The sequence below is a fragment of the Methylobacterium gregans genome (genome assembly GCF_022179245.1).
GTDB lineage: Bacteria > Pseudomonadota > Alphaproteobacteria > Rhizobiales > Beijerinckiaceae > Methylobacterium > Methylobacterium gregans.
This window is the reverse complement of record NZ_BPQM01000113.1, coordinates 1-54,753: the sequence shown is the minus strand read 5'-3', so window position 1 is coordinate 54,753 and position 54,753 is coordinate 1. Positions and strand designations below refer to the sequence as shown.

Annotated in this window: 60 protein-coding genes (1 of these 60 only partly in view); 44 read left to right on the top strand and 16 right to left on the bottom strand. The window is 70.1% G+C overall.

The features are described from left to right. On the bottom strand, window positions 1-126 hold the 5' portion of the coding sequence (locus MFF54_RS20605) for a hybrid sensor histidine kinase/response regulator (protein WP_238305521.1). 3,261 nt of this gene lie to the left of the window's left edge; only the first 126 of its 3,387 coding nucleotides appear in the window; its start codon is at window positions 124-126; the stop codon falls past the left edge of the window. 285 nt (window positions 127-411) lie between these two features. Here MFF54_RS20605 and urtA point away from each other — a divergent pair, with 285 nt between their 5' ends. The 8 genes from urtA (at window position 412) to MFF54_RS20565 (ending at window position 8,262) form a co-directional block, all read left to right on the top strand. Further along, entirely contained in the window at window positions 412-1,680 is a 1,269-nt protein-coding gene (urtA, locus tag MFF54_RS20600) for an urea ABC transporter substrate-binding protein (protein ID WP_238305500.1), read from the top strand. 121 nt (window positions 1,681-1,801) lie between these two features. Next, entirely contained in the window at window positions 1,802-2,728 is a 927-nt protein-coding gene (gene urtB, locus MFF54_RS20595; RefSeq protein ID WP_238305485.1) for an urea ABC transporter permease subunit UrtB, read from the top strand. Between the two features lie 11 nt (window positions 2,729-2,739). After that, window positions 2,740-3,912: an urea ABC transporter permease subunit UrtC gene (gene urtC / locus MFF54_RS20590; RefSeq protein ID WP_238305463.1), complete on the top strand. Its 1,173-nt coding sequence runs from the start codon at window positions 2,740-2,742 to the stop codon at window positions 3,910-3,912. Window positions 3,913-3,922: 10 nt separating this feature from the next. Further along, on the top strand, window positions 3,923-4,708 hold the full coding sequence (urtD, locus tag MFF54_RS20585; RefSeq protein ID WP_238305447.1) for an urea ABC transporter ATP-binding protein UrtD: 786 nt from the start codon (window positions 3,923-3,925) through the stop codon (window positions 4,706-4,708). 11 nt (window positions 4,709-4,719) lie between these two features. Then, window positions 4,720-5,466 carry an urea ABC transporter ATP-binding subunit UrtE gene (gene urtE, locus MFF54_RS20580; RefSeq protein ID WP_238305437.1) on the top strand — a complete coding sequence of 249 codons (747 nt, stop codon included), beginning with the start codon at window positions 4,720-4,722 and terminating at the stop codon, window positions 5,464-5,466. Window positions 5,467-5,583: 117 nt separating this feature from the next. Further along, window positions 5,584-6,813, top strand: coding sequence for a formamidase (fmdA, locus tag MFF54_RS20575; RefSeq protein ID WP_238305427.1), 1,230 nt, complete (start codon window positions 5,584-5,586; stop codon window positions 6,811-6,813). Between the two features lie 2 nt (window positions 6,814-6,815). Further along, window positions 6,816-7,133, top strand: coding sequence for an FmdB family zinc ribbon protein (locus tag MFF54_RS20570; RefSeq protein WP_238305425.1), 318 nt, complete (start codon window positions 6,816-6,818; stop codon window positions 7,131-7,133). A gap of 79 nt (window positions 7,134-7,212) precedes the next feature. Next, window positions 7,213-8,262, top strand: coding sequence for an aliphatic amidase (locus MFF54_RS20565; RefSeq protein ID WP_238305423.1), 1,050 nt, complete (start codon window positions 7,213-7,215; stop codon window positions 8,260-8,262). Window positions 8,263-8,357: 95 nt separating this feature from the next. On the opposite strand, the gene MFF54_RS20560 is transcribed toward MFF54_RS20565, so the two are convergent. From MFF54_RS20560 to MFF54_RS20535, 6 genes are all read right to left on the bottom strand, one after another. Beyond that, complete coding sequence (locus tag MFF54_RS20560) at window positions 8,358-9,185, bottom strand: amino acid ABC transporter ATP-binding protein (protein WP_283206303.1); 828 nt, start codon at window positions 9,183-9,185, stop codon at window positions 8,358-8,360. Then, window positions 9,182-9,823 (bottom strand): amino acid ABC transporter permease, encoded by a 642-nt coding sequence (locus MFF54_RS20555; RefSeq protein ID WP_238305421.1) that lies wholly within the window; start codon window positions 9,821-9,823, stop codon window positions 9,182-9,184. Before MFF54_RS20555 ends, MFF54_RS20560 begins: the two co-directional genes overlap by 4 nt. Window positions 9,824-9,919: 96 nt before the next feature. After that, on the bottom strand, window positions 9,920-10,576 hold the full coding sequence (locus MFF54_RS20550) for an amino acid ABC transporter permease (RefSeq protein ID WP_238305419.1): 657 nt from the start codon (window positions 10,574-10,576) through the stop codon (window positions 9,920-9,922). Window positions 10,577-10,662: 86 nt separating this feature from the next. Continuing rightward, on the bottom strand, window positions 10,663-11,451 hold the full coding sequence (locus tag MFF54_RS20545; RefSeq protein ID WP_238305417.1) for a transporter substrate-binding domain-containing protein: 789 nt from the start codon (window positions 11,449-11,451) through the stop codon (window positions 10,663-10,665). Between the two features lie 145 nt (window positions 11,452-11,596). Continuing rightward, window positions 11,597-12,847, bottom strand: coding sequence for a hydantoinase/carbamoylase family amidase (locus MFF54_RS20540; RefSeq protein WP_238305409.1), 1,251 nt, complete (start codon window positions 12,845-12,847; stop codon window positions 11,597-11,599). Further along, window positions 12,844-13,542: an orotate phosphoribosyltransferase gene (locus MFF54_RS20535; RefSeq protein ID WP_238305407.1), complete on the bottom strand. Its 699-nt coding sequence runs from the start codon at window positions 13,540-13,542 to the stop codon at window positions 12,844-12,846. Before MFF54_RS20535 ends, MFF54_RS20540 begins: the two co-directional genes overlap by 4 nt. A gap of 173 nt (window positions 13,543-13,715) precedes the next feature. On the opposite strand from MFF54_RS20535, the gene MFF54_RS20530 reads away from it, so the two are divergent. After that, entirely contained in the window at window positions 13,716-14,636 is a 921-nt protein-coding gene (locus MFF54_RS20530) for a LysR substrate-binding domain-containing protein (RefSeq protein WP_238305405.1), read from the top strand. Between the two features lie 165 nt (window positions 14,637-14,801). Beyond that, window positions 14,802-15,329 carry a cysteine dioxygenase gene (locus tag MFF54_RS20525; RefSeq protein ID WP_238305398.1) on the top strand — a complete coding sequence of 176 codons (528 nt, stop codon included), beginning with the start codon at window positions 14,802-14,804 and terminating at the stop codon, window positions 15,327-15,329. Between the two features lie 31 nt (window positions 15,330-15,360). On the opposite strand, the gene MFF54_RS20520 is transcribed toward MFF54_RS20525, so the two are convergent. Further along, a complete protein-coding gene (locus MFF54_RS20520; protein WP_238305574.1) occupies window positions 15,361-15,822 on the bottom strand; it encodes an Lrp/AsnC family transcriptional regulator in 462 nt (153 codons plus the stop codon). A 475-nt stretch (window positions 15,823-16,297) separates the two neighbouring features. Here MFF54_RS20520 and MFF54_RS20515 point away from each other — a divergent pair, with 475 nt between their 5' ends. The 12 genes from MFF54_RS20515 to MFF54_RS20460 all read left to right on the top strand — a co-directional run bounded on the left by MFF54_RS20515 (window position 16,298) and on the right by MFF54_RS20460 (window position 27,803). Next, complete coding sequence (locus MFF54_RS20515; protein ID WP_238305396.1) at window positions 16,298-17,059, top strand: GntR family transcriptional regulator; 762 nt, start codon at window positions 16,298-16,300, stop codon at window positions 17,057-17,059. Then, window positions 17,056-17,823 (top strand): ABC transporter ATP-binding protein, encoded by a 768-nt coding sequence (locus MFF54_RS20510; protein WP_238305394.1) that lies wholly within the window; start codon window positions 17,056-17,058, stop codon window positions 17,821-17,823. The genes MFF54_RS20515 and MFF54_RS20510 overlap by 4 nt, the downstream gene beginning before the upstream one ends. Then, complete coding sequence (locus MFF54_RS20505; RefSeq protein WP_238305392.1) at window positions 17,817-18,632, top strand: ABC transporter permease; 816 nt, start codon at window positions 17,817-17,819, stop codon at window positions 18,630-18,632. Before MFF54_RS20510 ends, MFF54_RS20505 begins: the two co-directional genes overlap by 7 nt. A gap of 72 nt (window positions 18,633-18,704) precedes the next feature. Then, the gene (locus MFF54_RS20500) at window positions 18,705-19,694 is read left to right on the top strand and encodes an ABC transporter substrate-binding protein (protein ID WP_238305384.1); all 990 of its coding nucleotides are present in this window, start codon (window positions 18,705-18,707) and stop codon (window positions 19,692-19,694) included. A 68-nt stretch (window positions 19,695-19,762) separates the two neighbouring features. Continuing rightward, window positions 19,763-20,767, top strand: a complete 1,005-nt coding sequence (locus tag MFF54_RS20495; protein WP_488803258.1) for a quinone oxidoreductase family protein — start codon at window positions 19,763-19,765, stop codon at window positions 20,765-20,767. 10 nt (window positions 20,768-20,777) lie between these two features. Next, window positions 20,778-21,197 (top strand): PaaI family thioesterase, encoded by a 420-nt coding sequence (locus tag MFF54_RS20490; protein ID WP_238305367.1) that lies wholly within the window; start codon window positions 20,778-20,780, stop codon window positions 21,195-21,197. Then, window positions 21,194-22,000 (top strand): VOC family protein, encoded by an 807-nt coding sequence (locus MFF54_RS20485; RefSeq protein ID WP_238305365.1) that lies wholly within the window; start codon window positions 21,194-21,196, stop codon window positions 21,998-22,000. The genes MFF54_RS20490 and MFF54_RS20485 overlap by 4 nt, the downstream gene beginning before the upstream one ends. Further along, window positions 21,997-23,508 (top strand): class I adenylate-forming enzyme family protein, encoded by a 1,512-nt coding sequence (locus MFF54_RS20480; RefSeq protein WP_238305363.1) that lies wholly within the window; start codon window positions 21,997-21,999, stop codon window positions 23,506-23,508. The genes MFF54_RS20485 and MFF54_RS20480 overlap by 4 nt, the downstream gene beginning before the upstream one ends. Before the next feature lie 58 nt (window positions 23,509-23,566). Continuing rightward, window positions 23,567-24,688, top strand: a complete 1,122-nt coding sequence (locus MFF54_RS20475) for an ABC transporter substrate-binding protein (protein WP_238305361.1) — start codon at window positions 23,567-23,569, stop codon at window positions 24,686-24,688. Beyond that, complete coding sequence (locus MFF54_RS20470) at window positions 24,685-25,488, top strand: ABC transporter ATP-binding protein (protein WP_238305353.1); 804 nt, start codon at window positions 24,685-24,687, stop codon at window positions 25,486-25,488. The genes MFF54_RS20475 and MFF54_RS20470 overlap by 4 nt, the downstream gene beginning before the upstream one ends. Continuing rightward, the gene (locus tag MFF54_RS20465; protein ID WP_238305351.1) at window positions 25,485-26,270 is read left to right on the top strand and encodes an ABC transporter permease; all 786 of its coding nucleotides are present in this window, start codon (window positions 25,485-25,487) and stop codon (window positions 26,268-26,270) included. The genes MFF54_RS20470 and MFF54_RS20465 overlap by 4 nt, the downstream gene beginning before the upstream one ends. 60 nt (window positions 26,271-26,330) lie before the next feature. Further along, complete coding sequence (locus tag MFF54_RS20460) at window positions 26,331-27,803, top strand: amidase (RefSeq protein WP_238305349.1); 1,473 nt, start codon at window positions 26,331-26,333, stop codon at window positions 27,801-27,803. A 133-nt stretch (window positions 27,804-27,936) separates the two neighbouring features. Here MFF54_RS20460 and MFF54_RS20455 read toward each other — a convergent pair whose 3' ends face one another. Beyond that, entirely contained in the window at window positions 27,937-28,542 is a 606-nt protein-coding gene (locus MFF54_RS20455) for a helix-turn-helix domain-containing protein (RefSeq protein ID WP_238305347.1), read from the bottom strand. Window positions 28,543-28,780: 238 nt separating this feature from the next. On the opposite strand from MFF54_RS20455, the gene MFF54_RS20450 reads away from it, so the two are divergent. From MFF54_RS20450 to MFF54_RS20400, 11 genes are all read left to right on the top strand, one after another. Then, the gene (locus MFF54_RS20450; RefSeq protein WP_238305571.1) at window positions 28,781-30,094 is read left to right on the top strand and encodes an MFS transporter; all 1,314 of its coding nucleotides are present in this window, start codon (window positions 28,781-28,783) and stop codon (window positions 30,092-30,094) included. Window positions 30,095-30,218: 124 nt separating this feature from the next. After that, window positions 30,219-30,608 carry a Rid family detoxifying hydrolase gene (locus MFF54_RS20445; RefSeq protein ID WP_238305345.1) on the top strand — a complete coding sequence of 130 codons (390 nt, stop codon included), beginning with the start codon at window positions 30,219-30,221 and terminating at the stop codon, window positions 30,606-30,608. Continuing rightward, window positions 30,605-31,174 (top strand): MOSC domain-containing protein, encoded by a 570-nt coding sequence (locus MFF54_RS20440; RefSeq protein WP_238305337.1) that lies wholly within the window; start codon window positions 30,605-30,607, stop codon window positions 31,172-31,174. Before MFF54_RS20445 ends, MFF54_RS20440 begins: the two co-directional genes overlap by 4 nt. A 3-nt stretch (window positions 31,175-31,177) precedes the next feature. After that, window positions 31,178-32,125 (top strand): PDR/VanB family oxidoreductase, encoded by a 948-nt coding sequence (locus MFF54_RS20435; protein WP_238305328.1) that lies wholly within the window; start codon window positions 31,178-31,180, stop codon window positions 32,123-32,125. Between the two features lie 548 nt (window positions 32,126-32,673). Then, entirely contained in the window at window positions 32,674-33,879 is a 1,206-nt protein-coding gene (locus MFF54_RS20430; RefSeq protein ID WP_238305320.1) for an ABC transporter substrate-binding protein, read from the top strand. Between the two features lie 38 nt (window positions 33,880-33,917). Further along, window positions 33,918-34,772 (top strand): branched-chain amino acid ABC transporter permease, encoded by an 855-nt coding sequence (locus MFF54_RS20425; protein WP_238305312.1) that lies wholly within the window; start codon window positions 33,918-33,920, stop codon window positions 34,770-34,772. Between the two features lie 12 nt (window positions 34,773-34,784). Then, window positions 34,785-35,780, top strand: coding sequence for a branched-chain amino acid ABC transporter permease (locus tag MFF54_RS20420; RefSeq protein WP_238305294.1), 996 nt, complete (start codon window positions 34,785-34,787; stop codon window positions 35,778-35,780). Further along, entirely contained in the window at window positions 35,777-36,586 is an 810-nt protein-coding gene (locus MFF54_RS20415; RefSeq protein WP_238305286.1) for an ABC transporter ATP-binding protein, read from the top strand. The genes MFF54_RS20420 and MFF54_RS20415 overlap by 4 nt, the downstream gene beginning before the upstream one ends. Then, window positions 36,583-37,296 (top strand): ABC transporter ATP-binding protein, encoded by a 714-nt coding sequence (locus MFF54_RS20410; protein WP_238305284.1) that lies wholly within the window; start codon window positions 36,583-36,585, stop codon window positions 37,294-37,296. Before MFF54_RS20415 ends, MFF54_RS20410 begins: the two co-directional genes overlap by 4 nt. A gap of 32 nt (window positions 37,297-37,328) precedes the next feature. Next, window positions 37,329-38,816 carry a M81 family metallopeptidase gene (locus MFF54_RS20405; RefSeq protein ID WP_238305282.1) on the top strand — a complete coding sequence of 496 codons (1,488 nt, stop codon included), beginning with the start codon at window positions 37,329-37,331 and terminating at the stop codon, window positions 38,814-38,816. Then, a complete protein-coding gene (locus MFF54_RS20400; RefSeq protein WP_238305280.1) occupies window positions 38,813-39,586 on the top strand; it encodes a FadR/GntR family transcriptional regulator in 774 nt (257 codons plus the stop codon). The genes MFF54_RS20405 and MFF54_RS20400 overlap by 4 nt, the downstream gene beginning before the upstream one ends. 366 nt (window positions 39,587-39,952) lie before the next feature. On the opposite strand, the gene MFF54_RS20395 is transcribed toward MFF54_RS20400, so the two are convergent. The 4 genes from MFF54_RS20395 to MFF54_RS20380 form a co-directional block, all read right to left on the bottom strand. Beyond that, entirely contained in the window at window positions 39,953-40,624 is a 672-nt protein-coding gene (locus tag MFF54_RS20395; RefSeq protein ID WP_238305272.1) for a Crp/Fnr family transcriptional regulator, read from the bottom strand. Window positions 40,625-40,760: 136 nt separating this feature from the next. After that, on the bottom strand, window positions 40,761-40,946 hold the full coding sequence (locus MFF54_RS20390) for a DUF1127 domain-containing protein (RefSeq protein ID WP_238305270.1): 186 nt from the start codon (window positions 40,944-40,946) through the stop codon (window positions 40,761-40,763). A 287-nt stretch (window positions 40,947-41,233) separates the two neighbouring features. Beyond that, a complete protein-coding gene (locus tag MFF54_RS20385; RefSeq protein WP_238305262.1) occupies window positions 41,234-42,223 on the bottom strand; it encodes an ABC transporter substrate-binding protein in 990 nt (329 codons plus the stop codon). Between the two features lie 28 nt (window positions 42,224-42,251). Next, window positions 42,252-44,018 carry a cache domain-containing protein gene (locus MFF54_RS20380; protein ID WP_238305254.1) on the bottom strand — a complete coding sequence of 589 codons (1,767 nt, stop codon included), beginning with the start codon at window positions 44,016-44,018 and terminating at the stop codon, window positions 42,252-42,254. A gap of 569 nt (window positions 44,019-44,587) precedes the next feature. Here MFF54_RS20380 and MFF54_RS20375 point away from each other — a divergent pair. From MFF54_RS20375 to MFF54_RS20360, 4 genes are all read left to right on the top strand, one after another. Beyond that, on the top strand, window positions 44,588-45,574 hold the full coding sequence (locus MFF54_RS20375) for a Bug family tripartite tricarboxylate transporter substrate binding protein (RefSeq protein ID WP_238305246.1): 987 nt from the start codon (window positions 44,588-44,590) through the stop codon (window positions 45,572-45,574). Window positions 45,575-45,620: 46 nt separating this feature from the next. Next, window positions 45,621-46,118 carry a tripartite tricarboxylate transporter TctB family protein gene (locus MFF54_RS20370; protein ID WP_238305244.1) on the top strand — a complete coding sequence of 166 codons (498 nt, stop codon included), beginning with the start codon at window positions 45,621-45,623 and terminating at the stop codon, window positions 46,116-46,118. Between the two features lie 39 nt (window positions 46,119-46,157). Next, window positions 46,158-47,699, top strand: a complete 1,542-nt coding sequence (locus MFF54_RS20365) for a tripartite tricarboxylate transporter permease (protein WP_238305242.1) — start codon at window positions 46,158-46,160, stop codon at window positions 47,697-47,699. Window positions 47,700-48,186: 487 nt separating this feature from the next. Further along, a complete protein-coding gene (locus tag MFF54_RS20360; RefSeq protein ID WP_238305233.1) occupies window positions 48,187-48,405 on the top strand; it encodes a hypothetical protein in 219 nt (72 codons plus the stop codon). A gap of 198 nt (window positions 48,406-48,603) precedes the next feature. On the opposite strand, the gene MFF54_RS20355 is transcribed toward MFF54_RS20360, so the two are convergent. Then, entirely contained in the window at window positions 48,604-48,792 is a 189-nt protein-coding gene (locus MFF54_RS20355) for a hypothetical protein (protein WP_238305231.1), read from the bottom strand. A gap of 306 nt (window positions 48,793-49,098) precedes the next feature. On the opposite strand from MFF54_RS20355, the gene MFF54_RS20350 reads away from it, so the two are divergent. Next, on the top strand, window positions 49,099-49,326 hold the full coding sequence (locus MFF54_RS20350) for a hypothetical protein (protein WP_238305229.1): 228 nt from the start codon (window positions 49,099-49,101) through the stop codon (window positions 49,324-49,326). Between the two features lie 89 nt (window positions 49,327-49,415). Here the strand turns inward: MFF54_RS20350 and MFF54_RS20345 are convergent, their stop codons facing one another. Continuing rightward, the gene (locus MFF54_RS20345) at window positions 49,416-49,673 is read right to left on the bottom strand and encodes a hypothetical protein (RefSeq protein ID WP_238305227.1); all 258 of its coding nucleotides are present in this window, start codon (window positions 49,671-49,673) and stop codon (window positions 49,416-49,418) included. 242 nt (window positions 49,674-49,915) lie between these two features. Here MFF54_RS20345 and MFF54_RS20340 point away from each other — a divergent pair, with 242 nt between their 5' ends. From MFF54_RS20340 to MFF54_RS20325, 4 genes are all read left to right on the top strand, one after another. Next, a complete protein-coding gene (locus MFF54_RS20340; protein ID WP_238305225.1) occupies window positions 49,916-50,191 on the top strand; it encodes a hypothetical protein in 276 nt (91 codons plus the stop codon). Between the two features lie 303 nt (window positions 50,192-50,494). Further along, window positions 50,495-50,869 (top strand): VOC family protein, encoded by a 375-nt coding sequence (locus MFF54_RS20335; RefSeq protein WP_238305223.1) that lies wholly within the window; start codon window positions 50,495-50,497, stop codon window positions 50,867-50,869. A gap of 390 nt (window positions 50,870-51,259) precedes the next feature. Next, the gene (locus tag MFF54_RS20330; protein ID WP_238305221.1) at window positions 51,260-51,499 is read left to right on the top strand and encodes a hypothetical protein; all 240 of its coding nucleotides are present in this window, start codon (window positions 51,260-51,262) and stop codon (window positions 51,497-51,499) included. Between the two features lie 114 nt (window positions 51,500-51,613). Continuing rightward, complete coding sequence (locus MFF54_RS20325; RefSeq protein WP_238305219.1) at window positions 51,614-52,000, top strand: hypothetical protein; 387 nt, start codon at window positions 51,614-51,616, stop codon at window positions 51,998-52,000. Between the two features lie 204 nt (window positions 52,001-52,204). Here MFF54_RS20325 and MFF54_RS20320 read toward each other — a convergent pair whose 3' ends face one another. After that, the gene (locus tag MFF54_RS20320) at window positions 52,205-52,510 is read right to left on the bottom strand and encodes a hypothetical protein (protein ID WP_238305217.1); all 306 of its coding nucleotides are present in this window, start codon (window positions 52,508-52,510) and stop codon (window positions 52,205-52,207) included. A 752-nt stretch (window positions 52,511-53,262) separates the two neighbouring features. On the opposite strand from MFF54_RS20320, the gene MFF54_RS20315 reads away from it, so the two are divergent. Both MFF54_RS20315 and MFF54_RS20310 read left to right on the top strand, forming a co-directional pair. Further along, window positions 53,263-54,111, top strand: a complete 849-nt coding sequence (locus tag MFF54_RS20315; RefSeq protein WP_238305215.1) for a hypothetical protein — start codon at window positions 53,263-53,265, stop codon at window positions 54,109-54,111. Window positions 54,112-54,509: 398 nt separating this feature from the next. After that, window positions 54,510-54,753, top strand: a 244-nt coding sequence (locus MFF54_RS20310) for a flagellar basal body protein (protein WP_238305213.1), incomplete at its 3' end; no start/stop codon positions are given.

Sequence of the window (54,753 nt, the reverse complement as noted above, 5' to 3'; positions counted from 1 at the left end):
CGCGATGCCCGACCAGCGCCGCGCCTTCTTGGCGGTGAAGCGCAGGGCGTAATCCTCGAGCGTCTCGTCGGCCACGAAGCGGTTGTAGTCGCGCCGGATCGGGATGATGCGCTGCGAGCCGCTCATCGGTCGCGGATCCGGGCCGGCTCGCGCGGACACGCGAATACTGTCGCGCGTGCGATGCAACGTGCGTCGCGAGTCGCCAAGACGCGGCCCGAATTCTCAGCCCTGGCTACCATCGGTCCCTTGAATAGACGGATCGACTGTGACGCGCACGCAAAGGCCCGGCCATACGCAAAACAGCGTATAGGCCGCACTGCGGCACCCGCCCTAGCCTGACCCCGTCGATCCGCGGCCACCCTTTCCGAGGTGCGCTTCCAAGGCCGCCGGACGTCCACGGGGTCAGGCACGATGGCAGACGACACCGATACGGGCTCGGATTCGGGCCTGCGCTCGCCGCTGCGGCGCAGGCTGCTCATGGGAATGGCCGGTCTCCCGGCGCTGGCGCTGCTGCCGGGGCCCGCGCGGGCCGCGGCCCCGACCGCGGCGGTCAACACCACCGGGCTCGCGGTGACGGACAGCGAGGTCACGGTCGGCATCCTGCACTCGGTCACCGGCACGATGGCGATCTCGGAGACCGGGGCGCAACAGGCCGAGAAGCTCGCGATCGCCCAGATCAACGAGGCGGGCGGCGTGCTCGGCCGCAAGATCAAGATCATCCAGGAGGACGGCGCCTCCGACTGGCCGACCTTCGCCGAGAAGGCCAAGAAGCTCCTCGTCAACGACAAGTGCGCGGCGGTGATGGGTTGCTGGACCTCGGCCTCCCGCAAGGCGGTGCTGCCGGTATTCGAGCAGTATAATGGCCTGCTGTACTACCCGACCTTCTACGAGGGCCTGGAGCAGTCGAAGAACGTCTTCTACACCGGCCAGGAGGCGACGCAGCAGATCCTCGCCGGCCTCGACTGGGTGCACAAGGAGAAGGGCGGCGACACCTTCTACTTCATCGGCTCGGACTACATCTGGCCGCGCACCTCGAACAAGATCGCCCGCAAGCACGTCGAGAACGTGCTCAAGGGCAAGGTTGTCGGCGAGGAGTACTTCCCGCTGGGCCACACGCAGTTCAACTCGGTGATCAACAAGATCAAGCTCACCAAGCCGAAGGTGATCTTCACCGACGTGGTCGGCGGCTCGAACGTGGCCTTCTACAAGCAGCTCAAGGCCGCGGGCATCGACCTCTCGAAGCAGGTGCTGATCACGATCTCGGTCACCGAGGACGAGATCGACGGAATCGGCGGCGAGAACATCGCCGGCGCCTATGCCTGCATGAAGTACTTCCAGTCGATCGAGAACGAGAACAACAAGGCGTTCGTAGCCGCCTTCAAGAAGATGTGGGGCGAGAAGACCGTCATCGGCGACGTGACCCAGGCGGCCTATCTCGGGCCCTTCCTGTGGAAGATGGCCTGCGAGAAGGCGGGCTCCTTCGACGTGGACAAGGTGGTGGCCGCCTCCCCCGGCATCGAGTTCACGGCCGCCCCCGAGGGCTACGTGAAGATCGACCCGAACCATCACCTCTGGTCGAAGACCCGGGTGGGCCGGGCCAAGACCGACGGCCAGTTCGAGATCGTCTACACCAGCCCCGAGCTGATCAAGCCGGATCCCTTCCCGAAGGGGTACCAGTAGGCGCCGCGATCGTCCCTCCTCCTCCGCGGGGGGAGGGAGCGCGTCCGGGAAGCACCGCGCGACACATCCCGAGGGCGACGCCGCCCTCCGCTTCCGCCCCGTCTTGGAGGCCCGTGACGGCATGTTCGGCGACTATTCCCTCGGCGATCTCGGCGCGATCTTCGCGATGCAGGGCTTCGCCGGCCTGATCCTGTTCTCCGTCTACCTGCTGATGGCGCTGGGGCTCGCGATCATCTTCGGCCAGATGGGCGTGATCAACATGGCGCACGGGGAGTTCATGATCCTCGGGGCCTACGTCACCTATCTGTGCTCGACGTTCTTCCAGTCCTACCTGCCGAGCCTGTTCCCGATCTACTTCTTCGTGGCGATGGGCCTCGCCTTCCTGGCCTCGGGCGCGCTCGGCATGCTGGTCGAGTGGGGCCTGATCCGCTTCCTCTACAAGCGGCCCCTCGACACGCTGCTCGCCACCTGGGGCCTGTCGCTGATCCTGCAGCAGGCCTACCGCTCGATCTTCGGCGCGCGCGAGGTCGGCGTCGAGCTGCCCGCCTGGCTGATCGGCTCGGTTCAAGTCACCGACACGATCGAGGTGCCGATCAACGGCCTGTTCGTGATGGCCGTCACCCTGCTGATCACCGGCGCGGTGGCGCTGCTGATCTTCCGCTCGCGCTTCGGCCAGCAGATGCGCGCCGTGATGGCCAACCGCGCCATGGCGGGCGCCGTCGGCATCGATACCGACAAGGTCGATCGCACCACCTTCGGCCTCGGCTGCGGCATCGCGGGCGTCGCGGGCTCGGCCTTCACGATGATCGGCTCCACGGGGCCGACCTCGGGCCAGCTCTACATCGTCGACACCTTCCTGATCGTGGTCTTCGGGGGTGCGGCAAGCCTCGTCGGCACCATCGCCTCGGCCTTCTCGATTTCCCAGACCCAGTCGACGCTCGAATTCTTCCTCTCCGGCTCGATGGCCAAGGTGCTCACCCTGCTCGCCGTGGTCGGCATCCTGATGCTGCGGCCGCAGGGGCTGTTCACCCTCAAGGTCCGGCGCTGAGGAGTCCCGCGATGACGAACCCCGTCCAGGCGCTGACGAAATCCGTCACGGTCAACGACAACCCCTTCATGAAGCCGGTGGAGTGGCTGAGTCTCATCCTGCTCGCCGCCGTGATCCTCGTCGTGCTGCCGCTCGTGCTCGACGGGTTCCGGCTCAACCTCGTCGGCAAGTATCTCACCTACGCCTTCGTGGCGCTCGGCCTCGTGATCTGCTGGGGCTATGCCGGCATCCTGTCGCTCGGCCAGGGCGTGTTCTTCGGCCTCGGCGGGTATTGCATGGCGATGTACCTGAAGCTCGAAGCCTCGAGCGTCGAGAACACGAAGATCCAGTCGACGCCGGGGATCCCCGACTTCATGGACTGGAACCAGATCACGGCGCTGCCCTGGTTCTGGCAGCCCTTCCGGAGCCTGCCGCTCACCCTGATCCTCGTGGTGGCGGTGCCGGTGCTCTTCGCCCTCGTGATCTCGCTGGCGATGTTCAAGCGCCGGGTCGGCGGCACCTATTTCGCGATCATCACCCAGGCCATCGCCGCGATCCTGACGATCCTGATCGTCGGCCAGCAGGGCTACACGGGCGGCATCAACGGCATCACGGACCTGCGCACGCTCCACGGCTGGGACATCCGGACCGACCACGCCAAGACCGTGCTGTACTTCGTCAACGGCGGGCTTCTCATCGCCTGCATCCTGGCGGCGCAGTACGTGAAGCGCTCGAAGCTCGGGCGCATCCTCGTCGCCCTGCGCGACAAGGAGGACCGGGTCCGGTTCTCGGGCTACTCGGTGGCGGGCTTCAAGGTCTTCGCCTTCTGCCTGGCCGCCGCCTTCGCGGCGATCGGCGGCGCGCTGTTCACCCTCCAGGTCGGATTCATGTCGCCCTCCTTCGTGGGCATCGTGCCCTCGATCGAGATGGTGATCTACACGGCGGTCGGCGGGCGCCTGTCGCTGTTCGGCGCGGTCTGGGGGACGCTGCTCGTCAACTGGGCCAAGACCACGTTCTCCGAGAGCTTCCCCGAGCTCTGGCTGTTCGGCCTCGGCGCCCTGTTCATCGCCGTGGTGCTGGCCTTCCCGAACGGGCTCGCCGGTCTCTGGCGCGAGCGGATCGAGCCGCGCCTGACCCGCCGGGTGAAGGGCCTGCGGGCGCCCCCGCCCGCGATCGCTCCGCCCCACGGCGCCCCGGCCGCCTGAGGATTCCCCGATGAACGCCGCGCTCCTCGCCTCCCCCGTTATCGGCGCCGCCTCGGCCGCGCCCGACTACCTCCTGGCGGTCGAGGCGCTCACCGTCTCCTTCGACGGGTTCAAGGCGGTCAACGACGTCTCGTTCTACGTCGATCCGGACGAGATCCGGGTGATCATCGGCCCGAACGGGGCCGGCAAGACCACGGTACTCGACCTGATCTGCGGGCGCACACGGGCGAGTTCCGGCTCGATCCGGTACAAGGGCCAGGAGCTGACGCGGCTCTCCGAGAGCGCGATCGTCCAGGCGGGCGTGGGCCGCAAGTTCCAGACGCCGTCGATCTACGACGACCTCACCGTGTTCGAGAACCTGGAGATCTCCTATCCGCGCGGGCGCTCGGTGCTGGGCGCGCTGACCTTCCGGCGGGACGCCGCGGTGCGCGAGCGCATCCACGAGATCGCCGAGACGATCTTCCTCAAGGACCACCTCGCGGAGCGGGCCGAGTTCCTGAGCCACGGCCAGAAGCAGTGGCTGGAGATCGGCATGCTGCTGATCCAGGACCCGGAACTCCTGATGCTCGACGAGCCGGTGGCCGGGATGAGCGTCGGCGAGCGGGTGAAGACCGCCGAGCTCCTCAACCAGATCATCCGGGGCCGCTCGGTGCTGGTGATCGAGCACGACATGAAGTTCGTCGAGGACATCGCCCACCGGGTCACCGTGCTGCACCAGGGCCGGGTCCTCTCCGAGGGCTCGATGGAGCGCGTCAAGAACGACCCCAAGGTGATCGAAGTCTATCTCGGCCATTAGAGGAGCCGCAGATGCTGCAGACCGTCCCCGCGCCGCCGCCTCCGGACGTGACGCCGGCCGCCCCCGCCATGCTGGCGATCCGCGGCCTCCACGCGGCCTACGGGCAGAGCGAGGTCCTGCACGGCCTCGACATCGCGGTGGCGCCCGGCGAGATCGTCGCGGTGATGGGCCGCAACGGCATGGGCAAGTCCACGCTCATGAAGACCCTGATGGGGATCCTGCCCGCGACCTCCGGCACGATCGCGATCGACGGCCACGACGTCACCGGGCTGAAGAGCCACGCCCGCGTCGCCCGCGGCCTCGCCTACGTGCCGCAGGGGCGGATGATCTTCTCCACCATGACGGTGCAGGAGAACATCGAGACGGGGCTGACCGTCACGGGCGCGCGGCGGGTGCCCGAAGACCTCTACGCGATGTTCCCGGTGCTCCTCGAGATGAAGGACCGGCGCGGAGGCAACCTCTCGGGCGGCCAGCAGCAGCAGCTCGCCATCGCGCGGGCGCTCGCGAGCCGGCCGAAGGTGCTCCTCCTCGACGAGCCGACGGAGGGTATCCAACCCTCGATCATCCGCGAGATGGGCCGCACCCTGAAGGCGATCCGCGACGCGCGCGGGCTCTCCATCGTCGTCTCCGAGCAGGTGCTGAGCTTCGCGATGGACGTGGCCGACCGGGTGCTCGTCATCGAGAACGGCGCGATCGTCCACGAGAGCCTGCGCGCCGACATCGACGAGGCGCAGGTCGCCCGCTTCCTCTCGGTCTGAGAGGGCCCGGACGGCCGACGGCGAAGTTCGCGCGCGCCCCGCGCGGAAGGCGTCCGCCCCCGGCGGATAGCGGAAGGCGTCCGCCCCCGGCGGACAGGGAGCTGGAGACGAAAGAACATGCCCGAGACGCTGATCAAGGTCGATCTGAGCCAGTCGGCCTACGACAACGACATGGTGCACAACCGCTGGCACCCGGACATCCCGATGGTCGCCTATGTAAAGCCGGGGGCCGACTTCATCGTCGAGACCTACGACTGGACCGGCGGCTTCATCAAGAACAACGATTCCGCCGACGACGTGCGCGACATCGACCTCTCGATCGTGCACTTCCTCTCGGGTCCGATCGGCGTCGAGGGCGCAGAGCCCGGCGACCTCCTGGTGGTCGACCTGCTCGACATCGGCGCCAAGCCCGAGAGCCAGTGGGGCTTCAACGGCTTCTTCTCGAAGAAGAACGGCGGCGGCTTCCTCACCGAGCACTTCCCGCAGGCGCAGAAGTCGATCTGGGACTTCGAGGGGATGTTCACCAAGTCCCGCCACATCCCGGGCGTGCGCTTCCCCGGCCTGATCCATCCCGGCCTGATCGGCTGCCTGCCCGACCCGAAGCTGCTCTCGACCTGGAACGAGCGCGAGATCGCCTTCGTCAATACCGATCCGGAGCGGGTGCCGGCGCTCGGCACCGTGCCGTTCGGGCCGACCGCCCATATGGGCCGCCTCAAGGGCGAGGCGCGGGACAAGGCCGCCGGCGAGGGCGCCCGCACCGTGCCGCCGCGCGAGCACGGCGGCAATTGCGACATCAAGGACCTGTCGCGGGGCTCGAAGATCTACTTCCCGGTCTACGTGCCGGGCGCCGGCCTCTCGATGGGCGACCTCCATTTCAGCCAGGGCGACGGCGAGATCACCTTCTGCGGCGCCATCGAGATGGCGGGCTGGGTCCATCTCAAGGTCGACCTGATCAAGGACGGCATGGCCAAGTACGGGATCAAGAACCCGATCTTCAAGCCGTCGCCGATCACGCCGCAATACGACGACTACCTGATCTTCGAGGGCATCTCGGTCGACGAGTGGGGCAAACAGCACTACCTCGACGTCCACGTCGCCTACCGGCAGGCCTGCCTCAACGCGATCGAGTACCTGAAGAAGTTCGGCTATTCCGGCGCGCAGGCCTACTCGATCCTCGGCACCGCGCCGGTCCAGGGCCACATCTCGGGCGTGGTCGACATCCCGAACGCCTGCGCGACGCTCTGGATTCCGACGAAGATCTTCGAGTTCGACATCAATCCGAGCGCCGCCGGGCCGACGAAGTTCCTCGACGGCTCGATCCAGATGCCGCTCTCGCCGGATCTCTGATCATGCCGGTCTACGACTACGCCTGCGAGGCCTGCGGCCCGTTCACGGTGATGCGGCCGATGGCCGAGTTCCAGCACCCGCACGACTGCCCCGATTGCGGGGCGGCCTGTCGCCGGGCCTTCCTCACCGCGCCGCGCCTCTCGGGGCTCGATCCGGCACAGAGGGCCGCCCACGCCACCAACGAGCGCAGCCGCCACGCGCCGCGGCGCTCGGGGAGCCACGGGGCGGGCTGCGGCTGCTGCGCGCCGCGGAAGGCGGCGTCCCAGAGCTTGCCCGCCAAGAGCTTCCCGAACGCGCGGCCCTGGATGATCAGCCACTGACGCCGCCTCCCCCCTTCCGTGCCGCCGCGAAGCGGGAGGGGGAGGGGCGTGCGGCCAGCAGATGCGGAGGAGCGACACCATGATGCACGGAGACATCTCGTCCAGCCAGGACAGCGTCGGCGTCGCCGTCGTGAACTACAAGATGCCCCGCCTGCACAGCCGGGCCGAGGTCCTGGAGAACGCCCGGGCGATCGGCCGGATGATCGTCGGCATGAAGTCGGGCCTGCCCGGGCTCGACCTCGTGATCTTCCCCGAATACTCGACGCACGGCATCATGTACGACGCCGCGGAGATGTACGAGACCGCCTCGGCCATCCCGGGTGCCGAAACCGAGATCTTCGCCGCGGCCTGCCGGGAGGCCAAGGTCTGGGGCGTGTTCTCGCTGACCGGCGAGCGCCACGAGGAACATCCCCGCAAGGCGCCCTACAACACCCTGATCCTGATGAACGACCAGGGCGAGATCGTGCAGAAGTACCGCAAGATCATGCCCTGGACGCCGATCGAGGGCTGGTATCCGGGCGATCGGACCTACGTCTCGGACGGTCCGAAAGGACTGAAGGTCAGCCTGATCATCTGCGACGACGGCAACTACCCGGAGATCTGGCGCGACTGCGCCATGCGGGGGGCCGAGCTGATCGTCCGCTGCCAGGGCTACATGTATCCGGCCAAGGAGCAGCAGATCGTCATCTCGAAGGCGATGGCCTTCGCCAACAACACCTACGTGGCGGTGGCCAACGCCGCCGGCTTCGACGGCGTCTACACCTATTTCGGCCACTCGGCGCTGATCGGTTTCGACGGACGCACGCTCGGCGAATGCGGCGAGGAGGAGATGGGCATCCAGTACGCGGCCCTGTCGAAGTTCCTGATCCGCGACTTCCGGGCCCACGGCCAGTCCGAGAACCACCTCTTCAAGCTCCTGCACCGCGGCTACACGGGCATGATCAACTCCAAGGAGAACCGGCACGGCCTGTCGGAATGCCCCTACGACTTCTATCGCCGCTGGATCGAGGACCCGGACGCCACCCGCGACGCCGTCCGCGCCATCACCCGCCAGAGCGTGGGCACCGCGGAATGCCCGGTCGCGGGCATCCCCTTCGTCGGCCAGGGCGAAGGCCCACCCGATCCCTGACGGAGCCGCGCTCGCGGGGCCGTGGGCCGCGCACCCCGCGGCCCGGGCGGGGGAGGGGCGGTCTCGGGATCCGGGGCGATCGGCCGGACGTGCCGTCAGGCGGCCGAACCCTCCATCAGGCCGAGGAACTGGCGCAGCTCCGGGGTCTGCGGGGCGCCGAAGATCGTCTCGGGCGGGCCCATCTCGTGGACGAGGCCCTGGTGCATGAAGATGACCCGGTCGGCCACCTTGCGGGCGAAGCTCATCTCGTGGGTGACCATCAGCAGGGTCATGCCCTCGTCCGCGAGGGATTCCACCACGCGCAGCACCTCGCCGACGAGCTCGGGGTCGAGCGCGCTGGTGATCTCGTCGCACAGCATGATGGCGGGATCCATCGCCAGCGCCCGCGCGATGGCGACGCGCTGCTGCTGACCGCCCGAGAGCTTGTCGGGCATCGCGTCGAACTTCTCCGAGAGGCCCACCCGCGCCAGGAGCGCGCGCGCCCGCTCCGCGTTCTGCGCCCGCCCGCGCCGCTTCACCAGATGGGGGGCGAGCATCACGTTCTGGCCGACCGTGAGGTGGGGAAAGAGGTTGAAGCTCTGGAAGATCATGCCGACGCCCTGGCGCAGCTCGCGCATGGCCTTCGGGTTGTCGTGGAGGAGATGGCGCCCGTCGACGATCAGCGAACCCTGCTGGAAGACTTCCAGGCCGTTGATGCAGCGCAGGAGCGTGCTCTTGCCCGAGCCGCTCTTGCCGATGATCGCGACGACCTCGCCGCGGGCGACGTCGAGGTCGATACCCTTCAGAACCTCGTGCGCGCCGTAGGACTTGCGCAGGGCCGTGATGCGCAGGATCGGGGCGCCGACCTGGGTGTGGGCCCCGGCATCGCCGCGGGGCACGGGCCCGGCCGTCGGGGCCGGCGCGGCCTGGAGGGTGGCGCTCATCGCAGGGTCCTTTCGAGCAGGCGGGCGAGCTGGCTGATGGGGAAGCAGATCGCGAAGTAGAGGAGCGCCACGCAGCCGTAGGTCAGCAGGGGCTCGTAGCTGACATTGGCGATCAGGCCGCCGGCCTTCGTCAGCTCGACGAAGCCGATCACCGAGGCCAGCGCGGTGGCTTTGACGACCTGCACCAGGAAGCCCACGGTCGGCGCGACCGCGATGCGCAGGGCCTGGGGCAGGATGACGTGGCGGAGCTGCTGGCCGAAGCTCAGCGCGAGGCTCGCCGAGGCCTCCCACTGGCCCCGGGGGATCGCCGCGACGCAGCCGCGCCAGATCTCGGTGAGATAGGCCGAGGCGTAGAGGGTGAGCGCCACCGCGGCCGCGAGCCAGGCCGAGGTGTTGAGCCCCGCGAGCGCCAGCCCGAAATAGAGCAGGAAGAGCTGCATCAGGAGCGGCGTGCCCTGGAACAGCTGCACATAGGCGCCCACGATCCGGCCGGTGCCCGGGCGGCCCGCCAGCCGGAGGACGAGGAGCGCGAGACCGACGACACCGCCGCCCACGAAGGCGATGAGCGAGAGGAGCAGGGTCCAGCGCGCGGCGAGGAGCAGGTTGCGCAGGATGTCCCAGAGGGTGAAGTCGACCATCGAACAGCGATCCCGGAGGAATGAGGATCCGGCGCCGGAGCTGGCCTCGACGCGCTCTCGCGCGCCGAACCGGCATCCCCCGCGGCGGAGAGCGCCCTAGCGCCCGAACAGGAAGCGGGGTCCCGCCCAGTTGAGGAGGTGGCGCAGGAGGATCGCGAGGCCGAGATAGCCCAGCGTGCCGACGATGTAGGCCTCGAAGGCGCGGAAGTTCCGGCTCTGGATCAGGTTGGTGGCGTAGCTCAGCTCCTCGGTCGAGATCTGGCTGCAGACCGCCGAGCCCAGCATCACGATGACGATCTGGCTGACCAGGGCGGGCCAGACGGTCTTGAGGGCCGGCGGCAGCACGACGTGCAGGAAGATCTGTGTTCGCGACAGGGCGAGGCTCTGGGCCGCCTCGATCTGTCCCCGGGGCGTCGCCTCGATGCCCGCCCGCAGGATCTCGGTGGCGTAGGCGCCGAGATTGATCGTCATCGCGCAGACCGACGCGACGCCCGGGGAGAGCCGGATGCCGAGTTCCGGCAGGCCGAAGAAGATGAAGAAGAGCTGCACGATGAAGGGCGTGTTGCGGATCAGCTCGACATAGGCGCCGACGAGCCAGCCGAGCGGCCGGGGCCCTTGGCTGCGCGCCCAGGCGCCCGCGACGGCGAGCGTCGCGCCGAACAGGGTCGCCAGCGCGGTGAGGCCGATCGTCCAGGCGGCGCCCCGCAGGAGGAGCGGCCACTGGGCGAGGATGCTCAGGAAATCGAACGACATGGGGTCCGGGTTGGCCGGGGAGGGGCGGCGGAGAGAGGCGGCGGAGAGAGGCGGGGCGCGCGCCGGTGCGCCCCGCCGGAGCGGTCTCAGAGCGGCAGGTCGCCCGTGCCGCGCTTCAGCCATTTCTGCGCGAGCGCCTCGAGGGTGCCGTCGGCCTTGGCGGCGAGCAGGATCTCGTTGACCCGGGCGCGCAGGGCGTCCTCGCCCTTGGCGATCCCGACGAAGCAGGGGCTGTCGCGCAGGAGCAGCTTGTAATCGGCGCCGAGATTCGGGTTCTTGCGGCTCAGGACGCCGATATTCGAGACGCTGGTGGCGATCGCCTGGGTCTGGCCGGCCGCGAAGGCCGCGGTGGTGGCCGCCTGATCCTCGAAGCGCTGTACCACGGTCGCCGCCGGCGCGACCTTGGCCAGCATCTCGTCCTCCATCGCGCCGCGGGTCACCGCGACGGTCTTGCCGGCGAGATCGTCGAAGCTCTTGATGCTCGTACTCTTCGGGGCGAAGATCCCCTGGTAGAAGGGCGCGTAGGCGACGCTGAAGTCGATGATCTTCTGCCGCTCCTCGTTCTTGCCCAGCGTCGAGACGATGAGGTCGATCTTGCGGGTCTGCAGGTAGGGGATGCGGTTCGCGCTGACCACGGGCACGAGCTCGACCTTCGCGCCGAGCTTGGCGCCGATGAGGTTGGCGACGTCCACGTCGAGCCCCATCGGCTGCAGGTCCACGCCGACGAAGCCGTAGGGCGGGTAATCGGTCGGGACGCCGATCTTGACGACCTTGGTCTCGGTGATGGTGGCGAGTTGGTTCTGCGCGACCGCGGCGCCCGCGAGCAGCGGGGTCAGCGCGAGGGCGAGCAGGAGCCCGCGTTTGGACAGACGCATCGTCGATCACTCTCTCGTGTAGGACACGGCCCCTATGCAAGGGCCGTGCGACAGATGGGCAGCGCCCGCCCGAAGGCCGGGTCGGCGCGCCGCAGCGGCGAGGCTGTGGCGCCGGGGCGACAGCCGGCGGGGGCGCGGGCGGGGGTCAGGCGGCTTCCCCGGTGAGCGCACCCAGCAGGAGCGCCACGCCGTCGAGCAGGTCGCCGCGCTCCATCGCCTCGTGCGGGTTGTGCGAGCCGTTGGCGTTGCGCACGAAGACCATGCCGGCGGGGATGCCGGCGCCCGCAAAGACCGCGGCGTCGTGGCCGGCCCCGCTCGGGATCCGCTCGACAGGGGTTCCCCGGGCGCGGCCCGCCGCCTCGATCCGGGCGATCCAGCCCTCGTCCATCGCCGCGGGCGCCGTGTGCAGGGGTGCGTCGAACGCGAAGGTGACGCCGCGGGCCGCCGCGATCTGCCGGCAGGATTCCTGGAACAGACCGTAGAAGCGCTCCAGCGTCTCGGGGTCCTGGCTGCGGATCTCGAAGCTGAAGGCGACCTCGCCCGGGATGACGGAGACCGCGTGGGACTCGGCCGCCGTGGTGCAGATGCCCGCCGTCATCACGAGGTCGACGCCCATCTGGAGCAGGACCCGCCAGTGCTCGTCCATGCCGGAGAGGAGCTCGGCCACCGCCAGCACGGCGTCGCGGCGCAGCCAACGCGGCACCGCGCCGGAATGCCCGGCCTCGCCGAGGCAGCGGATGCGGGTGTGGCGAATGTTGCCGCGGATGCCGGTGACGACGGCCGACGGCCAGCCCCGCGCCACCATTACGGGCCCCTGCTCGATGTGGAGTTCGAGATAGGCGGCGATCTCGCCCGGCGCGAGCAGGGCCTCGCCGCGGGAGACCGCGTCGACATCGACGCCCGAGCGCGCCATCGCCTCGCCGAGGGTGCCGTTCCCCGAGCGGTGGCGCAGCGCCAGGGCGCCCGCCGGCAGGCGCCCGAGGAGGGCGAGCGAGCCCGTATAGGCCTTGCCGTACCACGCGCTCTCCTCGCCGCGCAGCGCCAAGACGCGAAGCGGCGGGGCGCTGTCGGCGCGCCCGCGCAGGCGGTCGAGCACGAGGAGGCCGGCGAGCACGCCCGCGAGCCCGTCGAAATTGCCGCCCTGGGGCACCGAGTCGAGATGCGAGCCGATCACCACCGGCGGCGCGGTGCGGGAATCCTCGGGCAGGCGCAGCCAGAGGTTCTGGAAGCGGTCGCGCTCGTGGACGAGGCCGAGCCCGTCGGCGTGCCGCTCGATCGCCTGCATGGCCCGCTCCTCGCCCGGCCCGTAGGCCTCGCGGGTGACGCCGGCCGTATCGCGGGAGAGCTCCGCCACCTCGTCGAGGATGCGGGCCGCGATTCCGTCCTGCCGGCTCATGCGCCGACTCCGCCGTTGGCCACCGACCACGCCACCGGATCGGCCGTGAAGGCATCGAGATTCGCGAGGGCTTCGGGCGATGTCGCCGCCCGCCCCCGCAGAGCGGCGAGGAGGGCCGGCCAGTCGGTCAGCGCGTGCAGCGTCAGGCCCTCGTCCGCGAGGCGCGCCGCGCTGCCCGGATAGATGCCGTAATCGAGGACCACCAGCACGTCCGCGACCCGCGTACCGCTCTGCCGGAGGGCGGCCGCCGCCGCGATCTTCGAGCGGCCGTCGGTGGTGACGTCGTCGACGAACAGCACGCGGGCGCCGGCGGGCAGGCGCCCCTCCAGCCGGGCCGCGTTGCCCCAGCCCATCGGCTTCTTGCGCAGGTACAGGAAGGGCAGGCCGAGCCGCTCGGCGATCCAGGCCCCGAAGGCGATGCCGGTGCTCTCCGCCCCCACGATGGCGTCGAGGCCGGCGTCGAGGCCGGCGACGTGCGCGCGCAGGTGCCGGGCGGCGATGTCCATCACGCGGGTTCGTGCCTCCACGTCCGACATCAGCAGGCGCGTGTCGACGTAGACCGGGCTCGCCCAGCCCGAGGTGTAGATGAAGGGCTGCCCGCCCGCGAGGCGCACGGCGCCGAGATCGGCCAGGGCCCCGGCGACGCGGGACGCGGTGGCCGACGAGAGGATCGTCGTCTGCGGAGGGGTCTGCATGCTGGCTGGACTCGCGGAACCCGGGCGGCCCGGGTGGCGCGGCAGGCTTAAGCGGCGGGCGGCGGGCGCGAGAAGTTCAAAAAATGCGCCGAGCCGTCGCGAAACGCGATGGCTCGCGGCGGCGTGGCACCGGCCTTGCCAGCGGGTTGCCAGCGCCAAACCCGGATCGTCCCGTGCTCTCGCCCCGCCACTTCCTGCGCCAGCTCGACCTTGGAACCCTCGAACTGTTCGTGCTGATCTGCGAGACCGGCAGCATCGCGCGCGCGGCCGAGCGCGGGCAGATCGCGCCCTCGGCCCTGAGCCGGCGCGTCGCCGAGCTGGAGGCGGCGGTCGGCGGCAGCCTGCTGGACCGGCACGCCCGCGGGGTGCGTCCGACCTTCCTCGGCGAGCAGTTGCGCCACCACGCCCTCAACATCCTGGTCGAGGTCGAGCAGTTGCGCAGCGAGCTCGGCGAGTTCGCCAACGGCGTGCGCGGCCGGGTGCGCCTGAGCGCCAGCGCCTCGGCGGTCGAGCAGTTCCTGCCCGCCGACATGGCGGCGTTCACCCGCGCGCACCCGGACATCCGCATCGACCTGCGCCAGCGCGGAAGCCAGGGCGTCGCCTCCGACGTCGCCAACCGCGCGGCCGATCTCGGCATCTGCAGCGCCTGCGAGCCGGTCGGGTCCCTTCAGGCGCTGCCCTACCGGACCGAGCGGCTGGTGCTGGTGATGCACCCGGACCATCCGCTGGCGGACCGGGACAGCCTCGCTTACGCGGACGCGCTCGACTACGAGCAGATCGGCATGCGCGGCAGCAGCACGGTGCAGGTGCATCTCGCCCGCGCCGCCCGGGAGGCGCGGCGCGGCCTGCGCCAGCGGGTCGAGGTCGACAGCCTCTCGGCGATGTGCCGGATGATCGAGTGCCGCATGGGGATCGGCGTGATGGCGCTGGGCGCCTTCCAGGCGCTGGGCGAGCGCCGCCTGCACGGCGCGATCCTGACGGATCCCTGGGCCGTGCGGACCCTCAACATCTACGCGATCGACTTCGAGCGCCTGTCCCAGCCGGCGGGCCGCCTCGTGAGCCTCCTGCTGGCCTCGCAGGCCCCGCTCCCGTGAGACGGAAGGGGCCGCGCCTGCAGCGAAAAGGATTTCGCGAACGGACCGAAGCGCGCAGCGGGATTGCGCGCTCCGGGCGATCCCGCGCCGAGAAAGAGAAATCCGCGCACCGAGCCCGGGCTAGTCTCTTCCGACGATCCAAGACCGCTCGGTCATGAGGCCCGGATGACGATAGCCGTTCAGCCGAACGCCCCCCGCGGCGCCGACCTCCTCGCCGCGCTGCCGCTCGCGGCGCGCGGGACCCCTGTCGCCTATCTGGATGCCACGCGCCGGACCCTGCGGGCGCTGATGGAACGCCCCGATCTCCTCGACGGCCTGACGCTGGAGCGGCGCCCCGGCGGCTACGCGCGCAACCTGCTGTTCGGCGGGGGCGGCATCAGCGTCTGGGCGATGGTCTGGAGCCCGGGCGCGCGGACCTCGGTGCACGACCACCACTGCTCCTGCTGCTTCGGCGTCTGGCGGGGCGCGATCCGGGAGGTCTGGTTCCGTCCGATCAGCGAGAGCGAGGCCGTCGCGACCGCGGACGCGACGCGCCCGCAGGGCTACGTCGCCTGCATGATGCCGACCGGGCCGAACCTGCACCAGATCGTCAATCCGGGCGCGGAGGAGGCGATCTCGATCCACGTCTACGGCTTCGACCACGCGGTCCACGCCTCGTCGGTGCACCGGGAGTACCGGGTGGTCGCCGCCTGAGGCGCGGCCGGACCCTCTCCGCCATGACGGCCTACGCCATGTAGATCGTCGGGACGGCGGTGGTGAACTTCATCTCCTCCATGGCGATCGAGGCCGAGAGGTTGGAGAATTCGAGCCGCGCGATCAGGCGCTGATAGACCGCGTCGTAGGTCGCGATGTCGGGGACGACGATGCGCAGGAGATAGTCGATCTCTCCGGTCAGCCGCCACGCCTCGACGATCTCCGGAACGCCCTCGACCACCCGCCGGAAGGCCTCGGACCACTCGGCCGCGTGGCGGGGCGCCTTGACCGCGACGAAGACCGTCGTCGGCACATTGGCCTTGCGGCGGTCGACCAGCGCCACGCGGCGCGTGATGATGCCGCTCGCCTCGAGCTTCTTGATGCGCCGCCAGCACGGGGCCGGGCTGAGGCCGACCCGCTCGGCGATCGTCGCGACCGGCAGCGTCGCGTCCTGCTGCAGCACGTCCAGGATCCTGCGGTCCACCGCGTCGATCACCGCGAAACTCCTTCTCTCCCCGCCGCGCACCGCCATCCGTCGGTCGTGCGGTCGGGCGGCTCGGCCCGGATCTTCGGTTCTGCCCCATGGACGGCACGGCTGCGCACAGAACAGGCAGGTCGTGCACGCCCAACAACCACCAAATGGAAGCTATATCTCGCAGAGATAGCGATCCGTGGAGGTAAATGCCTGACACCTCAAAGAGAAAGGCATAGATTTCTATTCCCTCATTCACTGCTGTAATCTACAAAAAGGCTGCTGAGCCGCCCACCACAATCGGTGAGCAAACCAAGTCCCGTGCCGCGGGGCGCTTTCCGAGACGGGGCATTCGAGCGGGCCGGCTCACCGCTCGACTCACGCAACGCCGCGTTCGGATCGGCAGCCCGGCGCGACCGCGACGAACCTGGCACGGCTCGTGCTGGTGAGCTGCTCACAGTGCTCGGTGAAACCCTCAGCGGAGGAGCGCGGTCTAATGGTCAGGAGCGACAGACCCTCGTCGGTCAGGCCGACCCTCGCCGATGTCCTGGCGGTCCCGGACGCGACGCTGAAGGGCAACCAGGCCTACGACATCCTGCGGCGCGAGATCGTCTCCTGCCGCCTCCTGCCCGGCACCCGCTTCACGGAGGCCGAGGTGATGGAGCGCTTCGAGATCGGGAAGGCGAGCTGCCGCATCGCCCTGCAGCGCCTGACCCAGGACGGCTTCGTGACCTCGATGCCGCGCCACGGCTACCGGATCACGCCGATCACCGTGAAGGATGTGGACGAGGTCTTCTCGCTGCGCGTGGAGCTCGAACCCCTGGCCGCCCGCGGCGCCGCGGGCCGCGTGAACCGCGCGCAGCTGGAGCGGCTGGAGCAGGCCTGCCGGCAGCGCATCACGGTCGATGTCGGCAACCAGATCGACTTCTTCCTCGAGGCCAACCGCAGCTTCCACATGGCGATCGCGGTCGCGGCCGGGAACCAGCGCCTCTGCCGGATGCTGTCGGGCCTGCTCGACGAGATGACGCGGCTCGTCGCCCTCGGCTTCGGCGTGCAGGGCGTGCGGCCGAACATCGAGAACGATCACACGGCGATGATCGAGCACCTGGTGGCGGGCGATGCCGAGAGCGCCGCAATGGTGGCGCGGCGCCACGTCGAGACCTTCCGGGCGATGACCATGGAGAAGGTCATCGCCAGCCTGCGCGACACCGCCGTGGTGCCCGCCGGGCTCGCGCGGACAGAGGGAGGCGCGCGGTGAACGCCGTCGAGCTCGAGCGGGTCAGCAAGTGGTTCGGCCGGCGCGACGGCCCGCCGCTGCACGTGCTGGACGCGGTCGACATCGCGATCCCGCAGCACGCCATCGTGGCGCTGCTGGGCGCCTCCGGCTGCGGCAAGAGCACCCTCCTCAATATGATCGCCGGCCTCGTCGAGCCGGACGACGGCGCGGTGCGCCTCAACGGCATCCCGGCCCACGCCTTCCGCGACTGGCGGGCGATGACCTACATGTTCCAGGAGGACCGGCTCCTGCCCTGGCGCACCGCCGCGCAGAACGTCGCCTTCGGGCTCGAGGCCGGCAGCATGGGCCGGGCGGAGCGCGCCCGGCGCGTCGAGGAGACCCTCGCCCTCGTCGGGCTCGCGTCCTTCCGGGATGCCTTCCCGCACGAATTGTCGGGCGGCATGCGCAGCCGCGTCGCGCTCGCCCGCAGCCTCGTCACCGAGCCGAAGATCCTGCTCCTCGACGAGCCCTTCTCGAAGCTCGATCCCGACATCCGCGCGCAGATGCACGCCGAGCTTCTGCGCATCGCGCGGCTGCGGGCGATGACGCTGGTCTTCGTCACGCACGACGTCGAGGAGGCGGTCGTCCTCGCCGACCACGTGGTCGTGCTGCACCCGCGGCCGGGCCGCATCGGCGAGGTCCGCGCGATCGCGCTGGCCTATCCGCGCGATCCCCTGTCCGAGGCGGTCTCCGAGGAGGTGCGCCGCCTGCGGATCAGCCTGTCCGCCGCGAGGGCCCGATGCTAGTGCGCACGCCCCCCGACCTGCTCCGGGCGCCGCCGCGCGCCGTCGCCTGGCGCGGCCCGGCCGCCGCAATCCTGCGCCGGTCGGCCCTCCTGGCCCTGGCGCTCATCGCCTGGCAGGTCGGCGCGCAGCACGCGCCGAGCTTCGTGCTGCCGAGCCCCGCCCGGGTCTGGTCCGCCTGGAGCAGCCTCGTCGTCCAGCCGAGCTTCTCCGCGGATCTCGGCATCACGCTCGGGCGCATCGGAGCGGGCTTCGCCCTCGCGACGCTCGTCGGCCTGCCGCTCGGGCTCCTGCTCGGCGCGAGCCGGGCGCTGGGCAGCTTCTTCGAGCCGGCGCTCACGGTGATCAACACCGTCTCCTCGACGATCTGGGCGATCTTCGCGCTGATCTGGTTCGGCCTGTCCAACTGGACGACGATCTTCGTCGTGTTCATGACGGCGATGCCCCTGATCCTGACCAACGTCTGGCAGGGGACCCGGACGGTGAGCGCCGAGCACCTGGAACTCGCCCGCACCTTCCGCATGCCGCGCCGGAAGGTGCTGACCAAGATCTACCTGCCGACGATCCTGCCGGCCTTCTTCTCCGGGGCGCGGCTCGCCTTCGGCTTCGGCGCCCGGGTCAGCCTCGTGGCCGAATCCCTCGGCGCGAGCAGCGGCATCGGCTACCGGCTCCGCCAGGCCGCGGATCTCGTGCAGACCGACCAAGTCTTCGCCTGGACGCTGACGCTCGTCGTCCTGATGCTCGGACTTGAATCCCTGGTCCTGAAGCCGCTCGAACGGCACCTCTTCGCCTGGAAGAAGCGTGTCGCGTGAAGATTTCGACCTGAACAGCGTCGTCCGCGTGCCCCCGCACCCGCCGAAGACCTTGGAACCTGGGAGACAGACTTGAGACGAACCCGCCCTGCCGCGGCCCTGCTCGCCGCGTTCCTCGCCGCGCTCGCCCTGCCCACCGCGGCCCGCGCCGAGATCGTGCGCGTCGGATACTGGAGTTCCGGCGTCAGCCTCGGCTTCGGCGCCGTGCTCGAGACGGGCAAGTACATGGAGAAGGAGGGGCTGACCGTCGAGTACGTGAAGTTCCCCGACGTCAACGCCCCCACCAAGGCGATGGCGGCCGGCGCGATCGACTTCGCGATCGGCGCGAGCGCGGGGACCGCCTTCAGCGTGATCGCCGACGGGCTCCCCCTCAGCATCGTGCTGGCCAGCCAGGTCGCCGATCTCGACTTCGTCGTTCTCGAGGATTCGCCGATCCGGACGATGGCCGATCTGCGGACCAAGAAGATCGGCACCTCGCCGGCCGGCAGCGCCACGGCCGTCATCACCGCGGCGATCCTGGAGACGAATTACGGCATCAAGGCCGGCGACTACCAGGGCGTGCCGGGCAACGACCCGCGCCTCGCGCAGTTCCTGGCGCAGAAGGACATCGACGCCGCGGCGCTCCGCACGGTCACCATCGCGCTGCTGCCCGACATGAAGCTGCGCAAGCTCGGCAGCTTCCGCGAGGAATGGCGCAAGATCACGAAGTCCGACGCCCCGCCCGTCCTCGGCGTCGGCCTGATGCGCAACGCCTGGATGAAGGAGAACCCGGACGGGCCCGCCAAGGTGGTCGCGGCCATGCGCAAGGCCTACGAATTCGGCCGGTCCGACAAGGACGCGGTCGCCCGGGCGCTGCGCGAGGCCGCCAACCTGAACGAGACCGATGCCCGGGCCTACGCGGCGCTCTGGGACAGCATCTACACCGTGCGGATGGAGCCGGCCGACGTCGCCTCCATCCGCCAGGCCTTCGAGGTCTACAAGAGCGTCGGCGCCGTGAAGGGCGAGTTGCCGGCCTCAGCCCTCGTCACGGCGCCCTACGAGGCGTCGAAGGCGGTCCGCTGACCGCCACCCGCTCGCATCCGCAAAATCCGAACAGACACGCAGAGAGGACGCACATCATGGCGCGTACGATGAAGGCGCTCGTGCTCGGGCAGCACGGCGATATCGACGACCTGAAGGTCGTCGGCGACCATCCCCGTCCCGAGGCCGGGCCCGGCGAGGTCGTCATCCGGGTCGGCGCCTCGTCGTTCAACTATCACGACGTGTTCACCGTGAAGGGCATGCCCGGCATCAAGGTGCCGATGCCGGTGGTGATCGGTCTCGACATGGCCGGGCAGATCGTCGAGCTCGGCGCGGACGTCACCGGATGGCGGGAAGGCGACCGGGTGCTCGTCAACCCGCTCAACAAGGCCAAGGGCCTGATGGGCGAGATGCTCGACGGCGGCATGGCCGAGTATTGCCGCGTCTCCGCCGACCAGCTCATCGCGATGCCGCCGGACGTGAGCTACGCGGACGCCGCCGCGCTGCCGGTCGCCTACGGCACCGCCCACCGGATGCTGATCACCCACAGGACGGTGAAGGCCGGCGACCGCGTGCTGATCCTGGGCGCCAGCGGCGGCGTCGGCACGGGCTGCGTGATGCTCGCCAAGCAGCTCGGCGCCGAGGTCATCGCCTGCGCCGGAAGTGCCGAGAAGGGGGAGCGCCTCAAGGAGCTCGGCGCCGACCACGTGGTGAACTACCGCGAGACCGACTTCTCGAAATGGGCGATCCAGCACTACGGCAAGCCGCAGCGCCGGACCTACGAGGGCGGCGTCGACGTGGTGATCAACTTCACCGGCGGCGACACCTGGGTCCCGTCCCTCAAATGTCTCAAGCGCGGCGGCACGCTGCTCGTCTGCGGCGCCACCGCCGGCCACGATCCGAAGGAGGACCTGCGCTACATCTGGAGCTTCGAGCTCAAGGTGATCGGCTCGAACAGCTTCTACCACGACGACCTGTCGGCCCTGATGGACATGATCCAGGCCGGCACGCTCAAGCCCACCATCGACAAGGTCCTGCCCCTCGAACAGGCGGCCGAGGGCCTGCGCCTGATCCGCGACCGCGAGGTCATGGGCAAGATCGTGGTCACCCCCTGAGGAGCGTCCGATGTCCGACACACCCCTGACCAAGGACCAGGTCGAGGCGCTGCTGCTCCGCGGCCCCTTCCACCAGTGGCTCGGCCTCACCGTCGTCTCGGTCGGCGAGGGCGCGATCGAGCTGAAGGCCACGTGGCGCCCCGAATGGGTCGTCAACGCCGAGCGCGGCTACACCCATGGCGGCATCCTGGCGACGCTCGTCGATCTCACGGCCGACTGGGCGCTCGTCTCGAAGACCGGGCGCGGCGTGCCGACCGTGGACCTGCGCGTCGACTATCACCGGGCCGCGATGCAGGGCGACCTGACCTGCCGCGGCACGGTGGTGAAGTTCGGCGGCCAGATCTCGGTCGCCGAGGCGCGGATCCTCGACGCCGAGGGCCGGCTGCTCGCGAGCGGGCGCGGCGTCTACATGACCGCGCCGGCCAAATGAGCGCGGGCGCCGCCCTCGACCACGTGGTGATCAACGTCCTGCACCGCATGGACGAGGCCGCCGCCACCTTCGCGGCGCTGGGCTTCCAGCTCACGCCGCGCGGGCACCACTCGCTGGGCTCCATCAACCACCTGATGATGACGCCGGGGGCCTATCTCGAGCTGGTCGGCCTGCCCGAGACCGGACCGCAGCGCCGGGACGTCGTCGACTCGCCGTTCGGCCTGAACGGCCTCGTCCTGCGGAGCCGGGATGCCGACGCCACCCACGCGCGCCTCGCGGCCGCCGGCCTCGCCGCGGGCCCGCCCGTTTCCTTCTCGCGGCCGGTCACGGTCGACGGGATCTCCGCCGAGGCCCGGTTCCGCACCGTGCGCCTGCCCGCCGCCCTGTTCCCCGCGGGCCGCCTCTACCATTGCGAGCACCTGACGCCGGATCTGGTCTGGCGGCCGGACTGGTTCGCCCATCCCAACGGGTTCCTCGGCATCGACGCCCTGACGGTCGAGAGCCCAGATCCGGCCGGCGAGGCCGGCCGCTACGCCGCCGCCTGCGGCGCCCCGGCCGAACATGTGGACGGGAAATGCTTGGACGGAACGTGGCGGATCCGCCTCGGCGACATGATGGTCGCGATCGTCCCGGGGGAGCGGGCGCGCTTCCGCGACGTCGGCCTCGTCTTCGCCGGGCTCGACCCGCTCGCGGCGCGGGCCGGCTCCCTGCCCGGCGCCGAGTGGACCCGGCTCGGCCCCGACAGGGGGGCGCTGGCGCTCCCCGCCCTCGATCTGCGTCTCCTGTGCAGGGCTCGATCATGACGGCCGTGACGAATCTCGGTGCCCTGGTCGATCGGAGCGGCGATCCCGAGCGCCCGGTGATCATCGGGGTCCGCTCCGGCGCCGAGCCCGACGTGATGAGCCGCGCCCGGCTCGACGCTCAGGCCGACGCCTTCGCCCGCGGGCTCCTGCGCGGCGGGATCCGGCGCGGCGACCGGATCGCGATCCTCTCGGCCAACCGGCCGGAGGCGCTGGCCGCGCTGCTGGGCGCCATGCGCGCCGGCGTGGTGCCGGTGCCGGTGAACCACAAGTTCCCGCCGGCCACGATCGCGCAGGTGCTGGGCGATTGCGGCGCGCGGCTCGTCCTCTGCGACGGCCCGCGCCGGGCGCTTCTCGACGGGCTGGCGCCGGATCTGCGCGTGGCCGACCTCGATGCCGACGGCGCCGAGGGCTTCGCGGCCTGGCTCGATCCCGGCCCGTTCGCGCCGGTCGAGCCCGCGCCGGACGAGGCGGCCCTGTTCCTCTACACCTCGGGCTCCACCGGCCGGCCGAAGGGCGTGCGGCTCTCGCACGCGAGCCATCTCTGGGTGGTGCGCACCCGGATGGCGGAGACAGACCTCAGCGCGGACCGGGTCCTGATCGCGGCGCCGCTCTACCACATGAACGCGCTGGCCCTGGCGCTCCTCGTCTGCGCGGCCGGCGCCACCATGGTCCTGCTGCCGCAGTTCGAGGCCCGGGCCTATATCGAGGCGATCAGCCGCCATCGCTGCACCTGGCTCACGGCCGTGCCCCCGATGATCGCCATGATGCTGCGCGAGCGGGAGGCGCTGCGGGCGGCCGATCTCGGAAGCGTGCGCGCGGTGCGGATGGGCTCGGCGCCGGTCAACGAGGCCCTCGCCCACCAGATCCGGGCCCTTCTGCCGAACGCGCGGATCCTCAACGCCTACGGCACCACCGAGGGCGGCCCGGTCGTGTTCGCCGGCCATCCGGCGGGCCTTCCGACACCGGTCAACGCGGTCGGCTATCCCCATCCCGCGGTGTCGGTGCGCCTCGTCGGTCCAGAGGCGCCCGAGGCAGGCGTCCTGCAGATGCGCAGTCCCGCGATCATGCTCGGCTATCACAACAGGCCGGAGCTGCGCACGCCCATCACGCCGGACGGCTACTACGACACCGGCGACGTCTTCCGCCGCGACGCGGACGGCTTCCACTACGTCCTCGGGCGCACCGACGACATGTTCGTGTCGGGGGGCGAGAACATCTTCCCCGGCGAGGTCGAGCTGGTGCTCGAGAGCCATCCCGACGTGCTCCAGGCCAGCGTGGTCCCGGTCGAGGACGCGATCAAGGGGACCAAGCCCGTCGCCTTCGTGGTGCGCCGGCCCGGCGGCACCGTCGACGAGGCGGGCGTCAAGGCGCACGCGCTCGCCCACGCACCCGCCTACCAGCACCCGCGCCGCGTCTGGTTCCTCGACGCGCTGCCGCTCGCATCGACCAACAAGATCGACCGCAACGCCCTCAGGGCGCGCGCCGAGGCGATGCTGGGCTCCGCCTGATCCATCCGCCGGGACGTTCGCGCCCCCGATGCCCGCCCCCGTCCGACCGAGTAGAAGCATGATGAAATCGCCGTCGCGCCCCAGGTTCTCCGCGCGCCTGATCCTCGCCCGCCTGATCCTCGCCCGCCTGATCCTGGCGGGCCTGCTGGGCACCCACATCGCCTGTGCGCAGGCGCAGGACCGGGTGAAGGTCGGCCTGGCGATTCCGCCCTCCGTCACCGAGGGAAGCGTCCAGGCGATCGCCGAGGAGCTGCGCCTGTTCGGCGACGAGAACCTGCAGGTCGAGTACGTCGTCCTGCCGGGCGCCGGCGCCCTGCTCCCGCAGCTGCTTCAGCGCAACATCACCCTCGCGCTGCCGCTGCCCGAGACCCTGCTGTCCGCCCACAAGACCGGTGAGCCGCCGCTCCCGGTGACCTACGTGTACAATGCCGGGCCCCGCAACACCCTCGAGATCGCGGTCAGGGCGGATTCCACCATCAAGAGCCTCGCCGACCTGCGCGGCGCGGCCATCGGGGTCGGGGCCCTGACCTGGGGGACGATCCCGCAGACCCGCGCGCTGCTGCGCTCGGTCGGCTTGGAGCCCGGCAAGGACGTGCAGATCGTGGCGGTCGGCGTCCTCGGCGCAGGGTTTCACGCGCTGCGGGAGAACCGCGTCCAGGCCCTCAACTTCAACAGCACATGGATCGACCTCCTCGAGGGGGAGGGCACGGCGGCCCGGCGCCTCGCGTTTCCGCCGACCTTCCGCCGGATGATCGTCAACGGGTTTCTCGCCCACCGGTCGACGCTGGAGAGCGATCCCGGGCTGATCGAGCGGTTCGGCCGCGCCTGGACCAAGGCGCTCGTCGTCTGCGACGCGAATCCGCGCGCCTGCATCGAGGCGTTCTGGCGCCGCAACCCGGGTGCCCGACCGCAGGGCGACACCGCCGGTCCGCTGGCCGCGAACGTTCGCCTGCTGCAGCGCTGGATCGAGCCACTGCTGCGCGACGAGACGGGGCAGGCCCGGGTTCCCGGCGCCTACGACCTCGACATCATCAAGGCCTACATCGCCGAGATGCGGGCCAACGGCGAGTTCGCCGCCGACGACATCCCGGTCGCGTCCTACTTCACGAACGCGCTGGTGCCGGCCTACGCGGCGTTCGATCGCGAGGCCCTGATCGCCCGCGCCCGGGCCCTGCCGTGAGCGTCGCGCCCGCGGTCGCGCCGGAGCCGCCGGTGCTCGCCCTGTCCGATGTCCGCTTCGCCTATCGGGGCTCGGAGCCCCCGATCCTCGACGCCCTCACGCTCGACGTGGCCGAGGGGGCCTTCGTGGCGATCCTCGGCCCCTCGGGCGGGGGCAAGTCGACCCTGCTGAAGCTGCTGGCCGGGCTCGAACGGCCGCAAGCCGGCACCATGACGCTCGCCGGGACGCCGATCCGCGGACCGCGGCGCGAGATCGGCATGGTCTTCCAGAAGCCGACGCTGCTGCCCTGGCGCACCGTGCGCGACAACGTCCTGCTTCCGGCGGCCTTCGCGTCGCGCGCGAGCGATGCCGAGCGCGCCCGCGCCGACCACCTGATCGAGACCGTGGGCCTGGCCCGGGCGGCGGCCCTCTACCCGGGCGCGCTGAGCGGCGGCATGGCGCAGCGCGTCGGTCTCGCCCGGATGCTGATGCACCGGCCGCAGCTCCTGCTCCTCGACGAGCCCTTCTCGGCCCTCGACGCGATGACCCGCGAGCGGCTCTCGCTGGAGTTGCAGCGGATCTGGATGGAGGAGCGCTCGACGGCGCTCTTCGTCACCCACTCGATCCCCGAGGCCCTGTTCCTCGCCGACCGGATCGTGGTGCTGGCGGGCCGGCCGGGCCGGATCCTGGCGGACATGGAGGTCCCGCTGGCCCGCCCCAGGACCCTGGACAGTCTCGGCGCTCCGGACTTCGCCCGGCTCGCGCGCCAGCTCAGGCGTCTCTTCGACGATTCCATCGCCGCGGGAGACCCGGTCCGATGAGGCGCCTGCTCGCCGTCCTGCCACCGGCCGCGACCTTCCTGGCGCTCTGGGCCGCGTGGAGCTACGCGACCGGCCCCGGCGGCCTGCCGTCCTACCTGCTGCCGCCCCCGGGCGCGGTGGCGCGCGCGCTCTGGAGCGGGCTCGCCGACGGCGCGTTCTGGCCGCATATCCGGTTCACCCTGACGGCGACGCTGAGCGGGTATCTGCTGGGATCGCTCGCCGCGGTGATCACCGGGATCCTGGTCGCCGAGAGCCGGCTCTTCGAGCGCTTCGTGTTCCCCTACATCGTGGCGGTCCAGGCCATGCCGAAGGTGGCGCTCGCGCCCCTGATCCTGGTCTGGTTCGGCTTCGGGCTCGCCTCGAAGGTCGTGCTCGTCGGCCTGATCTGCTTCTTCCCCCTGCTGGTGAACACGATCGGGGGCATCCGGCGGGCCGATCCCGACCTGATCGCGATGGCGCGGGCCTTCTCGCGGCCGGGCTGGTGGATCTTCCTGCACATCAAGCTGCCGGCGGCCGCGAGCGCGATCTTCGCAGGCCTCGAGATCGGCATCGTGCTCGCCCTGATCGGGGCGGTGGTCGGCGAGTTCGTCGCGTCGGAGCGCGGCGTCGGCTACCTGATCGGATCGGCCACCGTGAACATGAACGTCGCCGTGATGTTCGCGGGCGTCGTCGTCCTGGCGGCCTTCGGCGTGCTGGGCAGCAGCCTCATCCGCGCCCTGCAGCGGCGCGTCGTGTTCTGGGAAGGCGCGCGCAACGACCTGCCGCCCGCCGGGCGCACCTGAAACGGGAGACCTGCGATGCGGACCCTGCCGCAAGATTTGCCGCAAGATTTGCCGGACGACTTGCCGAAGGACTTGCCGGACGACCTGCCGGAGGACTTGGCCTTCGCGCCGGCCGTGACCCTGCTCGACCGTCTCGCCCGGCGGGCGGTGACGGCGCGGGCGCTCCTCGAACTGCACCTCGCGCGGATCGCCCGGTTCCCGCAGATCAACGCGGTGATCTTCACCGACCTCGACGCCGCCCGTGCCCGCGCGGACGCCGCCGATGCCGCCCTGGCACGCGGCGAGCGCTGGGGGCCCCTGCACGGCCTGCCGATGACCGTGAAGGAGACCAACAACGTCGCCGGATGGCCGACGACCTACGGCGACCCGGCTCTGGCGGCCCACGTTCCCGCCCGCAGCGCCGTGGTGGTCGATCGGCTGCTGGCGGCCGGCGCGATCATCTTCGGCAAGACGAACGTGCCGATCAACGCCCTCGACTGGCAGAGCTACAACGCCCTGCACGGCACGACGCGCAACCCGTGGGACCTCGCGCGGACGCCGGGCGGCTCGTCCGGCGGCGCGACGGCCGCGCTCGCGGCCGGTCTGGTGCCGCTGGAACTCGGGAGCGACGCCGGCGGCTCGATCCGCCTGCCCGCGCATTTCTGCGGGGTGTTCGGCCACAAGCCGACGCCGGGGATCGTGCCGAATCTCGGGAACGAGCGTCCCGGCAGCCGTCTCGACAACGACCTCGTGGTCAGCGGCCCGCTGGCACGATCCGTCGCCGATCTCGTGCTCGCCCTCGACGTGATCGCCGGACCGGCCGGGCCGGACGCGGCCGCGTGGCGGCTCCAGCTTCCGCCCCCGCGGGCGACGGGCCTGCGCGGCCTGCGCGTGGCCCTGATCTCCGACTCGCCCGTGGCCGAGGTCGATCACCGGTACCGCGACGCGATCCTCGACCTCGGCCGGCGGCTCCGGGCCGAAGGCGCGGCGGTCGTCGCGGAGGCGCTGCCGTTCGACGATCACGAGCGGCACCACGCGACCTATCTCCAGCTGCTGCGCGGCGCGGCGTCCGGACGGCTTCCGCAGGCCGCGTTCGACGACGCGGTGCGGCGCTCCGCCGTCGCGGACGCGGATGCAAGCCCCTACGTCTCCCGGACCTTCAGCGCCTACGCGCAGCGCCATCGGGACTGGATCGCGGCCTCCGAGATCCGTGCGGAGCTGAAGCGCGCCTGGAGCGCCTTCTTCACCCGGTTCGATGTCGTCATCGCGCCGGCGGGCGTCGGCCCGGCCTTCCCGATCGATGAACGGCGACCGCGTGAGGAGCGGACGCTGGCGGTGAACGGGCACCGGATCGACTACAACGATCAGCTCTTCTGGGCAGGCCTCGCGACGCTCGCCTCGCTTCCGGCGACCGCAGCGCCCATCGGGCGGATCGATGGCCTCCCGGTCGGCGTCCAGATCATCGGGCCTTATCTCGAAGATCGGACCACGCTGGCCATCGCGGCGGAGCTCGAGCGCCTGAACCCGTTCGTTCCCCCGCAGGACCTCACTTGAGCAGCGCGACAGACGATGCGGCCATAGAATCGAGATCGGTGGCTGTTCTTCATCGAAGCCGCGCGACGTTCTTCAGGCACGCGCGGATGGCGCCGTCCGCGACCGCCCGCTCGACGACGTCCCGGCCGGGGATTCACCGCGCGTGCGACGGATCGATGACGAGAAAATACTCGCAGGCCTCCGAACCGACATTCGTGAAGGCGTGCCCCGCATCGGCCTCGAAGTACAGGCTGTCGCCCACCTCCATGACGACCGCGCGCTCGCCGATCACGGCGCGCAGGCGGCCGCGCAGGACGAAGATGTACTCGGCGACGCCGCGCCTGTGCGCCGTGAACTCCCCGGTACTCGCCCCTTCGGGCAGGGTGTTGAGCACCCAGTCGATGCCGCGGCCGGGCAGGACCGGCGAGATGCAGCGGCGCAGGAAGCCCGATTCCGCGTCGCGCAGGATCGGCTGCCGGTTGGCCGGGATCAGCAGGACCTCGCGCTCGGTCGAGGGTGCCATCAGGCGCGAGAACGTCACGCCGAGCGCCTCGGCCAGACGGGACAGAACCACCGTCGAGGGGACGGCTTCGGCGCGCTCGATCTTGGAGATCATCGAGCGGCTGACGCCCGAGCGCGTCGCGAGGGCCTCTAGCGAGAGGCCCTGCTCCCTGCGGCGGCGGCGGATCTCCTCGGCGATGTGGACCTGAGGGGAAGCGTCCGCCGCGGCCTGGTCCCGGCCGATCATCCTCAGCGTCATACTCGGTCATCCGCATCCGCGACAGCGCCGTGCATCGGGAGGGCGCGGCAGCGATGGTTCCTCATCGCCTACCGCAGAGGCCGCGGGATTGCACCCCGATTGCACCCCGCACGGCGGAGCCACGCGCCGAGACCCGGTGCGGCCGAGCGGCCGGGCAGCTTGGCTGGCACGTCCCTTGCCTCCACCCCGATGGATTTACATCCATCTTGGTGGAGGATGTGCCGTGACGGACGCCGTGATGCCGCTGCAAGGCGGTTTGCCCCTGGACCGCGACGCGGTCTCCGATTCCGACCGGCGCCAGATCGTCTGGTCCAGCGTGATCGGCACCACCGTCGAGTGGTACGACTTCCTGATCTACGGCACGGCCAGCGCGCTGGTGTTCAGCAAGCTCTTCTTCCCGAGCTTCGATCCCCTGGTCGGCACGATCGCGGCGTTCGGCTCCTACGCGGTCGGCTTCCTGGCCAGGCCCCTGGGCGGCGTGATCTTCGGCCATTTCGGCGACAGGGTCGGCCGCAAGGCGATGCTGTCCCTGACGATCATCATCATGGGCCTCGGCACCTTCCTGATCGGCTGCCTGCCGACCTACGCCCAGATCGGCATCTGGGCCCCGATCCTGCTCGTGGCGCTGCGCCTCGTGCAGGGCATCGGCATCGGCGGCGAGTGGGGCGGCGCCGTCCTCATGGTGGTCGAGAGCGTCCCGCCCGGGCGGCGCGGCTTCTTCGGCAGCCTCGTCCAGCTCGGCTACCCGCTCGGCGTCGTCACCTCGATCGGCGCCTTCGCCCTGGCCGGCCTGCTGCCCGAAGCGGAGTTCCTGGCCTGGGGCTGGCGGCTGCCCTTCCTGGCGAGCGCGCTCCTCGTGGCGGTCGGCCTGTTCATCCGCCTGCGGCTGCACGAGACCCCGTCCTTCCGGCGGGTCAAGCAGCGGGCCGCCACCGCCAAGCTGCCGGTGATGGAGATCCTCACCGAGCATCCGCGCACCTTCCTGAAGGCGGTCGGCCTCAAGGTCTCCGAGATCGCCTATGTGAGCATCGTCACGGTGTTCTCGATCGCCTACGTCACCGGCCCGCTCGGCCTGCCGCGCAGCGTCATCCTGAACGGCATCCTGATCGCGGCCGTCATCGAGCTCTTCACCCTGCCGCTGTTCGGGTGGCTGTCGGACCGCTACGGCCGCCGCCCGCTCTTCGTCGCGGCCTGCCTGTTCTCGATCGCCTTCGCGTTCCCGCTGTTCACGCTCCTCGACACGCGCGATCCGACGATCATCACGCTCACGGTCGCGGTCGCGCTGAGCTTCGGCCAGGGCATCATGTTCGGCACCGGCGCGGCCTGGATGTCCGAGCTCTTCGAGGCGCGCCTGCGCTACAGCGGCGCCTCCCTCGGCTTCCAGGTCGGGGCGGCGCTCAGCGGCGGCTTCACCCCGCTGATCGCGGCGGCCCTGCTGACCTGGAGCGCGGGCGCGACCTGGCCGATCTCGGTCTACCTCATCGCGCTGGCCTGCGTGACCCTGCTCGCCACGCTCGCCGCGCCCGAGACGGCGCGCCGGGCCATCGATTGACGGCCGCACGGCAGCGATCTCGGCCGCGTCCCGGCGAGATGCGCCTTCCCCCAGAGTGGATGTTCATCCACTCTGGGGGACGGTTCTCGAATCGTCCTCCGAGCGTCCCCCAAAGAGAGCGTGCATGACCCGCCACACCATCCGCACCGACAAGGCCGCCGCCGCGGTCGGCCCCTACGCCCAGGCGATCCGGGTCGGCGACCTCGTCTTCGCCTCCGGCCAGCTGCCCATCGATCCGGCCACGGGCGCGTTCCCGGAGGGCATCGAGGCGCAGACGCGGCAGGTGCTCGCCAATCTCGCGGCGGTTCTCGAAGCGGGCGGGGCGAGCCTGGCCAGCGCCGCCAAGACGACCGTGTTCCTGAAGGACATGAACGATTTCGCCGCCATGAACGCGGTCTATGCCGAGCATTTCCCCGGGGAGGCGCCCGCCCGCTCGACGATCGAGGTCGCGCGGCTGCCGCGCGATGCCCGCGTCGAGATCGAGGCGGTCGCGCTCGTGACGGAGGCCGCATGACCGGCCCGTCCAATCCCCGCATGGTGGAGGCCTTCGCCCATCCGGCGGGCGCCGCCGCCGCGCAGGTGCCGGGCGGCGCGACCGGATGGTCGGGCACGCTCCTGCACATCCACATCGCGCCCGCGGCGAGCTACGAGATGGAGGCGCTCTCCGAAGGCCGGTGCGTCGCCGGCCGCGGCATCGAGGGCGACCGCTACTTCCTCGGCGCCGGCACCTACTCGCCCAAGCCCGACGTGCGGGAGGTGACGCTGATCGAGCAGGAGGCCCTCGACGCGCTCAACCGCAACGACCCGCCGCTCCAGGAGGGCGGGCTGCGCCTCCTGCCGGCGGACCACCGGCGCAACCTCACGGTGCGGGGCGTGCCGCTCAACCACCTCGTGGGCCGCCGCTTCCGCGTCGGCGAGGTCGTCCTGCGGGGCGGGCGGCTCAACTTCCCCTGCCGCTATCTCGAGGAACTCCTCGGGATGCCGGTCTACCTGCCGCTCTACAACCGATCGGGCCTGAACTGCGGCATCGAGCGGGGCGGCATCATCCGACCGGGCGACGCGATCGAGCTGGTGGACTGAGCCATGACCGCGCGCCTGATCATGAAGCTGCGGGTGGCCGAGGCCGTCCCGGTCACGCCGGACGTGCTCCATCTCCGCCTCGTGCATCCGTCGCGTCCCGAGCTTCCCGCCTGGACCGCCGGCGCCCATGTCGACCTGCGCCTGCCGGACGGGCGCGTGCGGCAGTACTCGCTGTGCGGCGACCCGGCCGACCGCGGGTGCTACGAGCTCGCGATCAAGCGCGAGACGGACGGCCGCGGCGGCTCGGCCTGGGTCCACGGGAACCTCCGCCCGGACGCGACGGCGCATGTCTCGGCCCCGCGCAACACCTTCCCGATCGTGCCGGAGGCGCGCCGGCACATCCTCGTGGCCGGCGGCATCGGCGTGACGCCGCTCCTCGCGATGGCGCGCCAGCTCGCCGCGTCGGGGGCCGATTTCGCGCTGCATCTCTGCGCGCGCTCCGCCGCGGAGGCGCCGCTCCTGCAGGCCGCGCGCGCGGCCTGCGGCCGGCGCCTGACCTGCTGGTTCTCGGCCGAGGGCCGGCGCTTCGACCCGGCCGTGATCGGGGAGGGCGCGGACGGCACCGAGATCTACGTCTGCGGACCGCAGCGCCTGATGGACGCGGTGCGGTCCGCGCTGACGGCGCGGGGCTGGCCGGAGGCGCAGATCCACAGCGAGCACTTCGCCCCGATCAACGACGAGACGTTCAAGCCGGAGCCTTTCGAGGCCCGGATCGCCTCGACCGGGCAGGTGCTCCACGTCCCGGCCGAGCGCTCGTTGCTCGACGTGCTGCGGGGGGCCGGGTTCGCCATGCCCTCGTCCTGCGAGCTCGGGGTGTGCGGCTCCTGCGAGTGCGGGTACCGGGACGGCCTCGTCATCCACCGCGACGTGGTTCTCCCGCCGGCCAAGCGTCAGGACCGGCTGATGCCCTGCGTCTCGCGCGCCCGGGTAGCCGTGACGCTCGATCTCTGACGGAGATCCTGTTCGACGCTCCTCAGCGTCCTGCCCACCGCAGAACAGGCCGTTGCCGGCCTTCGCACCGGCCGCGGGCGCGGCCGGCGCCCCGCAGGGCGCCGCGTCCTCGGCACCAGCACCGGGGATCGGGCCGCCGCGTCGCCAGGAGTTCCCGTGCCGTCTCGGCGGCTTCTTGGCGGCTGTATGCCGATCGTGCCGAAAAAGCCTCGCGCCGCTTTCCGGAGGGGCGTCGCCCCCACCGCGAGAGCAAGCATCCGTCTCTGCATCGCTGGAATTCCGCGGCAACTGCCGTCCCTCGCAGGAAGTCTTTCGGGAGCTCTCGCGAGAGATCGAGAACAGATCCATTCCTGCTGAACGCCGCGGACAGGCCCGATCCTCCGAACCCGGAATTCACGGACGGGCCCGTCACGCGATTGCTGCATCGCACAACATTTGTGCATCTGCACATATTTGTCGTGTTGCAGAGATTGGATTTGCCCTGCCGTTCCGCCGGCTCTATCGATGCGTATAGATAGGATCGTTCAACCGACCCCGAGGATGGTGCCATGCTCGACCGCCGCTCCTTTCTGACCACGTCGTCCCTCGCCCTCGCATCCCTCGCGTCCCCGGCCCTTCTGCGAGGCGCGCGCGCCGCGGATGCAGACCTCGTCGTCGGGGCACCGCTGCCGATGTCGGGTGCCTTCGCGGCGAACGGGAAGTTCGCCGCGCTCGGCGCGGCCTTCGCCGCCGAGGAGGCCGGCACGGTGCTCGGACGCAAGGTGGTGGCGCGCGACCTCGACACCGAGGGCAAGCCCGCGACAGCGGCCCGGCGGGTCCAGGAGGCGATGTCCGAGGGCACCCGGCTGTTCGCCGGCGGGATCCTCTCCTCCGAGGCGCTCGTGATGGGCAAGGAGGTGACGAACGGCGGCGGCGTGTTCTTCACCACGGCCGGCGCCGACGAGATCACCGGCAAGGAGTGCAACCGCGGCACCTTCCGCTGGAGCGTGCCCACCCACGGGGCGATCGCCCAGACCGTGCGCCCGCTGATCGAGCAGATGCCGAAGGCCAAGCGCTGGTACACGATCACGCCGCAATACGTCTTCGGCGAGGGGCTGCTCGGTGCCGCGAAGGCGGTCTTCCAGGAGAAGGGCGTCGAGCATGTGGGCAACAGCTACCACTCGCTCGCCGAGAAGGAGTTCAGCGGCTACCTGACGAACGCCATCGCGGCCAAGCCCGACGTGCTGCTGATCCTGAGCTTCGGCGCACAATCCTCCGACACCCTGCGCCAGGCGGTGAGCTTCGGCCTCAAGAAGCGCATGACCGTCGTGCTGGCCTGGGCCTCGGGCCTGGAGCAGTTCGAGGCCCTGGGCCCCGACCTGTGCGAGGGCGTCTATTTCGGGGCGCAGTACTGGCACGGCGTGGACACGCCGCTGAACAAGGCGCTGGTCGCGAAGGTGCGCGAGACGCGCAAGTTCAGCCCGAACTACTCCTTCGCGGGCTCCTACCTGCTCACGAAGCTGCTGCTCGACGGCGCCGCCAAGGCCGGCTCCACGGACGGGCCCGCCGTGGCCAAGGCGCTGGAGGGCCTGACCTATGCGGGGCTCACCGGCGAGGAGGAGATCCGCGCCGCCGACCATCAGGTCATCAAGAACTACTACCTGCTCAAGGGGAAGCCCAAGGCGCAGATGGCTGACAAGGACGATTTCGTCGACATCGTCAGCTCCGGCAAGTCGTTTCTCTCGCCCGAGGCCGCCGGCTGCAAGATGGCCTGAGGCGCGCGACGGATCGGCCCGGCGGCGCGGAGGCTCGCGTGACCTACCTGTTCCAGATCCTCAACGGCATCGGCCTGGGGATGCTCTACTTCCTGCTCGCCGTGGGACTGAGCATCATCTTCGGGCTGCTGCAGTTCGTGAACTTCGCCCACGGCGCCTTCTACATGCTGGGGGCCTACCTCGCCTACACGATGGTCGAGCGGGGGTTGAGCTTCTGGCTCGCCCTGCCGCTGGCCTTCCTCGCCGTCGGCGCGCTCGCCGCCCTCACCGAGGCGGTGCTGCTGCGCCGGATCTACGCCCAGGCGCACACCTTCCACATCCTCGCCACCGTCGGACTGGCGCTCGCGGTGCAGGAGATCGTGATCATCGTCTGGGGCCCGATCGGCGCGAACCTCGCCCCGCCCGACAGCCTCTCGGGCGTCGTCATCCTGGGCGATTTCATCTACCCGGAATACCGCCTCTTCGTGATCGCGCTGACCGCGCTGCTGGCCGGCGGGCTGTGGTGGCTCCTGGAGGGCACGCGGCTCGGCGCCATCGTGCGCGCCGGCTCGGAAGCGCCCGAGACCATGGCGCTCCTCGGCTACGACACACGGCGCATCAACACCGCCGTGTTCGGGCTCGGTGCCGGGCTCGCGGGCCTTGCCGGAGCGCTCGCCGCGCCGATCCGCGGGGTCGACCCGTTCATGAGCGTCGAGGCGCTCAGCGTCGCCTTCGTGGTCGTGGTGGTCGGCGGCATGGGCAGCTACGCGGGCGCGCTCGCCGCCGGCCTCGCGGTCGGCATCGCCCAGAGCCTGATGGCGACGCTCTGGCCCGAAGGGGCCCGGCTGATGATCTATCTCGGCATGGCGGCGGTCATCGTGACGATGCCGCGCGGGCTGTTCGGACGCGCCTGAGGAGCTTCAGCGATGATCCGTCTCCTCGAACGCCCCATCGTCCATTTCGCACTCGCCGCAGCGACCGCGCTGGTCCTGCCGCTCGTCCTGCGCTCGGGCACGCTCGCGAGCGAGATCCTGATCTACGGCCTGGCCGCCGCCGCCTGCAACCTGCTGCTCGGCTATACGGGCCTGCTCTCCTTCGGCCAGGGCATCTTCTTCGGCCTGGGAAGCTACGCGGCCGGCCTGCTCCTGCTGCGCGCCGGCTGGCCCGTCCTCGCGATGCTGCCCGCGGTGGCGCTCGTCGGGGCGGCGACGGCTGCGGCGGTGGGCTGGCTCTCGATCCGCCGGCAGGGCGTCTACTTCGTGATGCTGACGCTCGCCTTCTCGCAACTGTTCTACTTCCTGGCCTACACGCTCAGCGACCTGACCGGGGGCGACAACGGCCTCCTCAACGTGCCGCGCCCGGCGCTCGGCGGCCAGCCGCTCTCGAATCCCTGGACCTACTACGCCTTCGTCGCCGTGCTCTTCCTCGGGCTCTTCGCCGCCCTCCAGCGGGTGGCGCTCTCGACCTTCGGCCGCACCCTGCTGGCGATCCGCGACAACGAGGCGCGGGCCAGCGCCATCGGCTTCCCGGTCCGCACCTTCAAGGTCGCGGCCTTCGCAATTTCCGGGGCGGTGACGGCGCTCGCGGGCGCGCTGCACGCCATGCTGATCGGCGTCGCCCCCCTGTCGAACATCGAGTACCACACCAGCGAGACGCTGCTGATCATGACGATCATCGGGGGGGCCGGAAACCTGTTCGCCTCGGTGCTGGGCGCCGCCTTCTACCTCGTGGCCGGCGACCTGCTCTCGGCGATCTGGCCGCGCTGGCTGCTGCTGCTCGGCGCCCTCCTCGTCGCCATCGCCCTGTTCATGCAGCGCGGCCTCTGGGGCCTGATCGAGCGGGCCGCCGCGCTCGTGGCGCGCGAGCCGGACCCGAACGCCGCCTCCGCGGACGCCACGCTTCCGGAGGAGAGCCGCCCGTGACCGCCGCCTCCCAGGCCGCCTCCCAAGCCGCCTCCCAAGCCGTCGAGCCCGCCCTCGCCGCCGACGGACTCGGCGTGCGCTACGGCAGCTTCGTCGCGCTGAAGGACGTCTCCCTGCGGGTGCGCCCGAACAGCGTCCACGCGATCATCGGGCCGAACGGGGCGGGCAAGACCACCCTGTTCCACGCCCTCACCGGCCGGGTCCGCGCGGCGAGCGGGCGCATCACGCTCGGCGGCCGCGACATCACCCGCACCCCCGACGACGACCGGGTGCGCCTCGGCCTCGCCCGCTCCTTCCAGGTCACGAGTCTGTTCGCCACCTTGAGCGTGCGCGAGAACCTGCGGCTCGCCGCCCAGGGACGTACCCCCTGGGGGGCGCTCGCGCCGTGGCGCCGGGTGCCGGAGCGGGACGCCACCCTCGACACCGCGGACGCGCTCCTCGAGCGCCTCGATCTCGCGGGCGTCGCGGGCCGGCCGGCAGGCGAGCTCTCGCACGGCCAGCAGCGCCGCCTCGAGGTCGGCATGGCGATGGCGGCCCGGCCCCGGGTGATCCTGCTCGACGAGCCGACCTCCGGCATGGGCACCGACGATCTCGGGGCGATGACCGACCTGATCCGCGATCTCGGCCGCGACCACACCGTGCTGTTCATCGAGCACAACATGGGCATCGTGATGAACATCAGCGACACCGTCACGGTGATGCGCGCCGGCCAGGTTCTGGTCGAGGGGCGGCCGGCCGAGGTGCGCGACGACCCGGAGGTGCGCCGAGCCTATCTCGGCAACATGATCACGGGGGACCTGCGATGAGCGCGGGCGCGGCGCTGCGTCTCGACGACGTCCACGGCTACTACGGCAAGAGCCACATCCTCCAGGGGGTCAGCCTCGAGGTGCAGCCGGGCGAGATCGTCTGCCTGCTCGGCCGCAACGGCGCGGGCAAGACCTCGACCCTGCGCAGCGCCAGCGGCCTGCTGCCGCCGCGGCGCGGCCGGGTGACTTTCGGGGGCGCCGAGATCACCGGCTGGGCGCCCCACCGCATCGCCCGGGCCGGCCTCAGCCTCGTGCCCGAGAACCGCGGCATCTTCGGCCTGCTGACCGTCGAGGAGAACCTCCGCATCGCGGTGCGGAAAGGCTCGCCCTGGTCGCTCGCCGACATCTACCGGATCTTCCCGCGCCTCGAGGAGCGGCGGCGCAACGGCGGCGCCCAGCTCTCGGGCGGCGAGCAGCAGATGCTCTCGATCGGCCGGGCCCTCCTCAACGGCCCGAAGCTCCTGATGCTCGACGAGCCGGTCGAGGGCCTCGCCCCGGTCATCGTCGAGGAGATCGTGGCCCAGATCCGCCTGATCCGGGACGCGGGCGTGCCGATCCTGCTGGTCGAGCAGAACCTCGCGGTCTGCACCAGCCTCGCCGACCGGCACTACATCCTCGAACTCGGCCGGATCGCCTACCACGCCAACGGGCCGGACTTCGTGCGGGACGAGGCGGCGCGCGACCGCTTCCTCGGCGTGAAGGCTCACTGAACTCCCTGCTCCGCCATCTCTCGGAAGCCGCCATGCGCATCGTGACCGCTCGCCTGAACCACGAGACGAACACCTTCTCGCCGCTGGCGACGCCGCTCGAAGCCTTCCAGCCCCTCTGGGGCGAGGAGGCCCGGGCGGCGGCCGAGGGCAGCGCCACGGCGCTCGGCGCCTTCCTGGCCTTCGCGAAGGCGCGCGGCGCCACGGTGGCGGTTCCGGTCTCGGCCCACGCCAACCCGAGCGGGCCCGTCGCCGACGCGGCCTTCGAGGCCCTGTCGGGCGCGATCCTGGCCGCGGTGTCGGAGGGGTGCGACGCCATCCTGCTCGACCTCCACGGGGCTATGGTGACCGAGAGCTTGGACGACGGCGAGGGCGAGCTCCTCGCGCGGATCCGGGCGATCGCGCCGGATGTGCCGCTCGGGGTCGCCCTGGACCTCCACGCCAACGTCACCCCCGGCATGGTCGCGGCGGCGGACGTGATCGTCGGCTTCAAGACCTACCCGCACGTGGACATGGCCGAGACCGGCGCGCAGGTCGCCCGCCTCGTCGGCCGCATGCTCGACGAGGGCTTGGCGCCGCACCTGGCCTGGTGTCATCCGCCCCAGCTCGCCCACACCCTGCGGATGGACACCCGGGTGCCGGGACCGATGGCCGATCTCGTGGCCGCCGGGCGCGCCGTGGAAGGGCGGCCCGGCATCCTCGCGGCCACGCTGTTCGGGGGCTTCTCCCTCGCCGACCTGCCGGAGGCCGGCGCGTCCTTCGTGGTCGCGGCCGAGAGCGCCGAGCAGGCGCGCGCGGCGGCTGCCGAACTCGGCGGCGCGCTCTGGGACCGCCGCGCGGAGTTCGTCTACGAGGAAGAGCCGCTCGCCGCCTCGATCGAGCGGGCGCGGACGGCTGCCGCCGCGCCGGGCACCGGCCCCGTCCTGCTCCTCGATCACGGCGACAATTGCATGTCGGGCGGCACCTGCGACGTGATGGACGTGCTCGCCGCCTGCCTGGAGGCCGGCCTCGACGGGATCGTGGCCGGGCCGATCTGCGACCCTGATTCCGTGGCCGCCCTGTTCGCGGCCGGGACCGGCGCCGCGGCGGAGATCCGGCTCGGCAACAAGGTGGCGCTCCCGGGCTTCCCGGTCCAGGCGCCGCTGGCGCTCTCGGGCCGGGTCGCGGGCCTCGGCGACGGCAGCTACGTGGTCACCGGCCCGACCTATACGGGACAGCGCTTCTCGATGGGCCGCGCCGCCGTTCTCGACACCGGCCGGGCCCGCGTGCTGGTGACCGAGCAGCCGCACGAGCCCTGGGACCTCGCGATCTTCACGCAGAACGGGCTCGACCCGCGGGCGGCGCGGTTCCTGATCCTGAAGTCGCGCATGTATTGCCGTCCGGTCTTCGAGCCGATCGCCCGGGCGGTCGTCGAGTGCGCCAGCGCCGGCGTCACCAGTTCCGACTACAGGCTCTTCCCCTTCGCCAAGCTGGCGCGCCCGGCCTACCCGCTCGACCCGGACGCGGCCTGGGGGCCGCGATGATCCTCGACGACGACGCGGAGGCGCCACCGCCGCGGCGGATCAAGCTCTCCGATCAGATCGCCGAGGATCTGTGTCGGCGCATCGCCCGCGACCGGATGGAGCCGGGGCAGCGCCTGCCGAACGAGCGCGCGCTGATGCAGCATTACGGCTGCGCGAAGGGGACGATCCGGGAAGCGCTGAAATCCCTGGAGGTGCAGGGGCTGGTGACGATGCAGCCCGGCCCGAACGGCGGCGCCGAGATCCGGCCGGTCTCGATCGATGCCGCCGCCCTGCAGCTGCGGCGCTTCCTGCATTTCCGGCAGCTCGACTTCGCCCAGGTCTACGCCGTGCGGCGCAGCCTCGAAGTCGCGCTCGGCCTCAGCATCGTGGGCCGGATCGACGACGACATCCTGCAGCAGCTGGCGCGCAACATCGATGCCTGCCAGGCGGCGGCCGATGCCGGCGATCTCGCCCGCGGGCGCCTCCTGGAGCTGAAGTTCCACGACATCCTGTGCGATGCCAGCGACAACGCGCTCCTCGCCTTCATGTGCCGGTTCCTGAACAGCCTGCTGCGCGATCTCGTCGAATTTCGCAGCGGCAGCGCGACGGAGCACGAAGCGTTCGGCGCGCACAACATCGACAGCCATCGCCGGCTCGTCTCCGCCTTCCGGGCGGAGGATGCCGGAGCCGTCGAGGCGGTGATGCACGAGCACATGTGCTGCGCCGAGCATTTCATGCGTCGGCTCGACGCCGCCTTTCACCGCGATCTCCTGAGCGGCGAGCGGGCGTAGGCCCCATCCGGCGCGGGGGCGGTCGAGCACCTGCCGGCACAAGATCGGCCCTTGGCGGAAGCGGCCGTTCGATGGTTGTGCGGTGACGCCTTCCTGTACGACCCCGGCGCGGATCCGGCCGGTGCCGATCGTTCAACCTCGATCGGCTGCCCGACGGCATCCGACGCGACCGGGATCAGACCTGGATCGTCCGTGGGCGACGTGACCCACCGGCGGCCTCCATCAAGACGCCCTGGAAGACGAAGTCCGTCCACCGCGAGCGGACGATGCGGCTCGGGCGCGGCCGCGCGATCGCGGCGCCGGGCGAGCTCGCGCGTGCGCCCCCCTGCGGGGCAAACCTCTGCGATGGGAACCATCGTCGGGGGTTCAGGGCGAGGCGGCCGAGGCGAGGGCCGCGGGATCGCGCACGACGACGCGGTTGCGGTGGAGGTCGAGCATGCCCTGGCGCCGCCAGCACTGGAGCTGCCGGTTCACCGTCTCGCGGGTCGTGCCCGCGAAGTCGGCGAGGTCTTCCTGCGAGATGGAGATCTCGCGGCCGAAATCCTCAGCCAGGGTCAGCAGGCGTCGTGCGATGCGCGCGGGCAGCGGCATCAGCACCGTCTCCTCGAGCCGCGCGCTGGCGGAGCGCAGGCGCTCGCACAGGAGTTCGATGACCCGCAGCGAGAGGTCGGCGCGCCGGCCGACGAGGTCCAGCATGTCGCGGCGGCGGACCGCGAACAGCGCGGCCGGCTCGGCCGCGACGGCGTCCGCGCTGCGCGGCCGGCCATCGAACAGCGCGATCTCGCCGAAGATGTCGCCCGGACCGAGCACGTTGAGCGTCATGCGCCGGCCCGCGCCGGTTCCAGCCGTGATCCGGATCTCGCCGTGGCGGATCGCGTAGAAGGCGTCCGCAGGGTCGTCCTTCCGGAACAGGGTCTCGCCGCGGGCGAGGCTGCGGGTGACGCACAGGTCGGCGACGGCCCGCCGCGTATCGGGTTCGAGGCGGCCGAAGAAGGGACTGGCGGAGAGCAGGCGCTCGAACTGAGCCGGATCGGCCACGACGGTCGCTCCATCCGGAGCCGCGGACCCGAGCGGACCCTGAGGCCGGCCGGGAAGCACAGGATAGCACGCCGCCGCGAACGCGCCATCCGCCCCAAGGGTGCGGCGCACTCCCGGAAGGGGGAGCCGGCCGCTCCTATCCTCCGCCTCCGCCTCCGGTGACCGGAACCCGCCCCACATCGGATCGGACAAGGCCGAGATCCGCGAGGTCGCGGTCGTTGAACCGGGCGAGTTCGCGCCGCGCGCGACGGCAATCGAGCCACCGCCTGAAGACTGTGAACGCTGCAGTCACGTGATCCTCCTCGGCTGCGAGGATCGACATGCCCCCTTCGTCCGCCCGCGTCCGTGATCGCCGTCACGGACCCGTCAAGCACCCGATCCGTCTCGGCTTCGCCGTCGCCGTCCGGGCGCGTCCGAGGGTGCCGGGCGGCCACTTGCTGTTCACGACGGCCGCGCCCGCCTGTCCTCGTCGGCATCCGGCTGGCGGTGCGCGCCCTCGTCGCCGTCTTCGGCGAACGCCACATCCGCGACCGGAGCGCGGTCGGCAGGCACCCGCAGCGCTCTCGCGGCGCGCGCTGATGGCGTCCCGCGTCGCGCATGGCGGGGGCTTCACTCGATCACCACGTCGGCGCTGCTCAGGATCGAGGGCGGCAGGGTCACGCCGAGGCGCGCGGCAGCCAGCAGGTTGGCGAACAGCTCGACCTTCGTGACGAGTTGCACCGGCAGGTCGCGGGGCTTCTCGCCCCGCAGCAGGCGCCCGGCATAGGCGCCGGCTTGGCGGTGCGTCTGCGTGAAGTCGCCCCCGTAGCTCATCAGGCCGCCGGCTTGGGGGAAGTCCCGGGACTGGGTGATCGCGGGCAGGCCGTGGCGGTCGGCGAGCATCGCTAGTTGCGCGCTGCGATAGGCGAAGAAGGGATCGGAGGTGAAGACGAGGCCCGGCGCCCCGAGCCGGTGCGGCTCCGTGAAGAGGGCCTCGAACGCGTCCTCGCGGCTCGCTTCTAGCACGTGCAGCCGCAGGCCGAGGCTCTCGGCCGCGGACCGGAGACCTGCGAGCTGCGAGCCGGCCGTGGGACTGGTCGGATTGACGGCGACGGCGAGGGAGACAGCGGCCGGAAACAGCTCTCTCATGAACTCGAGCCGCTTGTTCGAGACCTCGACGCTGAGGCTCGACACGCCCGTGAGATTGCCGCGCGGCCGCGCCAGATCGTCCACCACGCCGAGCGCGACCGGATCGCCGCCCATCTCGAAGACGATCGGGATCGTCTCCGTCGCCGCCTTCGCGGCGAGCACGACGGGCGCCCCTCCGGGGGCGACGAGGACCGCGACGCCGCTGCGCACCAAATCCTTGGCAAGCGCGGGCAGTCGCTCGTACCGGCCCTCCGCCCAGCGGTAGGCGATCGCGACGTCGCGCCCCTCGACGAGCCCGGCCTCGGCGAGCCCCGCGCGGAAGGCTTCGAGCCGGCTGGCGACGCGCTCGGGCGTCTCGGAGCCGAGATACCCGAGCGCCGGTCGCGTCGGCGGCTGCGCCCGCGCCGCCCGGGCCACCAGACTGCCGACCAGAGCGCCGGCAGAAGCGCCGAGGATGTCGCGTCGTCTCATCTGCTCGCTCCGCGCCGGCCGCCGGGCATCACGCCGCATCCGGCGCCGGCTGGACTTCGGCCTTTCGGCCGGCCGCCGCGGCGAAGACGGCAACCGGATCGTCGAAGCCCTTCAGCTGCCGCGTCCCGAGCGACACGAGGGGAAGGCCGCCCGCGATCGCCTCGGCCGCCGTACCGTCGACGAGGATCTGGCCGTCCTGCGCCGAGGCGCACAGGCGCGCGGCGAGGTTCGTCACCGTGCCGATGGCCGTGTAGTCGAGCCGACTGTCGGAGCCGATCCGTCCGACCGTGGCGGGTCCCATCGCCAGACCGATGCCGAAGCCGAGTGCGTGGCCGCGCGCGCGCCAGACCCCGATCAGGGCCTGCACCCGCGCCTGCATCTCGATCACCATGCGGGCGGCCCGCAAGGCCGGCTCGGGGCAGGCGACGGGCGCGTTCACCAGGATCATGACGCCGTCCCCGGCGAGGCTGACGAGCGTTGCGCCGTGCCGGTCCACGCAAACCCCGACCGCCGCGTGGTACTCGCTCAGGACACCCATGATCTGCGCGGGCTCGGACCGGGCGGAGAACGGGGTGAAGCCGCGCAGGTCGCCGAAGACGACGACGACCTCGACGCGCTGTCCATCGAGGAGGCTGTCGTCGCCGACGCGGTCCACGAGCTCGGCGACCTGCGGCGCGAGGAAGCGCTTGAGGCGGTCGATGCGCTCCGAGCGCTCCTGCGAGATCGCGACCTCGCGCGCCATCTCGTTGAAGCGGGACGCGAGCCGCCCCAGTTCGTCCCCGCGCGCGATCGCGATGCGGTGGTCGAACTGGCCTGCCCCGATGCGGGCGGCGCCTTCCTCCAGCAGGCGGATCGGCCCGGTCATGCGGCCGGCAAGCCAGTAGGCGAGTGCGGCGGCGAAGCCGGTGCCGGCCAGGAGCAGGGCGAGAAGGCGCCAGAAGGCCGCGCGGATCGGTCCGAACGCCTCGGCGACCGGCTGGTGGACGAGCACGCTCCAGTCCGGTCCCTGGACCGGCGCCATGGCGGCCACCACCATGCGCCCGGCCGGGTCCGGACCGGTGATCGCGCGACCGTGCTGCGCGACGATGGCAGCCCGCAGCGCCTGGAGGGTCTCGGCCGTCCGATCCCCGGCGCCGCGCAGGACGAGGCTGATATCAGGATGCGCGATGAGCCGGCCCGGCCGGTCGAGCACGAGGGCCAACCCGGTCTCGCCGATCCGGATCCCGGCGACGACATCCAGGATCAGCTTCAGGTTGATCTCGGCGACCGCGATGCCCGCCGCGGCACGGTTCCCCGCCACGGCGACCGTCATGTACGGCTCGGAATTGCGGTGGTAGGTCACGGGACCGAACCAGACCCGCCCGGCCCGGACGCCCGCGACCGCCGGATCCGCCGACGCCTCGGCCCCGCTCTCGACGCGGTTGAGGCCGATCCGCGAGACGGCGAGTCGCTCCTTCGAGGCGCCGTCGATCAGCCTGAGACTCGCCACGGCCGGGGCCTGGCGCAGCAGACGCAGGGCGTCGATGCGCCGCCGCTCATCGACGGTCCCCGTCCAGGGCAACTGGACCATCCAGGCGAGCTGGCTCTCGATCCCGTCGATGAAGTGCGCGATCCGCGCGGCCGCATTCCGGGCTTCGGCACCGAGGAGGTCGTTTAGGCGCGCCCGCTGGTCCTGATACCCGAACCACGCCTGACTGCCGCCGGCGGTGAGCAGCGGCACCGCCACGGCCGTGAACAGGACGAGGAAGTATTGCCGGAACAGCGAGCCCCGCGGCGGGATCGGGAGGCGGGCCATCGCCGCATCCTTTCCAAAACGCATCGATCGGCTCCGGGAGGACCCGGCGGGAGGAGCCTGCGACGCCCCCTCGGTCTCTCCGGGGCGCGCTTGGGACTGCCCGAGCGCGTCGATCAGCGCGCGATTATGTCCCTGACGTCGGGGTGGCGCCAGCCTGCCGGGCGCGTCGTCGAGCGCACCGGATCATGGATAGGGGCTCAGATATATAGTTCATGACCCCGCAATATGCGGTGCGGCGTGCCGACGGCCGCGGGCCGAGCATTCGACGCCTTGGTCATGGGGCCGGGCGTCATGGCGCCAAGCGCGCCGGAATGCCGTGCGGCTGCGTTCATTATTCGCTGCGGGCACTTGCGCGTCCATGCAGCATAATTCAAAGTCCCATCGCCCGCCGGCTCAGTTTGAGGTTGCGCGGCACGAGGTTCGTCGATGTCCGGTTCCGGCCAAGAGCCGGGCATCCCAGCCGCGATCTGCCGGAGTTGCCCTCTTCGATGCGCTGCCGGTGCGGCCGAAAGATCCTGAACAAACACAATGGACCTGGTGCCGAGAAGAGCACTGCGAGAGGAAGCGCCATGGGAATTGCTGTGCGAGCCGCGATCGGGGTCCTGTTGCTGACCGTCACCTCGGCGCAGGCCTGGGAACCCACGAAGCCGATCGAGATCATCGTTCCGTTCCCGCCCGGCGGAGCCTCCGACCAGATGGCGCGCACCATCCAGGGCGCGATCCAGAAGGGCAACCTCGTCAAGCAACCGATCATCATCGTCAACAAGCCTGCGGCCGCCGGCGGCGAGGCGATGCTCGACATCCAGAAGTCGGCCGGAGACCCGCACAAGCTCATCACCACCTCGAGCGGCATCTACATGACGCCGCTCGCCACCAAGCTCCCGGTGAGCTGGAAGGACTTCACCCCGGTCGCCATGATGGCGCAGGACGCGTTCGTGCTCTGGGTCAACGCCGCGAAACCCTACAAGACCGCGCAGGACTTCATCGAGGCCGCGAAGACGGCGGCGCCGCCGCTCAAGACCGGCGGCAACGGCTCGAAGCGCGAGGACCATCTCATCTCGGTGACGATGGAGCAGGCCACGGGCACCAAGATCACCTACGTGCCCTACCAGGGCGGCGGACCGGCCTCGGTGCAGCTCGCGGGCGGCCACATCGACGCCAACATGAACAACCCGGCCGAGGAGATCGCCAACTGGCGCTCCGGCTCCGTCAAGCCGCTCTGCGTGTTCTCGCCCAAGCCGATGGAGTACACGCAGAAGGTCACGGCCGACATGGCATGGTCGGACATCCCGACCTGTCCGTCGCAGGGCGTGAACGTCACCTACCAGATGCTGCGCGGCATGTTCATGCCCGGCAAGGTGACGCCGGAGCAGCAGGCCTTCTACGTCGACCTGTTCCAGAAGGTCAGCCAGACCCCCGAGTGGAAAGCCTACCTGGAGCGGAACGCCCTGGTGCCCGACTTCCGCGCCGGTCAGAGCTTCGTCGACTTCCTGACGGAGGACGAGCGCAAGCACAAGGATCTGATGACCAAGGCCGGCTTCATCGCGACGAACTGAGCGCGGCCTCGGGCCAAGACGCGGACCGACCCCGGAAGGATCCACCATGGCGGAAGCCTCATCCTCGCTCCCGGAGCGCGGCCTGTCGCGCCGGCTCGTCGAGATCCTCGTGGCGCTCCTGCTGATCGGGATCGCCGCGCTCGCCCTCTGGGACTCCTACGGGCGCGGGGCGGGCTGGGACAACGGACCGGAGAACGGCTTCTTTCCGGCCCGCGTCGCCGCGATCCTGGCGATCGCGGCCGGCGCCGTCCTCGTGGGGGCCCTGCGCCGGGAGGACAGCGTCTTCGTCACCTACGGCCAGCTTCGCCTCGTGGCCCAGGTCTTCGTGCCCCTGTTCCTCTACGTGCTGGCGATCGCGTTCCTAGGGATCTACCTCGCCTCGGCGCTGTTCATGGGCCTGTTCATGGTGATGCTCGGCGCCTTCCGCTGGTGGCAGGTCGCGCTCGCCGTCGTGCTCACGCCGCTCGTCACCTTCTGGGTGTTCGAGCTGCAGTTCCGGGTCCCGCTGCCGAAGGGCCCCGTCGAGGCCATGCTCGGCTTCTGAGCACGGCCGCAGGCACACCGTCGACGGCGGAGAGATCTGATGGACGACCTCAACCAGCTCCTGCTCGGCTTCCAGGTCGCGCTCACCTGGCACAACGTGCTGTTCATGGTCGTGGGCGTGCTGCTCGGGATCGTGGTCGGCGTGCTGCCGGGCCTCGGCGGACCGAACGGCGTCGCGATCCTGCTGCCGCTCACCTTTGGGATGGACCCGACCTCGGCGATCATCCTGCTGTCCTCGATCTACTGGGGCGCCCTGTTCGGCGGCGCCATCACGTCGATCCTGTTCAACATCCCCGGCGAGGCGTGGTCGGTGGCCACCACCTTCGACGGCTACCCGCTGGCCCAGCAGGGCCGGGCCGGCGAGGCGCTGACGGCGGCCTTCACCGCCTCCTTCATCGGCGCGCTCTCAGGGGTCGTGCTGATCACCTTCGTGGCGCCGCTCGTGGCGAAGTTCGCCCTGCGCTTCGGCCCGGCGGAGTTCTTCGGGGTGTTCTTCCTGACCTTCTGCTCGTTCATCGGCATGGGACGGGAGAACAAGGCCAAGATCGTCGCCTCCCTGGCGCTCGGCTTCCTCCTCGCGGCGGTGGGCCTCGACACCATCTCGGGCGACCTGCGCCTGACCTTCGGCGCGCCCGAGCTGATGAAGGGTTTCGACTTCCTCGTGGTGGTGATCGGCCTGTTCGGCGTCTCCGAGATCCTGCTCACCATCGAGGAGGGCCTCCACTTCAAGGGCAAGCGCGCCGCCATCGATCTCGGCGTGGTCCTGCGCACCTGGGCCGGGCTGCCGCGCTACTGGGCGACCCTGATCCGCTCCTCGGTGGTGGGCATGTGGATGGGCGTGACGCCGGGCGGGGCCATCGCGGCCTCGTTCATGGGCTACGGCCTCGCCAAGCGCTTCTCCCGCCGGCCCGATGCGTTCGGGCGCGGCGAGATCGAGGGCGTGCTCGCGCCCGAGACCGCGGCGCACGCCGCGGGCACCTCGGCGCTGCTGCCGATGCTGGCGCTCGGAATCCCGGGCTCGGCCACCGCGGCCGTCCTCCTCGGCGGCCTGATGATCTGGGGCCTGCAGCCCGGCCCGATGCTGTTCATCGAGAAGAAGGAGTTCGTCTGGGGATTGATCGCCTCGATGTACCTCGGCAACCTCGCGGGCCTGCTCATCGTTCTGGCCACGGTCCCGGTCTTCGCCGCGATCATGCGCATCCCCTTCGCGCTCGTCGCGCCGATCATCCTCGTCGTCTGCGCGATTGGCGCCTTCACAGTGGAATCCTCGCGCTTCGACATCTGGCTGATGCTGATCTTCGGCGTCGTCGGCTACGTGTTCAAGAAGCTCGACTACCCGCTCGCCCCCCTGGTGCTCGCCCTCGTCCTCGGCGACCGCGCGGAGGATGCCTTCCGCCAGGCGCTGCTCGGATCCGGCGGCGATCTCTCGGTCTTCTTCTCGAACGCCCTCGTTTCGTCCCTGATGATCCTCGGCCTGCTGCTTCTGGTGTGGGGGCCGCTCGGCGACCTGCGCCAGCGCCTCACGCGCAGGGGCGGCAACGATCAGCCGCCCCGGGAAATTGCCGGGTCCGGGGCCTCGTGAGTTCCGGCCCCGGGGCTCAACGGGACCCGGTCGGGCAACGCGCCTCGACCGAGCTTGGCGCGTATCCTCCAACGTCATCGCCTGTCAGGGCCGGAAACATCCGCGGGTCCATGGGCGGTCACTGGTCGCGCTGCTCACTTCGGGTGTAGGCGATGTCTTCAACCGCTCGAACGCGAATACCAACTCCTTCGGCCTCGACCTGCTGGCACCCCGCCCTGAGCAGGTCCCGCTGCGGCTCGGCACAATCACCGACGTCCTCCGGAACACCCGGAGCTTCGGCGGCCGTCCACGGTGCACGGCGCTGCCGAGCAGCCAAGCCCGGATCGGCTCCGCTGGGGATCCGCCCAGAGCCGGCGGCAGGCCCGCAGCTTCATTGACCAGATCGATACGCGCAATCGACCGCATCTGTTTGAATGATGGTGCAGTGCGGCGCACATGATCTCTCGACACAGGGCGTCGGCCCTGCCGAACGAGAGAGATCAGCACCATGACCCTTCGCCCCTTCATCCTCGCCGTCCTCGCCGCCGCCACGATGGCGGGCGGCGCGATAGCCGACGAGCGCATCGACCTCACGCCCACGCTCTACCGCGATCAGGCTCGCGCCACGGCGGCCGTACGGCCGGCGTCCGAGCTGACCACCACGCCGCGCCTGGTGCCCGCCGCTCCGGCCGCTGCGCGGATCGTCGCCGAGGCCACCGCCCGCTGATGGGCTGTCGATCGACGCAGAAGGCCCGCCGCTGAGGGACAGCGGCGGGCCTCACAGGCGGCAACGTCGGCAAGGCCCGCGCCGCATAGCCCTGTCTTGGGAGCCGTAGCGCTGCTCTGCGGGCGCTCGGACCCGGGGGTCCGGCCGTCGGAGGAGCCTAGAGCGGATTGATCAACGAAGCGTTGCACAAGGCGCGGATCAGCCGCCCCAGCAGGCCAGCGCGAGCAGGCCTGCGAAGAACAGGGCCGAGGTGGCGAGTACGCCCGCAATCTCGCGGTGCTCAAGGATGACGGTGCGGGAAGCGGCGATCATGGTGTTGACCGGATCAGGTTCGATCGGGTCAGCCTCGGGCCGAAAGCTTGACGTTTCGGAGGCGAACCGTGCCATCCACAGCGTCCGGGCCCCTGCTGCGGCGGCCGGGACACAGCTGGATCGCCCGCGCCCGAGTATGGCGGCTGCGCGACGCGCAGGGTCGTGGATTTCGTTCCGTCATGGGACGTGCGTCCTGGCACGTCGCGCCGGCAGAGGGCTCCCCATTTCAGGAACACGCAAACGGATCCTATCCGCTCGCTGAACCTCTTCGAGCAGCCATAAAGCGTTCTCCGCCGAGCGCAGTGCGTTCGTGTTTCTGTCGCAGGAGCGCATGCCTCCGCGCCGGGTTCTCCTCTCAGGCAGAGGATAGGGAGCCGCGGAGTGGAAGCCGAAGATCTGCAAGGTGCCTCGTACCGAGTGCTCACCTACCGCGACGGGCAACAGGTCATCTGCGAGAGCGTGGAGACCGAAGTGGCAGCGCGTACGCGCTTCGCCTCTGCGATCGACCTGTGCCGGACACGAGATGACGACCATCCGCATCGGGTCGAGCTCTGGCAGGAACACAGCCTGCTGGAGGCTTGGCCAGAGCAGATGAGCGAGGGCAGATGAGCGCATGACAGCGGTCACACCCTGCACCGCGGCGTCTCGAGGCGCATCGCCAAGCCCGCGCGATCCGGCGAGCGGCAACGATCATCCGATCACGCTCGCCGTCGTTCCGGATCGTCAGCCAGCGCCTCCATGACAAGCTTGTTGACCTGAGCGTCCCGTTTGGCCTGCCGGAGAACGATCCGTGCGGCAAAGCGAGCGTTAGCCGCTCGCAGCTCGCCCCGAGGCTGGCCATCGCGCAGCGCGCGCCAAGCCAGGGCGCGAAACCAGTTGGCATTCGCGATCGCGGTTGCGCGCCTCTCGGCGAATGCGCCACGCTTGATCGATTCTGGAGCAGACAGCACCAGCATAGCTTCAAGTCCTGAGCGGCCGGCCCATGCCTGCTTGAACATGGGATGGCAGAAGGCGGGACACAATGTGCTGAGCAAACACTGTTCCGGGACTACGGTTTTCCACCGTCGCTGAATCTGCACGTTCGGACCGTCCGCCGTCACGGATCCGCTGGGCCGAGTTGCGCGGCTGTCGGAAGCGGTCGGTGACCAGCCGCTCCCGACCAGCGTGATCCGGTCGATTCCTCCGGAGGCATGGGCACGTGAGCACACCGGCGTCGAACCCCTGGCCGGAACTGCATCCCGGCAGCATGATTGGCATCACAGGTACTCGTTGGCAGGATGGCCGCAATATGCCACAGATGTTCGACTGGATCTTCTTTGCGATTATGCTTCCGGTCCCAGCCTTCCTCGTCTGGGATTATCTTGCACATCGTTCACCGGGGGATCGGCCGCTTGGGCAGATTCTCTTCGGGCCTGCAGTTCGGGGCCAGGGTGGAAATAGGCTCTCCGATCCGGGCGTGTCCCAGTCGGATTGAACACCGCTTCGTGGGCTTGTCTCTTGGACCGGGCCAGCACAGGCGCGGGCCGAGCGCGCGGAAGCACACGGCCAGGTGCGGCAGCCTGGACGGGCACGATGAAGACGATCGTACCGTGGAGCGTCGGGCCGGCGATGATCCTGAGCATCTCGATCACGGCGCGATCCCCCTGGGCCATGGGCGGCCGTCCTGGGGCCGGAGGTTTAGAGGCTTGGCTATTCGGCCGGATGGCGTGGATCGTCGCGCGGTGCCCGCTGCGAGGCCGCCGGACGGCCGGCCCCAGAAGCTTGATGGGGAGGACGCATGTTCACGCACGTCATGATCGGGAGCAACGACTTGGAACGGGCCAGGAGCTTTTACGACGCCACGTTCGCAGCTCTCGGCGGCAAGCCCGGCAGGATGGATGAGAGAGGCAGGCTGATCTATGCCTACGCGGGCGGTCGGCTGATGATCACGAAGCCGATCGACGGCAATCCGGCAACCGCGGCCAACGGCGGGACCATCGGTATCGTCGCTGCGAGCCGCGATCATGTCCTCGCGTGGCACGAGGCCGGCACCGCGCATGGGGGTACGGCGATCGAGAGCCCACCCGCGCAGCGCCCGAACGGGGCCTTCGTTGCCTATCTCCGCGACCCGGACGGCAACAAGCTCACAGCACGGACTCAGCCGGCGCAGTGATTCGCGTGGCCGGCCGCACCGCGCCGCCTTCGGACGCTCGCCCTCGTCCGGCTCGCGCAGCGGCGGCCATCTCGTCCTATTCGACGTCCATGAGCGGCATCGACCGCCGCGCCGCAAGGGCGATCCCGACACCGCGCCGCAGCTGTTCAGCCTGAAGATCGACATGCGCTCCGACCGCGCGGGGACCGCCTGACGGACGAGTATCCGATTGGGATGATGCGGCGGGCGCTGCCCTGATCCATCCTGGAGCTCTCGGTGCCGAGCGTCGGAAATCAGCCGCGCGTCGGCCTCCGCCGGCGCGTGGCCCGATCAGCCCGCGCCAGCAAGCACATCCAAAGCTCGCCTTCGAAGAGGCGCGCCGAACGACGTGGGGTGGCCATGAGACACGCAATGGTCGGCTGGCTCGTGGTCGGGCTCGCTGTTTTCGAGAGCACCTCCGCCGCCGCACAACGCGGTCGGCTTCACCGGTTGTTTCCTCGTGAGAGGCAGGAAGCACCGCGGCTCGATCCTCCGAGACCGCCCGCGGTATCGCCGCCAGCCGACGACGGCATCATCCGCTGGAATACGCCGAACAAGGACGGCAATCTGAGCGGTCCAGGCATGGGCGGCAGCGGCGGTGGCGGCGGGTGAACGACGCCGTCCTCGCGCCGGGGCTCTGATCAGGCATGCTTTCGCAACCCGCTCGTGGCATCGGGCCGTTGCTGCAGCCGTTCGATCCGGGCGCCCAAGGGCTGAGCATGTCCCATGAGCATGTCCCATGGCTTCGCGCCATGGGACAGCGGACCGTTGAACGAACGCGTTTCAGGCGAAGTAGCCGTCGCCGAAGGCCGTCACAGTCACGCCTGCGGGTTCCGCCGTGCCCCCACCCGAGAGGGTGAGCAGCCCATTCCCGTTCCGCGCCTCGATCTTTGTGATGGTCTGGCCGCCCAGGTCGATGCGGTCGCCATCGTTTTTGTTGAAGCCGGCGATCAGGTCGCGGTCGCCCGGGTTCGCGGGAAAGGCATAGAGGTCGGCGCCAAGGCCGCCGACGAGGGTGTCGTTGCCGGGGCCGCCCTACACCACATCGGAATAGGTCGTGTCAGCCGTCAGTATGCCCGCCTCGCCAAATTTATGAGTGGGGGGGGCATTTGACAGTATGAAAACAGACGGAATTTAAAATTTCCAAACAGTATTTTTGCCAGTCGCAGACTGTATGGCTGCCGTTGCAGATAAGGCTTGGATTTTTGATTTCTCCGCCATTTGACTTGCTTTGGCACCCATCTTTGGGCTGTTGTGCTTGCTTTTCTCAGCGTTGCGAGTGCACAGCCTTCTTAGACGTCCGAGGACGAGGTCGAGTCAGTCATCTGTTCGGGCGTCGGCTATGATCTCGATGTCCCTCAACTCCTCCCGCGTCCCATGCTGAGGCGTCACCAGGATCCGCGCAGCCTTCAGGCCGCGCCGGGGCTGGCCCTCACGGCGGGCTATCTCCGAGTTGATAGCGGTCGCAATGAATTCCAGCGGGGCCTCGCCGTGTCTTAGTACAGACTTCAGCGCGCTCAGCTCGGCTGAAGTCAGAGACATCTTCTTTAGGCCCACGAGCAATTCCAGGGCGGCGTGCAGCGCATTAGCCGAGGGGTACAGCAAATCTCTCTCTGCCCGCATTCGCCTCTATGGACTCCTCAACACAACCAGAAGCTGCTGTCAAACTCGAACGGTTATGGTGCGTCATCCTCCTGCGGCGACCATGCCGGACGGTCTCACCGGCTCTGAATGTGGTGCCGTCAACATGGGAGCAGCGCAGCAACGCGCAGATCGGATCGGCACGGGGGGGCAGCCTCTTGCGAGACGGCGCCATCCTGCGGCCATGGCCGAGTCACAGAAGGCCCGGGGTGAGCAGTGCAAGACCGCCGGATCACGGCCGATGCGATTGCCGCTGCCGTGCTCGCGAAGGCCGAGGCAGAGGCGTTCAAGCTCAGCGCCTAAACGCTCGACCTCGCCGCAGGATCCAGGCGCATGAATCCCTGCGGAAGACGCTGGCCGACGATGCGGCGCCGACTGGCTTTCGGCGCACCACGGCACGGCCGGAGAAGGGCAACCTGCGGATGCTTTGCCGTCGCACGAGTCTCAGCCTATCGACTGCCACAGACATAACGCTGATCTTCACTCCAATCCTCACGGCTGCACAAGATCTGTCGTAAACCGACATATGCCTTCTGAGCCGATTGCTTTTTTGGACGTCGGGGCCGATCGCGTCGACATTGGTCCCATCTTGGCGCAACATTGCAGGCCGTGCTGACGAATTGTTAGGGAGGGGCTCGCTAGGCTTGATCGATGGGTGGAGGCGGCGCGCATCGCTCGAGCATGTGCCGCCAGCGCTCGTGTGTCGTCACACTAAACTCGTCGATGCGATTGCTATGGACCTTACGATCGACAGCCCGCGCGAGGCGCGACTATCGCAGTTCTGGGAGACGGCAAAGAACTCGCGCTTCCGCTTGGCGGTGTTTCTGGCACTCAACGTCAGATCGACGATCCAGGCAGCGATGGACATTCGCGCGCTACCCTGTCTGGAAGCCCGTCTGAGCTCCACCTGTGAGGGGCGGGCCATAGCGGGCAGCCTGAAGAGGCGTGGGCTCCTGAAGACGCTCAGCCTGGCCACAGCCGGCTGTTGCGTGCTGGCCATTCCCGCTACGCCACAAGCCTACGGTGTGGGCGCCAGCAAGCAGACCCTTCGCAGGAAGGTGCGTGCCGCACAGAAAGCCGGGGTTGCATGCCGGACCGTTGATGATCCTGCGGAGCAACGCGCGCTTGTGAAGCAGCTGGACCGAGCTTTGGCGATCAAGAACAATTCGGCTTATCGTGAGGTCAACGCCAACCACTCTCATCTAGTCGCGTGCGGGCTCTGGACGGTCGCGTTCTCGAAAAGCGGAGAACCGCTCGTGATCGCGGTCACACCACGCGACGGCCAATGGTCCATCCTCCAGGCCTTCATCTCTCTCGGGGAGACGCAGGAGCATTCCGACGCGCGGTATCTCCTGACGCAGGCTGTGGTCGAGAGCCTGTCGCAGAACGGTGTGCAGTACCTCGTTGACACGCATAGCCCATCAGAGCTGCGCAACGGCTTGCGGCATTTCCAGAGGATGCTCGGGTTTCGCATTGCCCGCGTGCGCATCGTAAGGACGGCGAACCGCAGCGCTCGGGCGGCGCGTCCGTTGGCTCAGCGATTTCCAGCGGAGATGTGCGCCGCGCTTCTGATGATCGCGTAGGGGCTACCCCGAGTCTACGCCGCCGCGACCGGCCGCTCGCTCACCTCCGCCGTGTAACGGAGCGTCCGCATCTCGAACTTCGTGCTCCAGCGCCGCCGGTCGACAAGGGTTTGCTCGTGACGGCGCGCCCGCGTCCCAGCGTGCGTTGCAGGCGCCAATCGCCGCCAGATGCTCGGATGACGACGCGCCGGCCCGCAACGGCCACCGCCCGCGACGGGCCCGCCCGGGCAACCTGAAGTATTTCAGAAGTCTCATCCACGGTTATCATAGATTAAGGAAATTTATCATGCTCTGATGCCAGCGCTCAAACACAGCTTCGCGCAAGTCTTCCGACGTAACCACTCGAAGAGCACATGCAGGCGGACGCCTGACAACCATGCGACTTACGGAGACGAGGCATGAGCGGAATCTACCTGTTCGATCTCGCCTCGATGCAGGCCCGCCACCTGGCGGTGCGGCAGGCGACCATCGCCGGCAACGTCGCGAACGCGAACACGCCGGACTACAAGGCCCGGGACGTGACGCCCTTCGCGCAGATCCTGGCCCGCACCAGCTTCGAGATGGCGCAGACGGCCTCCACCCATGTGGGCGATCGTGGCGGCTTCGTACGTACCGTCGAGGCGAAGGACGGCTGGGACGTGC

Excerpts from the sequence above, each read along its gene's own strand:
- MFF54_RS20330 (WP_238305221.1), top strand. The coding sequence starts at position 51,260 with ATGGTCGGCTGGCTCGTGGTCGGGCTCGCTGTTTTCGAGAGCACCTCC.
- MFF54_RS20315 (WP_238305215.1), top strand. The coding sequence starts at position 53,263 with ATGGACCTTACGATCGACAGCCCGCGCGAGGCGCGACTATCGCAGTTC.
- MFF54_RS20555 (WP_238305421.1), bottom strand. The coding sequence starts at position 9,823 with ATGGTCGACTTCACCCTCTGGGACATCCTGCGCAACCTGCTCCTCGCC.
- MFF54_RS20450 (WP_238305571.1), top strand. The coding sequence starts at position 28,781 with ATGCCGCTGCAAGGCGGTTTGCCCCTGGACCGCGACGCGGTCTCCGAT.
- MFF54_RS20355 (WP_238305231.1), bottom strand. The coding sequence starts at position 48,792 with ATGGCACGGTTCGCCTCCGAAACGTCAAGCTTTCGGCCCGAGGCTGAC.
- MFF54_RS20550 (WP_238305419.1), bottom strand. The coding sequence starts at position 10,576 with ATGTCGTTCGATTTCCTGAGCATCCTCGCCCAGTGGCCGCTCCTCCTG.
- MFF54_RS20435 (WP_238305328.1), top strand. The coding sequence starts at position 31,178 with ATGACCGCGCGCCTGATCATGAAGCTGCGGGTGGCCGAGGCCGTCCCG.
- MFF54_RS20410 (WP_238305284.1), top strand. The coding sequence starts at position 36,583 with ATGAGCGCGGGCGCGGCGCTGCGTCTCGACGACGTCCACGGCTACTAC.
- MFF54_RS20535 (WP_238305407.1), bottom strand. The coding sequence starts at position 13,542 with ATGCAGACCCCTCCGCAGACGACGATCCTCTCGTCGGCCACCGCGTCC.
- MFF54_RS20420 (WP_238305294.1), top strand. The coding sequence starts at position 34,785 with ATGATCCGTCTCCTCGAACGCCCCATCGTCCATTTCGCACTCGCCGCA.
- MFF54_RS20525 (WP_238305398.1), top strand. The coding sequence starts at position 14,802 with ATGACGATAGCCGTTCAGCCGAACGCCCCCCGCGGCGCCGACCTCCTC.
- MFF54_RS20370 (WP_238305244.1), top strand. The coding sequence starts at position 45,621 with ATGGCGGAAGCCTCATCCTCGCTCCCGGAGCGCGGCCTGTCGCGCCGG.
- MFF54_RS20345 (WP_238305227.1), bottom strand. The coding sequence starts at position 49,673 with ATGCTGGTGCTGTCTGCTCCAGAATCGATCAAGCGTGGCGCATTCGCC.
- MFF54_RS20440 (WP_238305337.1), top strand. The coding sequence starts at position 30,605 with ATGACCGGCCCGTCCAATCCCCGCATGGTGGAGGCCTTCGCCCATCCG.
- MFF54_RS20560 (WP_283206303.1), bottom strand. The coding sequence starts at position 9,185 with ATGAGCGCCACCCTCCAGGCCGCGCCGGCCCCGACGGCCGGGCCCGTG.
- MFF54_RS20475 (WP_238305361.1), top strand. The coding sequence starts at position 23,567 with ATGATGAAATCGCCGTCGCGCCCCAGGTTCTCCGCGCGCCTGATCCTC.
- MFF54_RS20375 (WP_238305246.1), top strand. The coding sequence starts at position 44,588 with ATGGGAATTGCTGTGCGAGCCGCGATCGGGGTCCTGTTGCTGACCGTC.
- urtD (WP_238305447.1), top strand. The coding sequence starts at position 3,923 with ATGAACGCCGCGCTCCTCGCCTCCCCCGTTATCGGCGCCGCCTCGGCC.
- MFF54_RS20385 (WP_238305262.1), bottom strand. The coding sequence starts at position 42,223 with ATGAGACGACGCGACATCCTCGGCGCTTCTGCCGGCGCTCTGGTCGGC.
- MFF54_RS20320 (WP_238305217.1), bottom strand. The coding sequence starts at position 52,510 with ATGCGGGCAGAGAGAGATTTGCTGTACCCCTCGGCTAATGCGCTGCAC.
- MFF54_RS20545 (WP_238305417.1), bottom strand. The coding sequence starts at position 11,451 with ATGCGTCTGTCCAAACGCGGGCTCCTGCTCGCCCTCGCGCTGACCCCG.
- MFF54_RS20505 (WP_238305392.1), top strand. The coding sequence starts at position 17,817 with ATGCTAGTGCGCACGCCCCCCGACCTGCTCCGGGCGCCGCCGCGCGCC.
- urtC (WP_238305463.1), top strand. The coding sequence starts at position 2,740 with ATGACGAACCCCGTCCAGGCGCTGACGAAATCCGTCACGGTCAACGAC.
- urtE (WP_238305437.1), top strand. The coding sequence starts at position 4,720 with ATGCTGCAGACCGTCCCCGCGCCGCCGCCTCCGGACGTGACGCCGGCC.
- MFF54_RS20455 (WP_238305347.1), bottom strand. The coding sequence starts at position 28,542 with ATGACGCTGAGGATGATCGGCCGGGACCAGGCCGCGGCGGACGCTTCC.
- MFF54_RS20490 (WP_238305367.1), top strand. The coding sequence starts at position 20,778 with ATGTCCGACACACCCCTGACCAAGGACCAGGTCGAGGCGCTGCTGCTC.
- urtA (WP_238305500.1), top strand. The coding sequence starts at position 412 with ATGGCAGACGACACCGATACGGGCTCGGATTCGGGCCTGCGCTCGCCG.
- MFF54_RS20565 (WP_238305423.1), top strand. The coding sequence starts at position 7,213 with ATGATGCACGGAGACATCTCGTCCAGCCAGGACAGCGTCGGCGTCGCC.
- MFF54_RS20495 (WP_488803258.1), top strand. The coding sequence starts at position 19,763 with ATGAAGGCGCTCGTGCTCGGGCAGCACGGCGATATCGACGACCTGAAG.
- MFF54_RS20380 (WP_238305254.1), bottom strand. The coding sequence starts at position 44,018 with ATGGCCCGCCTCCCGATCCCGCCGCGGGGCTCGCTGTTCCGGCAATAC.
- urtB (WP_238305485.1), top strand. The coding sequence starts at position 1,802 with ATGTTCGGCGACTATTCCCTCGGCGATCTCGGCGCGATCTTCGCGATG.
- MFF54_RS20465 (WP_238305351.1), top strand. The coding sequence starts at position 25,485 with ATGAGGCGCCTGCTCGCCGTCCTGCCACCGGCCGCGACCTTCCTGGCG.
- MFF54_RS20570 (WP_238305425.1), top strand. The coding sequence starts at position 6,816 with ATGCCGGTCTACGACTACGCCTGCGAGGCCTGCGGCCCGTTCACGGTG.
- fmdA (WP_238305427.1), top strand. The coding sequence starts at position 5,584 with ATGCCCGAGACGCTGATCAAGGTCGATCTGAGCCAGTCGGCCTACGAC.
- MFF54_RS20540 (WP_238305409.1), bottom strand. The coding sequence starts at position 12,847 with ATGAGCCGGCAGGACGGAATCGCGGCCCGCATCCTCGACGAGGTGGCG.
- MFF54_RS20445 (WP_238305345.1), top strand. The coding sequence starts at position 30,219 with ATGACCCGCCACACCATCCGCACCGACAAGGCCGCCGCCGCGGTCGGC.
- MFF54_RS20335 (WP_238305223.1), top strand. The coding sequence starts at position 50,495 with ATGTTCACGCACGTCATGATCGGGAGCAACGACTTGGAACGGGCCAGG.
- MFF54_RS20430 (WP_238305320.1), top strand. The coding sequence starts at position 32,674 with ATGCTCGACCGCCGCTCCTTTCTGACCACGTCGTCCCTCGCCCTCGCA.
- MFF54_RS20515 (WP_238305396.1), top strand. The coding sequence starts at position 16,298 with ATGGTCAGGAGCGACAGACCCTCGTCGGTCAGGCCGACCCTCGCCGAT.
- MFF54_RS20365 (WP_238305242.1), top strand. The coding sequence starts at position 46,158 with ATGGACGACCTCAACCAGCTCCTGCTCGGCTTCCAGGTCGCGCTCACC.
- MFF54_RS20405 (WP_238305282.1), top strand. The coding sequence starts at position 37,329 with ATGCGCATCGTGACCGCTCGCCTGAACCACGAGACGAACACCTTCTCG.
- MFF54_RS20325 (WP_238305219.1), top strand. The coding sequence starts at position 51,614 with ATGAGCATGTCCCATGGCTTCGCGCCATGGGACAGCGGACCGTTGAAC.
- MFF54_RS20485 (WP_238305365.1), top strand. The coding sequence starts at position 21,194 with ATGAGCGCGGGCGCCGCCCTCGACCACGTGGTGATCAACGTCCTGCAC.
- MFF54_RS20390 (WP_238305270.1), bottom strand. The coding sequence starts at position 40,946 with ATGTCGATCCTCGCAGCCGAGGAGGATCACGTGACTGCAGCGTTCACA.
- MFF54_RS20360 (WP_238305233.1), top strand. The coding sequence starts at position 48,187 with ATGACCCTTCGCCCCTTCATCCTCGCCGTCCTCGCCGCCGCCACGATG.
- MFF54_RS20400 (WP_238305280.1), top strand. The coding sequence starts at position 38,813 with ATGATCCTCGACGACGACGCGGAGGCGCCACCGCCGCGGCGGATCAAG.
- MFF54_RS20480 (WP_238305363.1), top strand. The coding sequence starts at position 21,997 with ATGACGGCCGTGACGAATCTCGGTGCCCTGGTCGATCGGAGCGGCGAT.